At 61.7% G+C, this 56,159-nt stretch carries 53 protein-coding genes (1 of these 53 running past the window's edge); 25 read left to right on the top strand and 28 right to left on the bottom strand.

What is annotated here, in order from left to right:
* From LVD08_RS02225 to LVD08_RS02210, 4 genes are all read left to right on the top strand, one after another.
* On the top strand, window positions 1-1,145 hold the 3' portion of the coding sequence (locus LVD08_RS02225) for a M16 family metallopeptidase (RefSeq protein ID WP_247267287.1). It extends 343 nt beyond the left edge of the window; only the last 1,145 of its 1,488 coding nucleotides appear in the window; its start codon lies beyond the left edge, outside the window; its stop codon occupies window positions 1,143-1,145.
* Window positions 1,145-1,756 carry a 16S rRNA (guanine(966)-N(2))-methyltransferase RsmD gene (gene rsmD / locus LVD08_RS02220; RefSeq protein WP_027610566.1) on the top strand — a complete coding sequence of 204 codons (612 nt, stop codon included), beginning with the start codon at window positions 1,145-1,147 and terminating at the stop codon, window positions 1,754-1,756. Before LVD08_RS02225 ends, rsmD begins: the two co-directional genes overlap by 1 nt.
* A 162-nt stretch (window positions 1,757-1,918) precedes the next feature.
* Window positions 1,919-2,914: a hydrolase gene (locus LVD08_RS02215; RefSeq protein WP_247267286.1), complete on the top strand. Its 996-nt coding sequence runs from the start codon at window positions 1,919-1,921 to the stop codon at window positions 2,912-2,914.
* Entirely contained in the window at window positions 2,911-3,750 is an 840-nt protein-coding gene (locus tag LVD08_RS02210) for an AraC family transcriptional regulator (protein WP_098966090.1), read from the top strand. The genes LVD08_RS02215 and LVD08_RS02210 overlap by 4 nt, the downstream gene beginning before the upstream one ends.
* A 110-nt stretch (window positions 3,751-3,860) precedes the next feature.
* On the opposite strand, the gene LVD08_RS02205 is transcribed toward LVD08_RS02210, so the two are convergent.
* Both LVD08_RS02205 and LVD08_RS02200 read right to left on the bottom strand, forming a co-directional pair.
* Window positions 3,861-4,715, bottom strand: coding sequence for a sulfurtransferase (locus tag LVD08_RS02205; RefSeq protein ID WP_247267285.1), 855 nt, complete (start codon window positions 4,713-4,715; stop codon window positions 3,861-3,863).
* A 31-nt stretch (window positions 4,716-4,746) separates the two neighbouring features.
* Window positions 4,747-5,418 (bottom strand): TetR/AcrR family transcriptional regulator, encoded by a 672-nt coding sequence (locus tag LVD08_RS02200; protein ID WP_027610562.1) that lies wholly within the window; start codon window positions 5,416-5,418, stop codon window positions 4,747-4,749.
* A gap of 145 nt (window positions 5,419-5,563) precedes the next feature.
* Between LVD08_RS02200 and LVD08_RS02195 the strand changes: the two genes are divergently transcribed.
* From LVD08_RS02195 to LVD08_RS02175, 5 genes are all read left to right on the top strand, one after another.
* On the top strand, window positions 5,564-6,994 hold the full coding sequence (locus tag LVD08_RS02195; protein ID WP_247267284.1) for a coniferyl aldehyde dehydrogenase: 1,431 nt from the start codon (window positions 5,564-5,566) through the stop codon (window positions 6,992-6,994).
* Window positions 6,995-7,022: 28 nt separating this feature from the next.
* Window positions 7,023-7,568: a twin-arginine translocation pathway signal protein gene (locus LVD08_RS02190; RefSeq protein WP_247267283.1), complete on the top strand. Its 546-nt coding sequence runs from the start codon at window positions 7,023-7,025 to the stop codon at window positions 7,566-7,568.
* A gap of 119 nt (window positions 7,569-7,687) precedes the next feature.
* Complete coding sequence (locus tag LVD08_RS02185) at window positions 7,688-9,283, top strand: GMC family oxidoreductase (RefSeq protein ID WP_247267282.1); 1,596 nt, start codon at window positions 7,688-7,690, stop codon at window positions 9,281-9,283.
* 115 nt (window positions 9,284-9,398) lie between these two features.
* A complete protein-coding gene (coaD, locus tag LVD08_RS02180; RefSeq protein ID WP_003229157.1) occupies window positions 9,399-9,878 on the top strand; it encodes a pantetheine-phosphate adenylyltransferase in 480 nt (159 codons plus the stop codon).
* A gap of 102 nt (window positions 9,879-9,980) precedes the next feature.
* Window positions 9,981-10,262: a YfhL family 4Fe-4S dicluster ferredoxin gene (locus tag LVD08_RS02175; protein ID WP_247267281.1), complete on the top strand. Its 282-nt coding sequence runs from the start codon at window positions 9,981-9,983 to the stop codon at window positions 10,260-10,262.
* A 116-nt stretch (window positions 10,263-10,378) separates the two neighbouring features.
* Here the strand turns inward: LVD08_RS02175 and LVD08_RS02170 are convergent, their stop codons facing one another.
* The 3 genes from LVD08_RS02170 to LVD08_RS02160 form a co-directional block, all read right to left on the bottom strand.
* Entirely contained in the window at window positions 10,379-10,702 is a 324-nt protein-coding gene (locus LVD08_RS02170; protein ID WP_247267280.1) for a multidrug transporter, read from the bottom strand.
* A gap of 69 nt (window positions 10,703-10,771) precedes the next feature.
* Window positions 10,772-11,584 carry a bifunctional DNA-formamidopyrimidine glycosylase/DNA-(apurinic or apyrimidinic site) lyase gene (gene mutM, locus LVD08_RS02165; protein WP_003229159.1) on the bottom strand — a complete coding sequence of 271 codons (813 nt, stop codon included), beginning with the start codon at window positions 11,582-11,584 and terminating at the stop codon, window positions 10,772-10,774.
* Window positions 11,585-11,596: 12 nt separating this feature from the next.
* Window positions 11,597-12,409, bottom strand: a complete 813-nt coding sequence (locus LVD08_RS02160; protein WP_247267362.1) for an HDOD domain-containing protein — start codon at window positions 12,407-12,409, stop codon at window positions 11,597-11,599.
* A gap of 228 nt (window positions 12,410-12,637) precedes the next feature.
* On the opposite strand from LVD08_RS02160, the gene LVD08_RS02155 reads away from it, so the two are divergent.
* The 6 genes from LVD08_RS02155 to ilvD all read left to right on the top strand — a co-directional run bounded on the left by LVD08_RS02155 (window position 12,638) and on the right by ilvD (window position 20,391).
* On the top strand, window positions 12,638-13,177 hold the full coding sequence (locus LVD08_RS02155) for a type 1 glutamine amidotransferase domain-containing protein (RefSeq protein ID WP_027610555.1): 540 nt from the start codon (window positions 12,638-12,640) through the stop codon (window positions 13,175-13,177).
* A gap of 207 nt (window positions 13,178-13,384) precedes the next feature.
* Window positions 13,385-14,581 (top strand): class I SAM-dependent rRNA methyltransferase, encoded by a 1,197-nt coding sequence (locus LVD08_RS02150; protein WP_047596614.1) that lies wholly within the window; start codon window positions 13,385-13,387, stop codon window positions 14,579-14,581.
* A gap of 438 nt (window positions 14,582-15,019) precedes the next feature.
* Window positions 15,020-16,093, top strand: coding sequence for a SagB family peptide dehydrogenase (locus tag LVD08_RS02145; RefSeq protein ID WP_247267279.1), 1,074 nt, complete (start codon window positions 15,020-15,022; stop codon window positions 16,091-16,093).
* The gene (locus LVD08_RS02140; protein ID WP_247267278.1) at window positions 16,090-17,067 is read left to right on the top strand and encodes a diiron oxygenase; all 978 of its coding nucleotides are present in this window, start codon (window positions 16,090-16,092) and stop codon (window positions 17,065-17,067) included. The genes LVD08_RS02145 and LVD08_RS02140 overlap by 4 nt, the downstream gene beginning before the upstream one ends.
* Entirely contained in the window at window positions 17,060-18,292 is a 1,233-nt protein-coding gene (locus tag LVD08_RS02135; protein WP_247267277.1) for an MFS transporter, read from the top strand. The genes LVD08_RS02140 and LVD08_RS02135 overlap by 8 nt, the downstream gene beginning before the upstream one ends.
* 257 nt (window positions 18,293-18,549) lie before the next feature.
* Window positions 18,550-20,391: a dihydroxy-acid dehydratase gene (ilvD, locus tag LVD08_RS02130; RefSeq protein ID WP_247267276.1), complete on the top strand. Its 1,842-nt coding sequence runs from the start codon at window positions 18,550-18,552 to the stop codon at window positions 20,389-20,391.
* Window positions 20,392-20,610: 219 nt separating this feature from the next.
* On the opposite strand, the gene LVD08_RS02125 is transcribed toward ilvD, so the two are convergent.
* A complete protein-coding gene (locus LVD08_RS02125; protein ID WP_097088939.1) occupies window positions 20,611-21,666 on the bottom strand; it encodes a phosphorylcholine phosphatase in 1,056 nt (351 codons plus the stop codon).
* A gap of 241 nt (window positions 21,667-21,907) precedes the next feature.
* On the opposite strand from LVD08_RS02125, the gene LVD08_RS02120 reads away from it, so the two are divergent.
* Window positions 21,908-23,299 (top strand): L-cystine transporter, encoded by a 1,392-nt coding sequence (locus LVD08_RS02120; RefSeq protein ID WP_247267275.1) that lies wholly within the window; start codon window positions 21,908-21,910, stop codon window positions 23,297-23,299.
* A gap of 104 nt (window positions 23,300-23,403) precedes the next feature.
* Here the strand turns inward: LVD08_RS02120 and LVD08_RS02115 are convergent, their stop codons facing one another.
* Window positions 23,404-23,916, bottom strand: a complete 513-nt coding sequence (locus LVD08_RS02115) for a dihydrofolate reductase (protein ID WP_247267274.1) — start codon at window positions 23,914-23,916, stop codon at window positions 23,404-23,406.
* An 85-nt stretch (window positions 23,917-24,001) separates the two neighbouring features.
* Here LVD08_RS02115 and LVD08_RS02110 point away from each other — a divergent pair, with 85 nt between their 5' ends.
* The gene (locus tag LVD08_RS02110) at window positions 24,002-25,375 is read left to right on the top strand and encodes a DUF2868 domain-containing protein (RefSeq protein WP_247267273.1); all 1,374 of its coding nucleotides are present in this window, start codon (window positions 24,002-24,004) and stop codon (window positions 25,373-25,375) included.
* Window positions 25,368-26,744 carry a GTPase/DUF3482 domain-containing protein gene (locus tag LVD08_RS02105; RefSeq protein WP_247267272.1) on the top strand — a complete coding sequence of 459 codons (1,377 nt, stop codon included), beginning with the start codon at window positions 25,368-25,370 and terminating at the stop codon, window positions 26,742-26,744. Before LVD08_RS02110 ends, LVD08_RS02105 begins: the two co-directional genes overlap by 8 nt.
* A gap of 113 nt (window positions 26,745-26,857) precedes the next feature.
* On the opposite strand, the gene LVD08_RS02100 is transcribed toward LVD08_RS02105, so the two are convergent.
* The 7 genes from LVD08_RS02100 to LVD08_RS02070 form a co-directional block, all read right to left on the bottom strand.
* Window positions 26,858-27,415, bottom strand: coding sequence for a phosphonate degradation HD-domain oxygenase (locus LVD08_RS02100; protein WP_247267271.1), 558 nt, complete (start codon window positions 27,413-27,415; stop codon window positions 26,858-26,860).
* Window positions 27,415-28,548, bottom strand: coding sequence for a TIGR03364 family FAD-dependent oxidoreductase (locus tag LVD08_RS02095; protein ID WP_247267270.1), 1,134 nt, complete (start codon window positions 28,546-28,548; stop codon window positions 27,415-27,417). Before LVD08_RS02095 ends, LVD08_RS02100 begins: the two co-directional genes overlap by 1 nt.
* A 137-nt stretch (window positions 28,549-28,685) precedes the next feature.
* The gene (locus tag LVD08_RS02090) at window positions 28,686-29,711 is read right to left on the bottom strand and encodes a putative 2-aminoethylphosphonate ABC transporter substrate-binding protein (RefSeq protein ID WP_247267269.1); all 1,026 of its coding nucleotides are present in this window, start codon (window positions 29,709-29,711) and stop codon (window positions 28,686-28,688) included.
* Window positions 29,712-29,758: 47 nt separating this feature from the next.
* Window positions 29,759-31,483: a putative 2-aminoethylphosphonate ABC transporter permease subunit gene (locus tag LVD08_RS02085; protein WP_247267268.1), complete on the bottom strand. Its 1,725-nt coding sequence runs from the start codon at window positions 31,481-31,483 to the stop codon at window positions 29,759-29,761.
* Window positions 31,483-32,559 carry a putative 2-aminoethylphosphonate ABC transporter ATP-binding protein gene (locus LVD08_RS02080; protein WP_247267267.1) on the bottom strand — a complete coding sequence of 359 codons (1,077 nt, stop codon included), beginning with the start codon at window positions 32,557-32,559 and terminating at the stop codon, window positions 31,483-31,485. Before LVD08_RS02080 ends, LVD08_RS02085 begins: the two co-directional genes overlap by 1 nt.
* A gap of 222 nt (window positions 32,560-32,781) precedes the next feature.
* Window positions 32,782-33,645, bottom strand: a complete 864-nt coding sequence (locus LVD08_RS02075; protein WP_041072184.1) for a LysR family transcriptional regulator — start codon at window positions 33,643-33,645, stop codon at window positions 32,782-32,784.
* Window positions 33,646-33,661: 16 nt separating this feature from the next.
* The gene (locus LVD08_RS02070; RefSeq protein ID WP_247267266.1) at window positions 33,662-35,977 is read right to left on the bottom strand and encodes a heavy metal translocating P-type ATPase; all 2,316 of its coding nucleotides are present in this window, start codon (window positions 35,975-35,977) and stop codon (window positions 33,662-33,664) included.
* An 84-nt stretch (window positions 35,978-36,061) separates the two neighbouring features.
* Here LVD08_RS02070 and cadR point away from each other — a divergent pair, with 84 nt between their 5' ends.
* A complete protein-coding gene (gene cadR, locus LVD08_RS02065) occupies window positions 36,062-36,511 on the top strand; it encodes a Cd(II)/Pb(II)-responsive transcriptional regulator (RefSeq protein ID WP_008088440.1) in 450 nt (149 codons plus the stop codon).
* Window positions 36,512-36,637: 126 nt separating this feature from the next.
* Here the strand turns inward: cadR and LVD08_RS02055 are convergent, their stop codons facing one another.
* From LVD08_RS02055 to LVD08_RS02045, 3 genes are all read right to left on the bottom strand, one after another.
* Window positions 36,638-37,609 (bottom strand): thymidylate synthase, encoded by a 972-nt coding sequence (locus LVD08_RS02055; protein WP_247267265.1) that lies wholly within the window; start codon window positions 37,607-37,609, stop codon window positions 36,638-36,640.
* 50 nt (window positions 37,610-37,659) lie between these two features.
* Window positions 37,660-38,475 carry a prolipoprotein diacylglyceryl transferase gene (gene lgt / locus LVD08_RS02050; protein ID WP_007965581.1) on the bottom strand — a complete coding sequence of 272 codons (816 nt, stop codon included), beginning with the start codon at window positions 38,473-38,475 and terminating at the stop codon, window positions 37,660-37,662.
* A gap of 93 nt (window positions 38,476-38,568) precedes the next feature.
* The gene (locus LVD08_RS02045; protein WP_027610537.1) at window positions 38,569-39,351 is read right to left on the bottom strand and encodes a sulfite exporter TauE/SafE family protein; all 783 of its coding nucleotides are present in this window, start codon (window positions 39,349-39,351) and stop codon (window positions 38,569-38,571) included.
* Window positions 39,352-39,481: 130 nt separating this feature from the next.
* Between LVD08_RS02045 and LVD08_RS02040 the strand changes: the two genes are divergently transcribed.
* Window positions 39,482-40,228, top strand: a complete 747-nt coding sequence (locus LVD08_RS02040; RefSeq protein ID WP_247267264.1) for an NRDE family protein — start codon at window positions 39,482-39,484, stop codon at window positions 40,226-40,228.
* A gap of 108 nt (window positions 40,229-40,336) precedes the next feature.
* Here the strand turns inward: LVD08_RS02040 and ptsP are convergent, their stop codons facing one another.
* Both ptsP and LVD08_RS02030 read right to left on the bottom strand, forming a co-directional pair.
* Window positions 40,337-42,616 (bottom strand): phosphoenolpyruvate--protein phosphotransferase, encoded by a 2,280-nt coding sequence (ptsP, locus tag LVD08_RS02035; protein ID WP_047596633.1) that lies wholly within the window; start codon window positions 42,614-42,616, stop codon window positions 40,337-40,339.
* A gap of 22 nt (window positions 42,617-42,638) precedes the next feature.
* Entirely contained in the window at window positions 42,639-43,118 is a 480-nt protein-coding gene (locus tag LVD08_RS02030) for an RNA pyrophosphohydrolase (protein ID WP_003229203.1), read from the bottom strand.
* 143 nt (window positions 43,119-43,261) lie between these two features.
* Between LVD08_RS02030 and LVD08_RS02025 the strand changes: the two genes are divergently transcribed.
* A complete protein-coding gene (locus LVD08_RS02025) occupies window positions 43,262-43,918 on the top strand; it encodes a histidinol-phosphatase (protein WP_247267263.1) in 657 nt (218 codons plus the stop codon).
* A gap of 111 nt (window positions 43,919-44,029) precedes the next feature.
* Here the strand turns inward: LVD08_RS02025 and LVD08_RS02020 are convergent, their stop codons facing one another.
* Both LVD08_RS02020 and ilvA read right to left on the bottom strand, forming a co-directional pair.
* The gene (locus LVD08_RS02020) at window positions 44,030-44,455 is read right to left on the bottom strand and encodes a DUF2269 domain-containing protein (RefSeq protein ID WP_121182505.1); all 426 of its coding nucleotides are present in this window, start codon (window positions 44,453-44,455) and stop codon (window positions 44,030-44,032) included.
* Window positions 44,456-44,494: 39 nt separating this feature from the next.
* Window positions 44,495-46,009, bottom strand: coding sequence for a threonine ammonia-lyase, biosynthetic (ilvA, locus tag LVD08_RS02015; RefSeq protein ID WP_027610533.1), 1,515 nt, complete (start codon window positions 46,007-46,009; stop codon window positions 44,495-44,497).
* 146 nt (window positions 46,010-46,155) lie between these two features.
* On the opposite strand from ilvA, the gene rpiA reads away from it, so the two are divergent.
* Window positions 46,156-46,830, top strand: coding sequence for a ribose-5-phosphate isomerase RpiA (gene rpiA, locus LVD08_RS02010; RefSeq protein WP_095137581.1), 675 nt, complete (start codon window positions 46,156-46,158; stop codon window positions 46,828-46,830).
* Between the two features lie 151 nt (window positions 46,831-46,981).
* On the opposite strand, the gene LVD08_RS02005 is transcribed toward rpiA, so the two are convergent.
* From LVD08_RS02005 to LVD08_RS01990, 4 genes are all read right to left on the bottom strand, one after another.
* On the bottom strand, window positions 46,982-47,899 hold the full coding sequence (locus LVD08_RS02005; protein ID WP_150370137.1) for an SdiA-regulated domain-containing protein: 918 nt from the start codon (window positions 47,897-47,899) through the stop codon (window positions 46,982-46,984).
* 130 nt (window positions 47,900-48,029) lie between these two features.
* Window positions 48,030-48,953: an SdiA-regulated domain-containing protein gene (locus tag LVD08_RS02000; protein WP_247267262.1), complete on the bottom strand. Its 924-nt coding sequence runs from the start codon at window positions 48,951-48,953 to the stop codon at window positions 48,030-48,032.
* Between the two features lie 267 nt (window positions 48,954-49,220).
* Entirely contained in the window at window positions 49,221-49,886 is a 666-nt protein-coding gene (locus tag LVD08_RS01995; RefSeq protein WP_103369657.1) for a fumarylacetoacetate hydrolase family protein, read from the bottom strand.
* 41 nt (window positions 49,887-49,927) lie between these two features.
* Window positions 49,928-51,322: an FAD-binding oxidoreductase gene (locus LVD08_RS01990; protein WP_247267261.1), complete on the bottom strand. Its 1,395-nt coding sequence runs from the start codon at window positions 51,320-51,322 to the stop codon at window positions 49,928-49,930.
* Between the two features lie 204 nt (window positions 51,323-51,526).
* Between LVD08_RS01990 and serA the strand changes: the two genes are divergently transcribed.
* The gene (serA, locus tag LVD08_RS01985; RefSeq protein ID WP_003229219.1) at window positions 51,527-52,756 is read left to right on the top strand and encodes a phosphoglycerate dehydrogenase; all 1,230 of its coding nucleotides are present in this window, start codon (window positions 51,527-51,529) and stop codon (window positions 52,754-52,756) included.
* Between the two features lie 62 nt (window positions 52,757-52,818).
* Here serA and LVD08_RS01980 read toward each other — a convergent pair whose 3' ends face one another.
* Entirely contained in the window at window positions 52,819-53,244 is a 426-nt protein-coding gene (locus LVD08_RS01980; RefSeq protein ID WP_027610528.1) for a DUF4399 domain-containing protein, read from the bottom strand.
* 135 nt (window positions 53,245-53,379) lie between these two features.
* Between LVD08_RS01980 and LVD08_RS01975 the strand changes: the two genes are divergently transcribed.
* Window positions 53,380-53,949 carry a transporter substrate-binding domain-containing protein gene (locus LVD08_RS01975; RefSeq protein ID WP_247267260.1) on the top strand — a complete coding sequence of 190 codons (570 nt, stop codon included), beginning with the start codon at window positions 53,380-53,382 and terminating at the stop codon, window positions 53,947-53,949.
* A gap of 119 nt (window positions 53,950-54,068) precedes the next feature.
* On the opposite strand, the gene LVD08_RS01970 is transcribed toward LVD08_RS01975, so the two are convergent.
* Window positions 54,069-54,554: a DUF523 domain-containing protein gene (locus LVD08_RS01970; RefSeq protein WP_247267259.1), complete on the bottom strand. Its 486-nt coding sequence runs from the start codon at window positions 54,552-54,554 to the stop codon at window positions 54,069-54,071.
* A gap of 1 nt (window position 54,555) precedes the next feature.
* Window positions 54,556-55,188, bottom strand: coding sequence for a 2OG-Fe(II) oxygenase (locus LVD08_RS01965; protein ID WP_027610525.1), 633 nt, complete (start codon window positions 55,186-55,188; stop codon window positions 54,556-54,558).
* Window positions 55,189-55,296: 108 nt separating this feature from the next.
* On the opposite strand from LVD08_RS01965, the gene LVD08_RS01960 reads away from it, so the two are divergent.
* On the top strand, window positions 55,297-56,049 hold the full coding sequence (locus tag LVD08_RS01960) for a DUF2059 domain-containing protein (RefSeq protein ID WP_247267258.1): 753 nt from the start codon (window positions 55,297-55,299) through the stop codon (window positions 56,047-56,049).
* The last annotated feature ends 110 nt before the right edge of the window (window positions 56,050-56,159 follow it).

The following is a 56,159-nucleotide window of genomic DNA, read 5'->3' as shown; positions in this document are numbered from 1 at the left end:
ACGAAGGCGTGGCCGGCAAGGACGTTGGCGCCATCGCCCAAGGCTTCGAAGGCCTCGGTGCGGATTTCGGCAACGGCGCCTACAAGGACATGGCGCTGGCTTCGCTGCGCAGTCTGAGTGCCGCCGAGCAACGTGAACCGGCGCTGAAGCTGTTCTCGGAAGTGGTGGGCAAACCGACCTTCCCGGCCGACTCCTTCGCGCGCATCAAGAACCAGTTGCTCGCCGGTTTCGAATACCAGAAACAGAACCCCGGCAAACTCGCCAGCCTCGAGCTGATGAAGCGTTTGTACGGCGACCACCCGTATGCGCATTCCAGCGACGGCAACCCGCAGAGCGTGCCGAAGATCACCCTGGCACAGTTGCGTGAATTCCACGCCAAGGCCTACGCGGCCGGCAACGTGGTGATCGCGCTGGTCGGTGACTTGTCTCGCGCCGAAGCCGAGGCGATTGCCAATCAGGTCTCCGGCGCCCTGCCTAAAGGCCCGGCATTGTCGAAAATCGCCCAGCCGCAGGAACCGAAAGCCAGCGTCAATCACATCGAGTTCCCGTCGAAGCAAACCAACCTGCTGCTCGCACAGCTGGGCATCGACCGTGACGACCCGGATTACGCGGCGCTGTCGATGGGCAACCAGATCCTCGGTGGCGGCGGTTTCGGTACCCGCCTGATGAGCGAAGTGCGCGAGAAGCGTGGCCTGACCTACGGCGTGTACTCGGGTTTCAGCCCGATGCAGGCTCGCGGCCCGTTCATGATCAACCTGCAGACTCGCGCGGAAATGAGCGAAGGCACCCTGAAACTGGTGCAAGACGTGCTCGCCGATTACCTGAAGAGCGGCCCGACCCAGAAAGAACTCGACGACGCCAAGCGCGAGCTGGCCGGCAGCTTCCCGCTGTCCACCGCAAGCAACGCCGATATCGTCGGCCAACTGGGCGCCATGGGCTTCTATAATCTGCCGCTGAGCTATCTGGATGACTTCATGCGTCAGTCCCAGAGCCTGACTGTCGAGCAAGTCAAAGACGCGATGAACAAACACCTGAGCACGGACAAACTGGTCATCGTCAGCGCTGGCCCGACCGTGCCGCAAAAGCCGTTACCGGCCCCATCTGATAAACCTGCCGAGCAACCGCTCGGGGTTCCGGAGCATTAATGGCTACTCGTCCTAAAAAACCTGCGCAGAACGTCCACAACGGTGTGAACCAGCTGCGTATCATCGGCGGCGAATGGCGCAGCCGCAAACTGAGCTTCCCCGATGCACCGGGACTGCGCCCGACACCGGACCGTGTGCGCGAAACCCTGTTCAACTGGCTCGCGCCGTATGTGGCCGGGGCCAAGGTGCTGGACCCGTTCGCCGGCAGCGGCGCGCTGTTTCTCGAGGCTCTGTCCCGTGGCGCGGCCATGGGCCAGGCGCTGGATGCCAGCCACGTGGCGGTGTCGAGCCTGAAAGAACACCTCGGCACCCTGCGCTGCACCAACGGCCAGGTGCAAACCGCGGACGCGCTGCGTTATCTGGAAACCCAAGTCGCCACGCCGTTCGATCTGGTATTTCTCGATCCGCCATTCAACCAGAACCTGCTTCCGGCCGTCTGCACCCTGCTGGAAGAGCGCCAATGGCTGGCGCCCGATTCGTGGATCTACACTGAAAGCGAGACCGCGCCTTCGACGCTGGGCCTGCCGGGCAACTGGCGCCTGCACCGCGAGCAGAAATCCGGGCGGGTGTACTACGCGTTGTGGCAACGTATGGCAGAGATCGCCGGTTAACTGAAAGTTTGCGCTAAATCTGTGGCGAGGGAGCTTGCTCCCGCTGGGTCGCGTAGCGGCCCCTTTTTCAGGAGCGAGGCCTGCTGCGCAGTCCAGCGGGAGCAAGCTCCCTCGCCACAAAAGCGTGCGTACTCTGCCCACAAAGCTGCATCGAGAATCATCGTGCCCGCTTCTTCAGATCGCTTTACCCCCGCCTTCGGCCTCGGCAATCCGCACCTGCAAACCTTGTGGGGGCCGCTGTGGCGCAAAACCGTCCACCTTGATCGCGAGCGGGAACGCCTGTGGCTGGACGACGGGGACTTCCTCGACCTCGACTGGCATGGTCCGCACAGCGCCGACGCGCCGCTGGTGCTGGTATTGCACGGGCTGACCGGTTCTTCCAATTCGCCCTACGTCGCCGGAATTCAGGCCGCCCTCGCCGCACAAGGCTGGGCCAGCGTCGCGCTGAACTGGCGCGGTTGCTCCGGCGAACCCAACCTGCTGCCGCGCAGTTACCACTCCGGCGCCAGTGAAGACCTCGCCGAAGCCATCAGACACCTGCGCGCCAAGCGGCCACTGGCGCCGCTGTATGCAGTCGGATACTCATTGGGCGGCAATGTGTTGCTCAAGCATCTCGGCGAGACAGGCAGCGACAGCGGCGTGCTCGGTGCAGTGGCGGTGTCGGTGCCGTTTCGTCTCGATCAATGCGCCGATCGGATCGGTCAGGGGTTCTCCAAGGTCTATCAGGCGCACTTCATGCGTGAGATGGTCGCTTACATCAGAAACAAGCAACGCCAGTTCCAGCATGACGGACGCGAGGATGGCCTGGCGGCTCTGGCGGCGCTCGGTTCGCTGGAGAACATGCGCACCTTCTGGGACTTCGATGGCCGGATCACTGCGCCGTTGCATGGTTTTACCGATGCCGAGGATTACTATCGGCGGGCATCGAGTCGCTACTTTCTCGGTGAAATCCGCACCCCGACCCTGATCATTCAGGCCGCTGACGATCCGTTCGTGTTTCCCCACAGCCTGCCGACGCCCGAGGAGCTGTCCACCAGCACCCGGTTCGAGCTGCAGGCCAAGGGTGGGCATGTCGGCTTTGTCGATGGCACGTTGCGCCAGCCCGGTTACTACCTGGAACGGCGCATCCCGCAATGGCTGGCCCGTGTGACGTCATGAGCGATCAGGGCGAGTCGATCCGATTCTGGCAAACCGCACCGCTGGCCGGGGTCGAGTTGCTGTCGGCGCGCTACATCGAGCATCGCTTCGCCCCGCACGTCCACGACGGTTATGTGATCGGCATGATCATGGCCGGTGCCCAGCGTTATCGCTATCGCGGTGCCGAACACCTTGCGGGCAGCGGCACCCTGGTGCTGATCAACCCGGACGAATTGCACACCGGCCACAAGGGCACCGAGGACGGTTGGCTGTACCGGGCGTTTTATCCCGATACCGGACAGATCGTTTCCCTTCTCGAAGAACTGGAACTGCCCACCGCGCCGATGCCGGCCTTCGGCGCGACGCTGTACCGCGACCCGGATCTGGTCAACGGTTTCTGTCAGTTGCATCGCTTGCTGGAAAGCCCGGCCACCGCGCTGCAACAGCAGACGATGTGGCGCGAAATGATGATGCTGCTGTTGCAACGGCATGCGGCGGTGCAGATCAACGGCAAACCGGGCAAGGAGCATCGCGCGGTGGTGATGGCCAAGGAGCTGCTGCATGCGCAACTGGCTGCGCCGCCGTCGCTGGAAGAATTGGCGGCCGCGGTGAACCTGTCGCCCTTCCACTTCGCCCGGGTGTTCCGCCGCGCCACCGGCATGCCGCCACACACCTGGCTGATGCAGCAGCGCATCGCCACGGCCCGGGGTTTATTGCAGCACGGTTGCCTACCGGTGGAAGTCGCCATGCAACTGGGCTTTGCCGATCAGAGTCATCTGAGCCGGCAGTTCAAGCAGGTGTATGGCGTGGGGCCGGCGGCGTATCGCAGTGCCCGACAATCTATCGGCGACGATTAACCCCTGTGGGAGCGGGCTTGCTCGCGAAAGCGATGTTTCAGCAGACATCATGGTTGACTGACAAACCGCTTTCGCGAGCAACCCGCTCCCACATTGGGGGTATGGTGACTTTATTCGCCCGTGGCGATGCCTCGGGAAGGCTCGTTGATCCACTCACTCCACGACCCGGCATACAGCGAACCCAGCGGATACCCCGCCAGGCACAACGCGAACAGGTTGTGGCACGCCGTCACCCCGGAGCCGCAGTAAGCGACCAGCTCCGAAGGCGAACGCTCGCCGAGTTTCGCAGCAAAGCGTTGCTTGAGCTGCTCTGCTGGCAGGAAGCGTCCGTCGCTGCCGAGGTTTTCGGTAAACGCTGCGCATTGCGCGCCGGGAATGTGCCCGGCAATCGGATCGATCGGCTCCACCTCACCCTTGAAGCGCGGCAAGGCCCGGGCGTCGAGCAACGTCAGCGTCGGCTGACCGAGGCGCTTCTGCAATTGTTCGGCGCTCAGCAGCAGTTTCATGTCCGGCTGACCACTGAAATTGCCCCGGCTGACCGACGGCGCGTCCAGACTCAGCGGCAGACCCGCCGCGTGCCAGGCCTTCAGCCCGCCGTCGAGAATGAACACGCCGTCGCGCTTGCCCAGCCACGCCAGCAACCACCAGGCCCGAGCCGCATAGGCACCGGGGCCGTCGTCGTAGAGAACCACATCGCTGTCGGCATTGATGCCCCAGGCTTGCAGACGTTCGATCAATGCTGCCGGCTCGGGCAACGGGTGACGCCCGGTCACGCCTTTGATCACCTTGCCACTGAGATCGCGCTCAAGGTCGGCGAAGCTGGCACCGGCGATGTGCCCTTCGGCATAGCTGCGCTGCCCGTAGTCCGGGTCTTCGAGGGCAAAACGACAATCGAGAATCACCAGCCCCGCCTGCTCCTTGCGGGCATCCAGTGCATTCGGGCTGAGCAGTTGCGCAATCGGCATAACGGACTCCTGTGAGCGACTTCGAAATGGTTTACCGCCCTTCCTCGAGGGCCTGGGCCAGCGGCACGTAGAACTCGTCGAACAAGGCATTCACTTCTTCGCGGGCCTGATCGGTGACGAATCCGGCCTCCAGCACCAGCACCTGATACACGCCACGCTTGATGGCCTGTTCGCTGAGGTGGTTGGAGTTTTCCCGGGTGGTGCACAGAAAACGCACCCACGAGGTGAGGATGATCCAGGCATTGATCGTCAGGGATTCGATCTGCACCCGATCCATCTTGAGGATGCCAGCGGCGACGAAGCCTTCGTAGATCGCCATGCCCTGGATCACGCAGCGCTGGGAAAAACGCCGGTAGCGCGCGGCCAGGTCCGGGTCGCTGTCGAGCAGGTGCTCAAGATCGCGATGCAGAAAGCGGTAGCCCCACATCGCCGACAGCAGCTCCTTGAGGTAATAGCGCTTGTCTTCGACGGTGGCGGCACGCCCCTGCGGCGGGCGCAGAAAGCTGTCCACAAGCGTCTCGTACTCACTGAACAGCACGGCGATGATCGCCTGCTTGTTGGGGAAGTGGTAGTACAGGTTGCCCGGAGAAATCTCCATGTGCGCGGCAATGTGATTGGTGCTGATGCTGCGCTCGCCCTGCTGATTGAACAGTTCGAGGCTGTTCTGCACGATGCGCTCGCTGGTTTTTATTCGTGGGGCCATGGCTTGAGCTTTAATTCAGAGTGCGGTGAGGGGCATCTTACGACCTAACCGGAACTTGATAAAACAAAGCTGTGTCGGGAAGTCATTTGACTTTCTAGAGCATAGACTCTAGAACGTCATCACTACAATAAATCCGGAGCCGACGATGACTGCCGACATTGCTTATCTGCAAACGCTGCAACAGCCCCTGGAAGAGCTGGATCGGCTGTTCGCGGCACAGCGCGCCGCCTATGCCGCCAACCCGATGCCACCGGCAGATCAGCGCCAGCAATGGCTCAAGGCGTTGCGCGACTTGCTCAGTAATGAGCGGCAGGCGCTGGTCGAGGCCATCAGCGCGGATTTCAGTCATCGCAGCGCCGATGAAACCCTGCTCGCCGAACTGATGCCCAGTCTGCACGGGATCCATTACGCCAGCCGTCACCTCAAGGGCTGGATGAAGTCGTCGCGACGCAAAGTCGGCATGGCCTTTCAGCCAGCGTCGGCGAAAGTCGTGTACCAGCCGCTTGGCGTGGTCGGCATCATCGTCCCGTGGAACTACCCGTTGTATCTGGCCATCGGCCCACTGGTCGGCGCGCTGGCGGCGGGCAACCGGGTCATGCTCAAGCTCAGCGAATCGACCCCGGCCACCGGCCAGTTGCTCAAGACTCTGCTAGGGCGAATTTTCCCCGAAGATCTGGTCTGCGTGGTGCTGGGCGAGGCCGACATCGGCGTGGCGTTTTCCCGTCTGCGCTTTGATCACCTGCTGTTCACCGGCGCCACCAGCATCGGCAAACACGTGATGCGCGCCGCAGCGGAAAACCTGACCCCGGTGACCCTCGAACTCGGCGGCAAGTCCCCGGCCATCGTCTCCCGCGACGTGCCGCTCAAGGACGCCGCCGAACGCATCGCCTTCGGTAAAACCCTGAATGCCGGGCAGACCTGCGTCGCCCCCGATTACGTGCTGGTGCCGCAAGACCGCGTCGGCGCGTTCGTCGAAGCCTATCGTCAGGTGGTCAACAATTTCTATCCGACCCTCGCCGACAACCCGGACTACACCGCGATCATCAACGAGCGCCAACTGGCCCGGCTCAACGGTTATGTCAGCGATGCCACCAGCAAAGGCGCGCTGCTGATCCCGCTGTTCGAACAGGGCCAGGGCCGGCGCATGCCGCACAGCCTGCTGCTCAACGTCACTGACGAGATGACCGTGATGCAGGACGAAATCTTCGGCCCGCTGCTGCCGATCGTGCCGTATCAGGATCTCGATCAGGCGTTTGCCTACATCAATCAGCGCCCGCGTCCTCTGGCGCTTTACTACTTCGGCTACGACAAGCGCGAACAGAACCGCGTGCTGCACGAGACCCACTCCGGCGGCGTGTGCCTGAACGACACCCTGCTGCACGTGGCGCAGGACGACATGCCGTTCGGCGGCATCGGCCCGTCGGGCATGGGCCACTATCACGGCCACGAAGGTTTCCTGACTTTCAGCAAAGCCAAGGGCGTGCTGATCAAACAGCGCTTCAACGCCGCGAAGTTGATCTATCCGCCCTACGGCAAATCAATTCAGAAACTGATCCAGAAGCTGTTCATCCGCTAATCGTCGTCACCGCCGGGTAATAACAACAATGCACCCAAGCCTGACCGAAACACCTGCCCTGTCGCGCCGTGGCCTGCTGAAGTTCAGCCTTGGCGCCACAGCGTTTCTCGCCACCGCCGGCCTCGGCGCCAGCCTCAGTGGCTGCTCATCGAGTGTCGCGGCCAACGGCTTCGTCACTTTGCGCGACGGCGACCTGCTGTTTCTGCGCGCGCTGATTCCGGTGATGCTCGAAGGCGCCGTGGCCGCCGAAAAAATGCCCGGCGCCGTCGATGGCACCCTCAAATCGCTGGACTACAGCCTCGATCACCTGTCGCCGGAAATGCTCAAACTCACCCGGCAATTGTTCGATGTGCTCGGCATGACCGTCACCCGCGGTCCGCTCACCGGGATCTGGGGCAGTTGGGAAAATGCCAGCCCAGAGGCCATGCGCCACTTCCTCGACCGCTGGCAGAACAGTTCATTGAGCCTGCTGCGCATGGGCCACAGCTCATTGCAGCAGATGGTGATGATGGCCTGGTACACCCGCGCCGAGTCCTGGGCGCATTGCGGTTACCCCGGTCCGCCTACTGTTTGAAACCGAGTCGCGCCCTTCGCGAGCAGGCTCGCTCCCACAGGGGGCTACGGTGCAAATGTGGGAGCGAGCCTGCTCGCGAAGAGGCCCGCAAGAACAACAAGAACAAGAGAACCTGATCAATGCCCGTACCCGACCCGTTCCGCGAAGGCCTCGCCCGTGGCTGGAAAACCTACAACGGCGCACAGCTGACCGCCGACCTGACGCTGCAAGCCGACGTGGCAATCATCGGCAGCGGCGCCGGCGGCGGCACCACCGCAGAAATCCTCAGCGCCGCCGGCTACAAAGTGCTGCTGATCGAAGAAGGCCAGCTCAAGACCAGTGCCGACTTCAAGATGCTCGAAGACCAGGCCTACAGCAGCCTCTATCAAGAAGGCATCGGCCGCATGAGCAAGGACGGCGCCATCACTATCCTCCAGGGCCGTGCGGTGGGCGGTACCACGCTGATCAACTGGACGTCGAGTTTCCGCACGCCCGAACCGACCCTCGAGCACTGGGCCAAGGAGCACAACGTCAAAGGCCACAGCCCGGCCGAGATGGCGCCGTGGTTCGAAAAAATGGAACAGCGTCTCGGCGTCGCGCCGTGGATGGTTCCACCCAACGCCAACAACGATGTGATCCGCAAAGGCTGCGAGCATCTCGGCTACAGCTGGCACGTGATCCCGCGCAACGTGCGTGGCTGCTGGAACATCGGCTACTGCGGCATGGGCTGCCCGACCAACGCCAAGCAGTCGATGCTGGTCACCACAATTCCGGCGACCCTGGAAAAGGGCGGCGAGTTGCTGTACCTGGCCCGCGCGGAAAAACTGCTGATCAACGGCGACAAGATCACCGGCCTGCAATGCGTGGCGATGGACGAACGTTGCGTTGCGCCGACCGGACGCAAAATCACGATCAAGGCGCGGCATTACGTGCTGGCGGGCGGCGGCATCAACAGCCCGGCCCTGCTGCTGCGTTCGGATGCACCGGATCCGCATCAGCGCCTCGGCAAACGCACGTTCCTGCATCTGGTGAACATGTCCGCCGGGCGTTTCGACGAGGTGATCAATCCGTTCTACGGCGCGCCGCAGTCGATCTACTCGGATCATTTCCAGTGGAAGGACGGCACCAGTGGGCCGATGGGCTACAAACTCGAAGTGCCACCGCTGCAACCGGCGCTGGCCGCGACCTTGCTCGGCGGCTTCGGCCAGCAGAACGCCGAACACATGGCTGACCTGCCGCACACCCACGCGATGCTCGCGTTGCTGCGCGACGGTTTCCACCCGGACAGCCCCGGCGGCAGTGTCGAACTGCGCGGTGATGGCTCGCCGGTGCTCGACTATCAAGTCTCGCCTTATGCCTGGGAGGGCCTGCGCCGCGCCTTTCACAGCATGGCCGAGATCCAGTTTGCCGGCGGCGCCAAAGCAGTGATGCCGATGCACGCCGATGCGCGCTACGTGAAAACCCTGGCCGAAGCCCGCACGCTGATCAACGGTCTGAGCCTTGAGCTGTATCGCACGCGCCTGGGCAGTGCCCACGTGATGGGCGGTTGTGCGATGGGCGAAGAGCCGAAAAACGCAGTCACCGACAGCCTTGGCCGGCATCATCAACTGAGCAATCTGTCGATTCACGACGGCTCGCTGTTCCCCACCAGCATTGGCGCCAACCCGCAATTGTCGGTGTATGGCCTGACAGCACAATTGGCGACTGCCCTCGCCGATCGGCTGAGAAATCCGTGAAAAAACCGGTTTATCGCGGCGTCTATAGTGCTTTCTTACCCAACAGGCGACTTGGCCGACCGGGACGGCTGCGATACCATCCGACTCCCCAACGGACTCCCGCCAGGACGACGCGATGAACCGAGTGTTGTACCCAGGTACCTTCGACCCTATTACCAAGGGCCATGGCGATCTGGTCGAACGCGCCTCGCGCCTGTTCGATCACGTGATCATTGCGGTCGCCGCCAGCCCGAAGAAAAACCCGCTGTTCCCGCTGGAACAACGGGTTGAGCTGGCTCGCGAGGTCACCAAACACCTGCCCAACGTCGAAGTGGTCGGCTTCTCGACGCTGCTGGCGCATTTCGCCAAGGAACAGAACGCCAATGTGTTCCTGCGTGGCCTGCGTGCGGTGTCGGACTTCGAATACGAATTCCAGCTGGCCAACATGAACCGCCAGTTGGCCCCGGACGTCGAGAGTCTGTTTCTCACCCCGTCCGAGCGTTATTCGTTCATTTCCTCGACGCTGGTGCGGGAAATTGCCGCGCTGGGCGGCGATATCAGCAAGTTCGTGCACCCGGCCGTGGCCGATGCCCTGACCCTGCGCTTCAAGAAGTAACGACCGTTCAAACGGCGCCCGCGTGCACTGCGGGCGCCAATGCGGCACAATTGCGCGCATTGATTTATTGCGCCCGGGCCTGCCGCCCCGGCTGGAGTTAGCATGTCCCTGATCATCACCGACGATTGCATCAACTGCGACGTCTGCGAACCCGAGTGCCCGAACGCCGCCATTTCTCAAGGCGAAGAGATCTATGTGATCGACCCGAACCTGTGCACCCAGTGCGTCGGCCACTACGACGAGCCGCAGTGCCAACAGGTCTGCCCGGTGGATTGCATTCCACTGGACGAGGCGCATCCTGAGACTGAAGAACAGTTGATGGAAAAGTACCGCAAGATTACCGGCACGAGATTCGGGGCGAGGCGTGACCTGAACGTTTTGTAGCGCTCTTCCGGGCCTCCCCGCGAGCAAGCCCCCTCCCACAGTTGGAATGCATTTCACTGTGGGAGCGGGCTTGCTCGCGAAGAGGCCATCAGCAACACCGAAAAACCCGGATCAGCTCACTCGCGCTGCTCAAACCCCTCCCCTGTACACCCCAGACACCGCACAAACGCCGCTTTCGCCGGATCCACCACCAGCGCCTGCCCCGCATCACCTACCCCGCCACCCAGCGCGGTGAACGGCAATGACACCACAAACACCCCCGCACCCAGCACCGTTGCCACAACCAATAAAGGTCGGGCAATCAGCAAATCACCAATCATGGCGTAGGCGGGAGGGTTCTGGATGGTGTAGCGCGGATCACCGCTGCCGTGCTCCGTGGCCTGAACGGCCAGGCTGGAACACAGCAGCAGTGCTGCAAACAGGACTTGCAAGGACTTCATGGCACGATCCTTCGGGCTGAACAGTGAGACCACTCACTATAGACCGTAGGACTTTTTCAGATTTTTGCCTCAGGTCTGGCAGCGCGGACAGAACACACTGGCCCGTTGCCCCAGCTTCACTTCCCGCAGGCCAGTACCGCAGACCTTGCAGTGCTCACCACCGCGACCATAGACAAACAGTTCCTGCTGGAAGTAGCCGGGCTGCCCGTCACCGCCGATGAAATCCCGCAACGTGGTGCCGCCGCGCTCGATAGCTGCGGCGAGGATGCGTTTGATCTCGATCGCCAGCTTCAGATACCGCGCCCGGGAGATGCTCTTGGCTTCGCGGCGCGGATCGATCCCGGCGGCGAACAGCGCTTCGGTCGCGTAAATATTGCCGACGCCTACCACCACCGCGTTGTCCATGATGAACGGCTTGACCGCCATCGAACGCCCACGCGACAGCTGGAACAGGCGCTCGCCGTCGAACAGATCGGTCAACGGCTCCGGCCCGAGGCGAATCAGCAGTTCGTGATTGAGCGGATCGGTACTCCACAGCATCGCACCGAAGCGGCGCGGATCTGTGTAGCGCAACGCCAGACCGGATTCCAGTTCGATATCGACGTGCTCATGCTTGAGCGCCGGCAACCCGACTTCCACCAGCCGCAAGTTGCCCGACATGCCCAAGTGACTGATCAACGTGCCGACTTCGGCATTGATCAACAGATACTTGGCCCGCCGCTCGACCAGCACGATGCGCTGCCCGGAAAGACGCACATCGAGGTCTTCGGGGATCGGCCAGCGCAGCCGACGATCCCGCACGATCACCCGGCTGACGCGCTGGCCTTCCAGGTGCGGAGCAATGCCCCGGCGGGTGGTTTCGACTTCCGGCAATTCAGGCATGGCGTTCTCGAATCAATGCGCGCCGAGGTCGCGGATCGTCTGTTTGAGGGTTTCGAAATCGTAGTCCGACAGGCCCACGTAATCGAGAATCAGCGGGCCAATGCTGTTCCACTCGTGGTCTTCGGTCTGGTTGCCCAGCACCCGATAAGACGCACAGATGTGCTCGGCCATCTTCAGGATCGCCAGCAGATTCTTCATCTGGCTGTTGCGCGAGGATTCGTCGCTGAAGATCGCCAGCGCATTGTGGTGATTGGCGATCGCCGTGCTGACGTGTTCAGGCAGGCGCCACGACTTGGCGGTGTAGTAGCCGACCACGGCATGGTTGGTGTTGAACTCGCTGTTTTCGGTGTCCACCACCCGGCACTCGGCACTGGCGTTGGCGTAAGCCGTTTCCAGCACCGACATGTAGTTGGGGAAGCGTTGCAGCATCAAAGGCACGCCGCAGTCGTGGAACAGGCCCAGGGCATAGGCCTCATCGCCGGCCTGAGTGCCGATGCGCTTGGCCAGGGTCAGGCACGTCATCGCCACGTCCTGGGCGGTGTCCCAGAAACGGTTGAGGGTGACGATGGTGTCGTCGTTCATCTCGCCCTTGATCGACTGCGCGTTGATCAGGTTGATGATCGAGCGGCTGCCCAACAGGTTCACCGCACGCTGGATCGAAGTGATCTTGTTGCTCAGGCCGTAATACGGCGAGTTGACGATTTTCAGCAGAGAACCGGACAGGCCGGGATCCTGGGCGATCAGCTTGGCGATCACCTCCAGGTCCGGGTCGGGCATGTACTGCTCCATCTGCAGATCCACCATGATCTGCGGCTGCGCGGGCACGCTGATGCCTTGCAGGGATTGTTGAATCTGTTCGGTGGTCAGCTCTTGGGACATAAGTACACACTCTGGGACAGGCGGCGATTCTAACCTCTAAAAACCGCAGGACGACACACCAGTGGGCAATTGTCAGGAACTTTCATTCACGCTCAGGCTTCGGACTTTGTAAGGCCGACCGGACAATCAAGCACCGGCTCGGCGGTAATTTCCCGCAGACTCAGGAGCTTATCGATGGCTACTTCCCTCACTGGCAAACGCGTCGCCATTTTAGTAACAGACGGTTTCGAACAGGTCGAACTGACCGGGCCCAAGCAAGCACTGGAGCAGGCCGGCGCCCAGGTCGACATCCTTTCGGCCGAGGCCGGCAAGGTCAAAGGCTGGAACCACGACAAACCGGCGGATGACTTCAAGGTCGATCAGACCTTTCAAGGCGCCAGCAGCGAGCAGTACGACGCGATCGTCCTGCCGGGTGGCGTGCAGAACTCCGACACCATTCGCATCGATCAGGATGCCCAGCATCTGGTCAAGACCGGCGCCTCCGCCGGCAAACCGATTGCAGTGATCTGCCATGGCGGCTGGCTGCTGATTTCCGCCGGGCTGGTCAATGGCAAGACCATGACCAGTTTCAAGACACTCAAGGATGACCTGGTCAATGCCGGGGCCAACTGGGTCGACAAGGAAGTGGTCAAGGACGGTCATCTGATCAGCAGCCGTCAGCCGGATGATATTCCAGCGTTCAACAAAGAACTGATCGACGCGCTGTCGGCCTGACGCGCCTCTGTGGCGAGGGAGCTTGCTCCCGCTCGGCTGCGCAGCAGTCGCAAGCCCTGCCAACCGGTTCTTCCTGATGAATCGAGTGGGATGAATTGGGGCCGCTTCGCAGCCCGGCGGGAGCAAGCACCCTCGCCACATGTCCAGCGCTGAACCTGCACACGCATCAACACGGTATACTCCCGCTCTTTTTTCCGGAGCGACGTCATGTCCCTGCCTAGCCTGCGCCTCAAAGCCAACGCCGACCGTCGCCTGCGCAACGGCCACTTGTGGGTCTACAGCAACGAAATCGATGTGGCTGCCACGCCACTGCACGGCTTCAAGGCCGGCGATCAGGCAATCCTCGAAGCCGCTGGCGGCAAGCCGCTGGGCATCGTCGCCATGAGCCCGAACAACCTGATCTGCGCGCGTCTGCTGTCGCGTGACATCAAACTGGCACTGGACAAGTCGCTGCTGGTACACCGCCTGAACGTGGCCCTGTCGCTGCGCGAGCGCCTGTTCGACAAGCCGTTCTACCGCCTGGTCTACGGCGACTCCGACCTGCTGCCGGGTCTGGTGGTCGACCGTTTCGGCGACATCCTCGTGGTGCAGATCGCCTCGGCGACCATGGAAGCGCATAAAGATGACGTGATCGCTGCACTGACCCAAGTGCTCAAGCCAAGCGGCATCCTGTTCAAGAACGACTCCGCCGCCCGTGATGCCGAAGGCCTCAACCGTTACGTCGAAACCGTGTTCGGCCTGGTGCCGGAGTGGGTGGCCCTGGAAGAGAACGGCGTGAAATTCGAAGCGCCGGTCATCGGCGGCCAGAAAACCGGCTGGTTCTACGACCACCGCATGAACCGCGCCCGCCTCGCCCCCTACGCCAAAGGCAAACGCGTCCTCGACCTCTATAGCTACATCGGTGGCTGGGGCGTGCAGGCTGCGGCGTTCGGTGCCAGCGAAGTGTTCTGCGTCGACGCGTCGGGCTTCGCCCTCGACGGCGTCGAGCGTAACGCCGCGCTGAACGGCTTCGCCGACAAGATGACCTGCATCGAAGGCGACGTCTTCGAAGCGTTGAAGGAACTCAAGGCCAGCGAAGAACGTTTCGACGTGATCGTTGCCGACCCGCCAGCGTTCATCAAGCGCAAGAAAGACATGAAGAACGGTGAAGGCGCCTACCGTCGTCTGAACGAGCAAGCCATGCGCCTGCTGACCAAGGACGGCATTCTGGTCAGCGCTTCGTGCTCCATGCACCTGCCAGAGGACGATTTGCAAAACATCCTGCTGACCAGCGCCCGTCACCTGGACCGCAACATCCAGATGCTCGAGCGCGGCGGTCAGGGCCCGGACCACCCGGTACACCCGGCCATCGCCGAGACTCGCTACATCAAGAGCATCACCTGCCGCCTGCTGCCTAACAGCTGATCGGCCCATGAAACGGGGAGCCTGCGGGCTTCCCGTTGGCTTTACGGCGATGCAATGTCGTCGAATTTCTTCCTCTTTCCTACAACTAACTTCCTACATGCATGCAGGACATTTCCCTGCGCATTACATTTCAACATCTAATACTTACAAGTTTGCCCTTGCAGCACGCCCACTCCGACAAAATTAATAGAAATTTCCTACCCAAGTATCGCTTGCCAATAATTCATTACAACCTATTATTAAGTTGTCACCACGACGGTGACATTCACTCTCAATGAACAAGGAGTTCATACTTATGAAAGCAATTACTCTGGAAACCAACCAAATCGCAAACCTGGCCTTCCTGGTTGCGCCTAAAGCCCGCTAAGTGAGCCAGAACGCTGGGGAGTGCCGGCACCCCAGCGTTCTTCCGACCCGTTCCAGAGCGATGAACACAACATGCATATCAATCCCTATTTATTCATATTGCCGCGCACGCCCGGACAAATAGTCTGGAACTATAAAGACCACACCCAACATGAACTTGACCTGACTTACTCTTGTCGACTTGCACAACTTATCAACAACCCGGAACAGTTCGACAGACGCAACATCATAGACTCACAACTTCTGAACGCGGGCATATTAACCGTTGCAAAAATAGACACTCCGTCATGGGGCTGGGATGAATTGTCGAAGATTTATCATATTGGCACCCAGAACATTCCCTGCGAACAGATACCCCAGAATATTCACGAGTGGTCCAGGCAATACCTGAACCATTGCAGCGCCGTGCTGACCACACCGGCACCCGCGCAAGATCGCCCGATCCATCAAGACAAACCTCTGATCACCCTGCCCGCCTCTGCGGCCCTGACCGTTGCCAGCTTGGGCAATGTCCTGCGCCTGAGAAAAACCTGCCGCTCTTTCACTGGCGCAGCGATCACCCTCAATGACGTCGGTACACTGCTGTACCTCTCGCTGGGCTTTCTTCGCCATCGCGACAATGACCGCGACGAGAGCATCGCCGAAGGCCTCGGTGCCCGGCGCAGCAGCCCGTCGGGTGGAGGATTGAATGCCTGTGAAGGGTTTCTTCTGGCACGCAATATTGAGGGCCTCGAACCGGGTGTCTACGCCTATCACCCGGCAGAACACGCACTCAGCCGGGTCAATCCTTTGCCCGACCCCGCGCTGGGTCATTTGCTGGCGGGTCAGCACTTCATCAATAACCTGCCACTGGGCCTGTTCATCACCGCTCGTTTCGACAAGCTCTGGTGGAAGTATGAACACTCACGCGCCTATCGCATGGCGTTTGTCGAGGCGGGTCATCTGTCGCAAACCTTTCAACTGGTGGCCACAGCGCTGGGCCTGGGAACGTGGCTGACCGGGGCATTCGCCGACCGCCAGGTCGAAGCCCTGCTCAAACTCGAAGGCAGCGCTGAACAACCGTTGTTCTTTGTCGGCTGCGGCGCCAGCGACGGTCAGGCGATGTGTCAGGAAATGCGCGACCTGTTGCAGGAGACGCGCAAATGAGCGCATCAACCGTGGATCAGCCCGAAGCGCCAGAGTCCTGGGCGCTTCGATTCACCCTCGGCGACTGGAACAACCACGCTTCGGTACGCACCAGCCGGCACGACTACCAGTTGCCGGCAGACCTGCAGTTGCAACTGCAAACCCGCTTCTGGTTTCCGCCGGCATTCCTGCCGTATCTGTCCCACCCGGCAATCGAAGCCGCAGGCAGCAAGGTCATGCATCGGCTGGCTGCCAACCACCTGGTGCACTTTCTCGACTACACCACGCTGCTGGAACACCGCATCGTCAACCGCGCCGTGGAAACCATTGTCCACGGTGAGTTGCCCGCGCACATTCCGTCAAGGATGAAAACCGCCGCGCTGCAGCTCTATACCGACGAGGGTTATCACGCATTGTTCTCCCATCATCTGGCCGAACAGATCGCCGAACTGCATGGTTTCACCGGTCGTCCACAGATGCCGCTGCGCATCACCCGCCTGACCGGTCAGATCGCCCGAACGCCGGAGAGCAAACGCCCGCTGGCATGGTTTCTGCTGGGCTTCGTCTCCGAAACCATCATTGCCCGGGAGTTGCTGGATGTGTGTCGGGAAACGCTGGTCAGCAGCGTGAATGACATGCTGCGCGACCACCTCGCTGATGAAGCGCGCCACAGCCGTTTTTTTTCCGAGGTCTTTCACTACCTCTGGTTGACCCTGAACAGCCGCCAGCGCGCCTTCGCGGCCAGAACCTTGCTGGAGACCCTGGCGACCTTCTTCGAAGTCGACGAGCAATGGCTGCACCAAAGCCTGCGCCGCGCCGGCATTGGCGAAGGTGCGATCAAGGAAATCCTCGACAGCCTGACCAACGAACAGGCCAGCCGCCAGCGTGCCCGATCCGGAGCGACGGCTACGCTTGCTGCACTCGAAAAAGCCGGATTCTTCGCGCTACCCAACAACCGCAAACTTTTCGCCAAGACAGGACTGATCGATGCTTGAAGGAAGAACGGTGGTAACGACCCGACAACGACGCGGGGCGGTCAGCCTGCTTTTGGCCATGGTGCTGCTGGGGGTGTTTCCGCTGGACGTCCTGCTGCCGTCGTTCCCGGCGCTGGCCGAACACTTCGCCAGCACTCCGACCGACATCGCCCTGTCGATCAGCCTGTTCGCGGTGGGCATCGCCTTTGCCCAACTGCTGATCGGGCCGTTGTCCGACGTCATCGGGCGCAAGGGCTTGCTGCTCGCCGGCATGGCTGTCTCAATCCTCGGCGCTATCGGCTGCGTAATGACCAGCGACTACACATTGTTCATGACTTTTCGCATCGTGCAGGCCATCGGTTGTGGCTGTTTCGTCCTGTCACAGGCGCTGGTGCAGGATCTGTTCGAGGGCGCAGAGCGCGATCGCCTGCGGATCCTGATGGTGACCGCCACCGGGATCTTCATCTCCATATCACCGCTGGCCGGAACCTTTCTGCAGGCGACCCTGGGCTGGCGTGGCAGCTTCTGGCTGTTCATCGCACTGGCGGCGGTGGTGTTGCTCAAGGCCTGGCTGTTTCTGGACGGCGGTCGGCCAGTCGCCAAGGGCACACCGCTCAACTTTCTCAGCGCCTATCGACGGGTGCTGGGGGATTTCGAGTTCGTCGGCTACTGGCTGATTTCGGCTTTCGCGTTCGCCTGCCACTTCTCGTTCATCGTCATTTCGCCGTTGATCTTCATGGATCAGTTACAGCTCTCAGCCTATGACTTCTCACTGATCCTGCTGATCTACGGTGCGGCGTATGTGACCGGCGGGATTGCCGCCACGCTGTTGAGCCGGCGCATCAGCTCTGCGCAACAGATCGTGGCCGGGTTGGGCCTGATTCTGCTGGCAGGGCTGGTGATGCTATTACTGTCGCAGTACTTCGCACTCTCGCCCGTCACGGTATTGATCCCGATGCTGATCTGCACCGCCGGCACCACCATTGCACGCCCGGCCGCCACCTCACGCGCCATGGGCCTGTTCCCGGAGAACGCCGGTACTTCGGCCTCGGCCGGTAGCACGATCATCTTCATTTGCGGCGGGTTGATCAGTGCGCTGATCAGCCTGAGTCCAGGCAACCTGCAGGCCACTCTCGGCTACTGTTTTGTCCTGCTCAGTTGCATCGCGCTGGCGTTGAACAAGCGGATCAGCCATCGCGCCAGCATTATCGAGAACGGCGCGGTCACGCCCTTCGGCAGCGATTGAGCCTGCCAGTCGTCATGCCATACGCACCGTCGGCACTGGAACAACACTTTGCGCCATTCCCTCCAGACGCCAGCGGTGTAGAATCGGCTGATTCATCGCCATTCATCCCCCGGCGGGTTTATGAGCTCAGGCTGAGGCAAGCGGCGATCCCGCAAAGTCATCGGCAACATCCAGGACACACGGCCATTTCTGAGTGTTCCAGACGTCAATAGAAGCTCACTCCCTTTTGATACCTGATTAGCCGCCCGGAGTGCTCCATGCCAGATTACCGCTCGAAAACATCCACCCACGGCCGCAACATGGCCGGCGCCCGCGCACTGTGGCGCGCCACCGGGATGAAAGATGACGACTTCAAGAAGCCGATCATCGCCATTGCCAACTCCTTCACCCAGTTCGTGCCGGGCCACGTGCACCTCAAAGACCTCGGTCAACTGGTTGCCCGGGAAATCGAACGCGCCGGTGGCGTAGCGAAAGAATTCAACACCATCGCCGTGGATGACGGCATCGCCATGGGTCACGACGGCATGCTCTATTCGCTGCCGAGCCGCGAGATCATCGCCGACTCTGTCGAATACATGGTCAACGCCCACTGCGCCGACGCCATCGTCTGCATCTCCAACTGCGACAAGATCACCCCGGGCATGTTGATGGCTGCTTTGCGCCTGAACATTCCGGTGATCTTCGTTTCCGGCGGCCCGATGGAAGCTGGCAAGACCAAACTCGCTTCCCACGGCCTCGACCTCGTCGACGCCATGGTGATCGCCGCCGACTCCAGCGCTTCTGACGAGAAGGTTGCCGAGTACGAGCGCAGCGCCTGCCCGACCTGCGGTTCATGCTCCGGCATGTTCACCGCCAACTCGATGAACTGCCTGACTGAAGCCCTCGGTCTCGCACTGCCGGGCAACGGTTCGACCCTCGCCACCCACAGCGACCGCGAACAACTGTTCCTGCAGGCCGGCCGCACCATCGTCGACCTGTGCAAGCGCTACTACGGCGAAAACGACGAATCCGTGCTGCCGCGCAACATCGCCAACTTCAAGGCGTTCGAGAACGCGATGATGCTCGACATCGCCATGGGCGGTTCGACCAACACCATCCTGCACCTGCTGGCTGCCGCCCAGGAAGCCGAGATCGATTTCGACCTGCGCGACATCGACCGTCTCTCGCGCAGCGTGCCGCAACTGTGCAAGGTCGCGCCGAACATCCAGAAGTACCACATGGAAGACGTGCACCGCGCTGGCGGCATCTTCAGCATCCTCGGTTCCCTTGCCCGTGGCGGCCTGCTGCACACCGACCTGCCGACCGTGCACAGCCGCAGCATGGAAGAAGCCATCGCCAAGTGGGACATCACCCAGACGACCGACGAAGCCGTGCATCACTTCTTCAAGGCCGGCCCGGCGGGCATCCCGACCCAGACCGCGTTCAGCCAGTCGACCCGTTGGGAAACCCTCGACGACGACCGTGAAAACGGCTGCATCCGCAGCTTCGAGCACGCCTATTCGAAAGAAGGCGGCCTGGCCGTGCTGTACGGCAACATCGCCCTCGACGGCTGCGTGGTGAAAACCGCCGGCGTCGACGAGTCGATCCACGTCTTCGAAGGCAACGCGAAGATCTTCGAAAGCCAGGACAGCGCGGTGCGCGGCATCCTCGCCGACGAAGTGAAGGAAGGCGACATCGTCATCATTCGCTACGAAGGCCCGAAAGGTGGCCCGGGCATGCAGGAAATGCTCTACCCGACGTCCTACCTGAAGTCCAAAGGTCTGGGCAAAGCCTGTGCGTTGCTCACCGACGGTCGTTTCTCCGGCGGTACTTCCGGCCTGTCGATCGGCCACGCTTCGCCAGAGGCTGCGGCCGGTGGCGCGATCGGTCTGGTGCAGGACGGCGACAAAGTGCTGATCGACATCCCGAACCGCTCGATCAACCTGTTGGTCAGCGATGAAGAACTGGCTGCGCGCCGGGTCGAGCAGGACAAGAAAGGCTGGAAACCGGTCGAGCAGCGTCCACGCAAAGTGACCACCGCCCTGAAGGCCTACGCCCTGCTGGCGACCAGCGCCGACAAGGGTGCGGTGCGTAACAAGGCGATGCTCGACGGGTTGTAAGTCTTAGCTGTCGAACAAAAAATGCCCCGCCAAGTGCGGGGCATTTTTTTGCCTGATCCAAAAACAATGAAGATCAAAACTGTGGGAGCGGGCTTGCTCGCGAAAGCGGTCTACCGGTCAAAAAATCTCTCGCCTGACACTCCCTCTTCGCGAGCAAGCCCGCTCCCACAGGGGGCTGTCAGTGATTCTGGAATCTGAGTTCCAACAAGGATTGGGGGCTTACTGGATTTCTTCAGGCTTGACGATCACCCAGTTTTTGTCCGCCGTCACCGGCAATCCTTCCTTGGCCTGCGCCGCTGCGTGTTTGGCCATCATGCCGTTGAGCTGGGTCATGTATTTGTCCTTGCGGTTGACCCACAAGTGAATGCCGCCCTTGGCCACATCCACATCGTGGAACAGCATGTAACCGTCGCTGCTCGGGGTATCGCCGCCCACCAGTACCGGTTTTTTCCACTCATCAATGTAGGTCAGGATCGCCGCGTGTTTGCCGGCCATCCAGGTTGCCGGGGTCCACAGGTACGGGGTCAGTTCGAGGCCGAGGTTGGCCTTCTCGTCATACTTGCCGGCGGTGATCTGCTTGCGTGCAGTCGTCAGCTCGCCGGTTTCGCGGTTCTTCAGCAACGTGGTCACGCCGATCACATTCTGCGGTTTGACGTTGTAACCGTACTTCGGATCGGCCGCGACCATGCGCACCAGTTCTTCGGAGGCGGCGGTCATCACGTAAACCTCGATGCCGTTCTCCATCAGCTTGTTGTACAGCTCGGCCTGGCCGGTGAAGACTTTCGGCGGCTGCACATCGATGTTCTTCACTACATCGCCTTCGTAGTAAGTGGCCGGCACCGGTTTGCCCGACGCCATCAGCTCATCGACGTAGCCCTTGAGTTCCTTGAGAGTGAAGCCGGAGAACACCTGCGCTACCCACGGGTAGCAGACCATGTCGTCGACTTCGCACAGGCGATAGTAGTAACTGAACAGGCTTTCCTTATGGTCGGCGGTGTCCTTGAACGGCATCAGTTTCAGCGAAGGGTCGAGTTTGTCGCGGGTGATCAGGCCCTTGTTTTCCATGAACGGCAGCAACGACTCTTCAAGGTCGTATCGGTAGCTGGTGTTGTCCATGTCGAACACCGCGTAGTTACCCTTGTTGGCATTGGCGGCGATCATCGCGTCGAGTGCCTTGGCCTGATCCGCCGGCCAGTGCTTCAGGTCGGTGGCGAATGCGTGAGCGGCCAAGCCCAATCCAAGAACCACAGCGAGCATTTTCGGTGCGAACTTCATCGGCATTTTCTCCCTGACTGAAAGACATCGACGCTAACAAATAAGTGTGACAGTCCTCGTCTGTCAGCGACCGCTTACGTCTCCTCAACGCCAGTTGCATTGCCGAGAGCGACAAGCGCTTATTCCAAAAACGACGGATGACCTGCGATTTCGGTATTAATTCATTGGAAATCAAACTGTTAGGCTTGCCGGTTAGCAGTTGCCCAAGAATGCGACTGGCACAAGTCTTATCGGAGTCTTCATGAATCTGCCGCTGATCCTCAATCTGCTGGTGTTCCTCGCCCTGCTCTTCGGTCTGGCGCAAACCCGCCACACGACGTGGAGCCTGGCGAAAAAAGTCCTGCTCGCGCTGGTGCTGGGCGTAGCCTTCGGTGTTGCCCTTCACACCGTTTACGGTGCCGGCAACCCGGTACTGAAAGCCTCGATCGGTTGGTTCGATCTGGTCGGCAACGGCTACGTGCAGCTGCTGCAAATGATCGTGATCCCGCTGGTGTTCGCCTCGATCCTCAGCGCGGTGGCACGTCTGCACAACGCGTCGTCGCTGGGCAAGATCAGCTTCCTGACCATCGGCACGCTGCTGTTCACCACCGCGATTGCGGCGCTGATCGGTATCGGTCTGACCAACCTGTTCGGCCTCACCGCCGAAGGCCTGGTCGCCGGTACTCAGGAAATGGCCCGTCTGCAAACCATTCAGACCGACTACGCCGGCAAGGTCGCCGACCTGAATGTGCCGCAGCTGCTGCTGTCGTTCATTCCGCAGAACCCGTTCGCCGACCTGGCGCGAGCCAAGCCGACTTCGATCATCAGCGTGGTGATCTTCGCCGCGTTCCTGGGGGTTGCTGCGCTGCAACTGCTCAAGGATGATGCCGAGAAAGGTCAGAAAGTGATCAATGCCATCGACACCCTGCAAGCCTGGGTGATGCGTCTGGTGCGTCTGGTGATGAAGCTGACCCCGTACGGCGTGCTGGCGCTGATGACCAAAGTGGTCGCCGGTTCCAACCTGCAGGACATCATCAAGCTCGGCAGTTTCGTCGTGGTCTCGTACCTCGGCCTGGGCCTGATGTTCGTGGTGCACGGCCTGCTGGTGTCGGCCGCCGGGATCAATCCGCTGCGTTTCTTCCGCAAGATCTGGCCGGTGCTGACGTTCGCGTTCACCAGCCGCTCCAGCGCGGCGAGCATTCCGCTGAGCATCGAAGCGCAGACCCGTCGTCTGGGCATTCCGCAATCAATTGCCAGTTTCGCCGCCTCGTTCGGTGCGACCATCGGCCAGAACGGTTGCGCCGGTCTGTACCCGGCGATGTTGGCGGTGATGGTTGCGCCAACGGTCGGCATCAACCCGCTGGATCCGCTGTGGATCGCGACACTGGTGGCGATTGTCACTCTGAGCTCGGCCGGTGTGGCCGGTGTTGGCGGCGGCGCGACGTTCGCGGCACTGATCGTGCTGCCGGCGATGGGCTTGCCGGTGTCACTGGTGGCGCTGCTGATTTCGGTTGAGCCGCTGATCGACATGGGGCGTACGGCGTTGAACGTAAGTGGTTCGATCACCGCCGGTGCGATTACCAGCCAGGTGATGCAGCAGACCGATAAAGAACTGCTGGATGCGGATGAGCATGCGGAGCTTGCTCAGGCTTAAATTCTTCTTTGCCTGACCTGCCCTCTTCGCGAGCAAGCCCGCTCCCACATTGGATCTGTGATCGACACAAATCCAATGTGCGAGCGGGCTTGCTCGCGAAGCTCTTAAGCTTTTTCCCAGACCTCGAAGTTGTAAGCGGGCTTGTCGCCATCAGCCGGATTCGGCACGTTCGACACCAGTGTCCACTGATTCAGATCGAATTCCGGAAACCACGCATCGCCTTCCGGGCTCAGCGCCACTCGGGTCAGATACAGACGATCGGCCTGCGCCAGCCCTTGCGCATACAACTGCGCCCCGCCAATCAACATCAACTCATCGACGCCCTGCGCTTTCGCCCATTCCTCGGCGCGAATCACGGCGGCTTCCAGCGACGGATACACTTCCGCTCCCTCCAGCAGCAGATCCGGTTGACGGCTGACCACGATGTTCAAGCGGCCCGGCAGCGGACGGCCGAGGGAGTCCCAGGTCTTACGGCCCATGATGATCGGCTTGCCGAAGGTCGTGGCCTTGAAGTATTTGAAGTCCCCCGGCAGGTGCCAGGGCATGCTGTTGTCGACGCCGATCACGCGGTTTTCACCGAGGGCTGCGATCAGGCTGAGGGGGAGTGATTTAGTCATGCCGGCGAGGATACCAGAGCCTCGCTTGACCCGATAAGCGCCACAGCGGTTATGCTCACTGCTCAATCGAGCAACGGAATGGCGCGTGACTGAACTGACTCCACTGCAAAACCTCTGGTTGACGGAAACCATCCGCCTGCGCGAAGAACACGCAGGCCCCCTGGAAGATCTGGAAGCCAATCGTCTGGCCCGCGCGGCCGGCGGCGATCTGCCGGGCCGTATTCAGCGCCGCGCCGTGTGGCTGGCCGAGCGCGACGGGCTGAGCGCAGCACTCCAGCACTGGCTGCAAGGCGCGCGTCTGGCGCTGGTGCTGCTGGTGATTTTCGCGCTGCTGAGCGGCGCCGGTCTGGCCTTCGCCGCACTGAGCCAGACGCCGGTCAATGTGTTCTGGGCCCTGGGCAGCCTGCTCGGGCTGAACCTGATTCTGCTGCTGAGCTGGGCGCTGGGGCTGATCTTTGCCGGTGAACACGGCGCCACCCTCGGGCGCTTGTGGCTGTGGCTCAGCGAAAAACTCGCTCGCGATGCCAAAGCCGCGCAACTCGCGCCGGCCCTGCTGCTGATGCTGCAACGCAAAAAACTCAATCGCTGGGCGCTCGGCACATTGGTCAACGGTCTGTGGTTGCTGGCGATGCTCAGCGCCCTGCTGTTGCTGCTGACGCTGATGGCGACCCGGCGCTATGGTTTCGTCTGGGAAACCACCATTCTCAGCGCCGACACCTTTATCAACCTGACCCAAGCCCTCGGCGCGCTGCCGGCACTGCTCGGCTTCAACGTGCCGACCGTAGAGATGATCCGCGCCAGTGGCGGCGCAGCGCTGGATATCGAAAGCGCACGCCAGGCCTGGGCAACCTGGCTGGTCGGCGTGCTGGTGGTCTACGGCGTGCTGCCGCGCCTGCTGCTGGCGCTGTTGTGTTTCTGGCGCTGGAGTCGCGGCAAAGCCGCGCTGACGCTGGACCTGAACCTACCCGGTTACGCCCAGTTGCGTGAACGGCTGATGCCGACCAGCGAACGCCTCGGCATCAACGACGCCGCGCCTGCGCAGTTGCATCGGGTCGAAAGCAGCGTCAGCGAACACGCCAGCGACGGCGCTTTGCTGGTGGCCATCGAACTCGACGATCAGCGCCCGTGGCCACCGGCCCTGCCGAAAACCGTGAGCAACGCCGGCATCCTCGACAGCCGCGAATCACGGCACAAACTGCTCGAACAGCTCAGCCGTTTCCCTCCGGCGCGCCTGCTGATCGCCTGCGACCCGCGACGCTCGCCGGATCGCGGCAGCCTCGCGCTGATCGCCGAACTGGCGCGCAACGCCAACGCCACCCGGGTCTGGCTGCTGCAAGCACCGCCCGGCGAAGCGCTGGACAGTGCCCGTCTCGGCGACTGGCACGTTGCGCTGCAACAACTGGAGTTGCCGTTCGCCGATTGCGCGCCGATGAACTGGCTGGAGAGCGGTCATGACTGATGCCCGGAAAGCGCCGCTGAAACTCGCGGTGGTCGGCCACACCAACGTCGGCAAGACTTCGCTGCTGCGCACCCTGACCCGCGACGTCGGTTTCGGCGAAGTCTCGCACCGGCCGAGCACCACTCGACATGTCGAGGGTGCGCGGTTGTCGGTGGACGGCGAGCCGTTGCTCGATCTCTACGACACGCCGGGGCTGGAAGACGCCATCGCCTTGCTGGACTTCCTTGAGCGTCTGGAGCGCCCCGGCGAACGTCTCGACGGCCCGGCGCGACTGGCGCGGTTTCTCGACGGCAGCGAAGCACGTCAGCGTTTCGAACAGGAGGCGAAAGTCCTGCGACAGCTACTCGCGTCCGACGCCGGTCTTTATGTGATCGACGCCCGCGAACCGGTGCTGGCCAAATATCGTGACGAACTCGAAGTGCTCGCCAGTTGCGGCAAGCCGCTGTTGCCGGTGCTGAATTTCGTCAGCAGCGCCAACCATCGCGAGCCGGACTGGCGCGAAGCGTTGGCGCGGCTCGGCCTGCATGCGCTGGTGCGGTTCGACAGCGTTGCGCCGCCGGAAGATGGCGAGCGGCGCCTGTACGAAAGCCTTGCGCTGTTGCTGGAAAACGCCCGTCCGCAACTGGAGCGCTTGATCGCCGATCAACAGGCCCAGCGCCTCGCCCGCCAACAAAGTGCGGCGCGTTTGATCGCCGAATTGCTAATCGACTGCGCCGCGTGCCGACGCAACGTGGTCAGCGAGGCCGAGCAGGAGCAGCAAGCGATCAGCGAACTGCGCAAAGCCGTGCGCCAGCGTGAACAAAAATGCGTTGAGGCGTTGCTCAAGCTCTACGCGTTCCGCCCGCAGGATGCTGCGGCCAGTGATCTGCCGTTGCTCGATGGGCGTTGGGGCGATGATCTGTTCAACCCGGAAACCCTGAAGCAACTCGGCGTGCGGGTGGGCGGCGGGATTGCGGCCGGTGCCGCGGCGGGGGCTGGCGTGGATTTGCTGGTCGGCGGGATTACCCTCGGTGCGGCGGCATTGGCCGGGGCGATTGCCGGCGGCGCGCTGCAAACGGCGCGCAGTTATGGCAGCCGCTTGCTCGGCAAGATCAGGGGCCAGCGGGAGTTGACCGTGGATGACGGGGTGTTGCGGCTGCTGGCGTTGCGGCAGCGCCAACTGTTGCTGGCGCTGGATCAGCGCGGGCATGCGGCGATGGAGGCGGTCCAGGTCGCCACCCCGCAGGACAAGACCTGGCGTGAAGGCAAGTTGCCGGATGCGCTGAGCAAGGCGCGGGCGCATCCGCAGTGGTCTTCACTCAATCCGCATGCGAAGTTGAATCAGGCGGAGCGGCAGGAGCAGATTGAGTTTCTGGCTGCAGATTTGTAGCGCCTGATCTGGCCTCTTCGCGAGCAGGCTCGCTCCCACATTGGATCGTGGTCAGAACACAAAACCCTGTGGGAGCGAGCCTGCTCGCGAATGGCGCAATTCGGTGACATGGATTACGCAGCCAGCAGCCGCGCCGCTTTCTCCTTCAACACCTGAAGGTCAATCACCGGCACCGCCCTCTCCTTGGCCAGCTCGTCCCAATGGCGCATGCGCAAGCTGACGGCACACAACGGATCCCGCTCAAACACATCCGCCTCAGCCTCGCTCATCACCCCGCCCTGATATTCCAGCGTGCGGCGACTCGCTTCACTCAAGCGCTCGAAATACCCCGGCTCACGCAGCGTCAGATAACGTTTGGCCTGCACGTGATATTCCACCAGCCGGGCCATACGCTCACTAAAACCCGCCTCACGCAAGTAGTCCGCACCCAATCGCTCATGGCTGACCACGCCATAACCGCCCATGTTCTCGGCACCTTCGGTGCACAGGTGGCCGATGTCGTGGAAGAACGCAGCGAGCACCACTTCATCATCAAAGCCTTCAGCCATCGCCAACTGCGCTGCCTGAGACATGTGTTCGATCTGCGACACCGGCTCGCCGATGTAATCACTAGCACCAAAGCGTTCATACAGCGCAAACACCCGGTCAACGACTTGCGCATGCCCCGCCATCACATTTCCTCCAGCAATTGAGCCACGTTGCGCTCGGCCAGTGCCGGGCCGACGCTCATGCCGACGCCGGTGTGCATCAGCGCCACACTCACCCCCGGTGCCGGGCGCAGCAACGAAAACGGCCCCGGCCCACGGGCACCATAGACGCCCTGCCAGCGCTCGACCACTTGCACCTTGCAGCCCAGCGTTTGTTCGGCCAGCTCCAGCATCCAGTTGTCGACCTGCTCGGCGTTGAACGGCGACGGATCGCTGCCGTAATGGTGCGAGTCGCCGATGATCAGCTCGCCATACGGCGTCGGGCTGATCAGCAGGTGAATGCCGTTGTCGTGCAGATGCGGTTGTTCGCGCAGGATCTGCGCCTGCACCGCCGCCGCTTCTGGCAAATCGGCGAAGGCGCCGTAGTGCACGCAGCTCAAACCGGTGAGCAAGGCGTGTTGCAGATTCAGCTCGATCTGCGGTTTGGCGCGGAGCATTTGCAGGCGGCAGATCTGCGGATCGAGCGCGGCAATCGGTTCGGCCAGCAGGGTCTGATAATCGTGGCCGGAGCAGACGATGATTTGCTTTGCCGTGAAGCTGCCGGCGGTACTGTGCAGGTGCCCCGGTTCGACGTCGCGCACCAGCGTACTGAAGTGAAACTCGACGCCGAGGTCGCGGCGCAGATAGTCGATCAACGCCGGAATCGCTTCACGCGAGTACAGCTGTTGATCGTCCATGCCGTGCAGCGCCGCGCGGTGGTGGCTGAACTGACCGTGATACAGATCACGCAGGGCAGCGCCACGCAGCAAGGCGACGTTGTACCCGTGCTCCACGGCGCGGCCGTTGCAGAAAGCTTCGAGCAAGTGTTCTTCGGCTTCGCTGCGGGCGAACAGGTACGAGCCGTTACGCTTGATCTGCAGACCGGCGAGTTGCGCCCAGTCACCCCAGATCTCGCGGCTGGCCTTGGCCAGTTCAAGCATCGGCCCCGGTGGCTGACCGGTGACCAGCGCCTGACCAAAGTTGCGCACCGAAGCGCCGAGGGGCGTGGCAGTGCGTTCGAAAACGCTGACCTTGAGGCCGCGTTTGGCGGCGGCGTAGGCGTGGGACAGGCCGAGGATGCCGGCGCCGACGATCAGCAGGTCTTTGTGTTGAGTCATGGAGATTTTCCCTGAATGGGAGACCGCCTTCGCGAGCAAGCCCGCTACCACAGTTTGATTGCATTCCTTCCGGTGGAACTCGGTCGAATGTGGGAGCGGGCTTGCTCGCGAAGAGGCCCTGTCAGTCGATAAAGATCTTACTTGGCGACAACTTTCTCGGACTTGCCGTCATACCGCTTGCGCCATTCGGTGAGGATCTCGTCGCGGTTCTTCGAGGCCCAGGCAAAGTCGTTCTTGATCAGGCGCTGCTCGTAGTCGGCCGGCAGTTCGGTCTGTGGCTTGGCGATACCCGGCTGCGCAAGAACTGCAAAGTTCTCCTTGTACAGATCCATCGCACCGGCGCTGGCGGAGAAGTCCGCGAGTTTCTTCGCTGCCTCTTCATGCGGCGTGCCTTTGATCACGGCCGTCGCTTCGATCTCCCAGCCTAGGCCTTCTTTCGGCAGGATGATGTCCAGCGGCGCGCCCTGGCGTTTCAGCTGTACGGCCGGGTATTCGAAGGAAATGCCGATCGGGAATTCGCCCGCAGCAGCCAGTTTGCAAGGCTTGGAACCGGAGTGAACATACTGGCCGATGTTCTGGTGCAGACCGTCCATGTAGGCCCAGCCCTGCTTCTCGCCGAAGGTTTGCAGCCAGGCGCTGACGTCGAGGAAACCGGTACCGGACGACGCCGGGTTCGGCATGACGATCTTGCCCTTGTACTCAGGCTTGGTCAGATCCTGCCAGCTCACCGGTTTGCTCAAGCCCTGCTTCTCGGCTTCGACGGTGTTGAAGCAGATGGTCGCGGCCCACACGTCCATGCCGACCCAGGCTGGCGGGTTGGCAGAATCACGGTAGTTCGCGCCGATCTTGCCCAGATCCTTCGGTGCGTAGCTTTGCAGCATGCCCTGCTGATCGAGGATCGCCAGGCTCGAAGCGGCCAGGCCCCAGACCGCGTCAGCCTGTGGACGGGCCTTTTCGGCCAGCAGTTTGGCAGTGATGATCCCGGTGGAATCACGCACCCACTTGATCTCGACGTCCGGGTTGGCCTTTTCGAACGCGGCTTTGTAAGCGGTCAGTTGCTCGGCTTCGAGGGCGGTGTACACCGTCAACTCGGTTTTTGCCGCGAAGGCATTCAGGCTGAAAGTAGCGAGCACAGCAGCGGCCAGGGCCATAGGCTTGAACATGATCGTTTTCCTGTCGGTGAGTTGAGGCTGTAGGGATAAGTCGTCAATCAGTGACCGGGCGCGGTTTGCCGCCAGGCCTGGGAACGGCGCAGCAAGCCGCGCGAAGCCCACGCCAGCAGCAAGGACACGCCTGCCGAGGTGAACAGAATCAGGGTCGACATCGCCGCCGCGCCGCCGACGTTGCCGGCGTCATCCATGTTCAGCACCGCGACCGCCGCGAGGATGGTGTCGGGGCTGTAGAGGAAGATCGCCGCCGACACCGTGGTCATCGCCGAGACGAACAGGTAGCGCACGATGTCCAGCAGCGCCGGCAGGCAGATCGGCACGGTGACGCGCAGGTAGTGGCGGTACAGCGGCGCCTTGAGCGACAGCGCGGCGGACTCGAACTCGGCGTCGAGCTGGCGCAGCGCGGTGGTCGCGGTCATTTGTGCGGTGGTCAAATAGTGAGCAATGGTGCAGACGATCAGCAGGGTCATCGTGCCGTACAGCACGTGCAGCGGGTTGCCGCTGAGGTTGAAGAAGAAGACGTAACCCAGACCGAGCACCAGCCCCGGCACTGCCATCGGCACGAAACTGAGCATGCGCAACGTCAGGTTGAGGCCGCGTTGGCTGCGGGTTTTCTCCATCAGGTAAGCGCCAGTGAAGATCAGCACGCTGCCGATCAGCGCCGTGCCCAGCGCCATCTTCAAGCTGTTGCCGTAGGCCAGCCAGCCACCGCCGGCAGTCTCGTTGAACTGGTAGTGATTGAGCGACAGCGACAGGTTGTACGGCCAGAACTTCACCAGCGACGAAAACACTGCCATGCCGAACACCAACAGCAGCGCCGCGCTGATCAACAAAACAATCGCCAGATAGCAGCCATCACGTAATTTCGACGGCGCCGGTTTGAACACTTGCGCACGGCCACTCATGGAATCACCGTGACGCCGCCGCAACCAGGCATCGACGCCGAAGCTGAACAGCGCCGGCAGCAACAGCACCATGCCGATCAACGCCCCGCGTCCGAATTGTTGCTGGCCGACCACGGCTTTGTAGGCTTCCAGCGCCAGCACTTGATAGTCGCCACCGACCACCACCGGCACACCGAAATCGGTGATGGTCAGGGTGAACACCAAGCAGAACGCGGCGAACACTGCCTGCCGGGTCGCCGGCCAGGTGATGCTGCGAAAGGCTTTCGCCGGACTGGCGCCCATGCTCGACGCCGCATCGAACAGCCGCGCATCTGCCAGCGACAGCGCCGACAGCAGAATCATCAGCGCATGGGGAAAGGTGTAGATCACCTCACCCAGCACGATCCCCCAGAACCCGTAGATGTTGTCCGAGAGCAGTCCACGCAGCATGCCCTGATTGCCGAACAGATAGACCAATGCGATACCCGGCAGCATCGACGGCGCCATCAATGGCAGCAGGGAAATCCCGCGCCAGATGCCCTTGGCCGGAATCAGTGTGCGTTGCAGGGCGTAGGCAAACAGGTAGGCCAGCGGTACGACGATGGCCGCGACGCTGAGGGAAACCTTCAGGCTGTTGCCGAGCAGCCAGTGGAAATTCGTGCTGCTCACCAGCTCCTTGGCGGCGAGCCAGCCACCGCCCTGCCCGGCCTCGCTGCTGAAGCCGCGCCAGAAGATCGCCAGCAACGGCAGCAGCACAGCGACACCGAGTAGCAATAGCAGCAGGAGTTTGCCGCCGAGGACGAAGATCCGGTCACCGACCTCGGCCCCGGACACTCGCCGCGCCTGCTTGTGCGGTAGCGGCAGTGCGATGTTCGCGCTCATCAGGCAAACACCTGCAGGCTGCGCGGCGGCAAGGCGACCATGATCTGCTGGGCGCCAAGGCGTGGCATGGCTTCCGGCGCCAGTTCAGCAAGCAACGCGTGGCCCGGCAATTGGTCGAGTTCGAAGCTCATGCGGCAGCGATTACCGAGAAAGGTGATCTCACGGACTTTCGCCGGAAACAGGTTTTCTTCGTGCACCAACGGATTGACGCTGATTGCTTCCGGACGGCAGAACAGTCGGCCCGAGGCGCCGCTGACGCTACCATCGGCCAGACGCACATCCATCCCGCCAACCCGGGCGTGACTGGCGCTGCTGCGCTGGAACGGCAGCCAGTTGCCCTGCCCGACAAACTCGGCGACAAACGGCGTGGCCGGGCGGTTGTAGATTTCCTGCGGGGTGGCGTACTGCTCGACCCGGCCGTTGTTCATCACGGCGATGCGGTCGGCCATCAGCATGGCTTCGTCCTGATTGTGGGTGACCATCAGGGTGGTGATGCCGAGGTTGCGCTGCAGTTGGCGCAGCTCCGTGCACAGATGCTCGCGCACTCGTGCGTCCAGCGCCGACATCGGTTCATCGAGCAACAGCAGCGACGGCGCCGGGGCCAGGGCACGAGCCAGGGCAACCCGCTGTTGCTGGCCGCCGGACAACTGGCCCGGGTACTTTTTCTCACTGCCGGTGAGGCCGACCAGTTCCAGCATCTGCCCGACGCGACGGCGTACTTCGTCGCGACCACTGCCGGCGAGGCCGTAGGCAATGTTCGCTTCGACGGTCAGATTGGGGAACAGCGCGTAGGACTGGAACAGGATCCCGTAATCCCGGGCCTGCGGCGCGAGGTGCGAAACATCGCGGTCGCCGAGGTACAACTCGCCGCTGTCCTGCTTCTCCAGCCCGGCGATGCAGCGCAGCAGCGTGGTCTTGCCGCAACCCGACGGGCCGAGCAGGCACACCAGTTCACCGGCCGCGACATCGAGGGAGACGTCATCCAGTGCGGTGAACGCGCCGAAGCGCTTCTGCACGCCGCGCACTTTCATCGGCGCACCGGGGTTGGTCAGGGCAGTTGCGATTGCAGGATTCATGGACAGACCTCATCAAGCTGATGGGGCCAATCCTAGAGTTGTAATGCGTCCGTCATGTGGCAGTAGGGCAAAAACGGCCGATAGTGGTATTCGGGGATTTTGGTTCAGGTCATTCGGTGTCTGGACTGGCGCCATCGCGAGCAGGCTCACTCCTACAGGGGAACGCATTCGATTGTAGGAGTGAGCCTGCTCGCGATGAGGCCAGCAAGATAGATGGAGATCTCAGGCCGGAGACATCTCTTGGGCCAAGCCGAGGAAGGCCGCCGGCAACCGCGCGCCCTTCCTTTCTTTCAAGCAGTAAAGGTACTCGGGAATCTGCGGCGCATTCTCGATGGTCAGCACCCGCAATTGCGGATCGTGCGGCACTTCCTGACGAGCAATGATGCTGATGCCGATATTGCGCAGCACCGCCTCACGGATCGACTCGCGGCTGCCGATTTCCAGCAACGGGCCGAAACTGACCCCGGCGCTTTCCAGCAACTCCTCGGTCAAACGGCGGGTGGTCGAACCCGACTCGCGCATCAACAACGTATGCCCGGCCAGTGCACTCAACGCCACATGCTCCTGCGCCGCCAGCGGATGGTTGCGATGCACCGCCAGCACCAGCGGATCGCTGCCGAGCACCCGGCGAATCAACCGCGCATCCTCAAGCAACTGCGACGACGCCGCGACATCCACCCGGTAATCCTCCAGCGCTTCGAGCACCTGCTGCGAGTTGCCGATTTCCACCGACACTTCCACCTGCGGCAGGCGCTCGCGGAAGGTTTTCACCAGATCGAGGATGTAATACGGCGCGGTGGCAGCGATGCGCAGCGTGCCCTGCACCTGACCGCTGTTGCGCAGGAAGAACTCGATGTCCGCCTCCTGCTGCAGCAGCGCCTTGACCATCGGCAGCAACCGCGCGCCTTCATCGCTGACACTCAGGCGCCGACCGCCACGGTAGAACAACTCCACCGAATACTGGCTTTCCAGATTGCGGATCTGCGTGGTCACGGTGGGTTGGCTGAGGCCGAGCTTTTTCGCCGCCAGCGTGATGCTGCCCAGGCGGGCGACCATGTAAAACGCTTTCAGCTCGGCACTCAGCACAACCATCCCTCATCGTTTATTTGCGCAGCAGGCGCAAACCGTTGAACACCACCAGCAGGCTCACGCCCATGTCGGCGAACACCGCCATCCACATGGTGGCGAGTCCGGCGAAGGTTACCCCAAGAAAGATAGCCTTGATCACCAGGGCCAAGGCGATGTTCTGTTTCAGGATGCTCGCGGTGTCACGCGACAGGCTGATGAACGCGGGAATTTTGCGCAGATCGTCGTCCATCAGGGCGACGTCGGCGGTTTCAATCGCGGTGTCGGTGCCGGCGGCCGCCATGGCGAAACCAATCTCGGCGCGGGCCAGTGCAGGAGCGTCGTTGATGCCGTCGCCGACCATGCCCACCCGATGACCCTGTGCATAAAGCGCTTCGATGGCTTGCAGCTTGTCGGTTGGCAGCAAGTCGCCCTTGGCCTGATCGATGCCGACCTGCGCGGCAATCGCCTGCGCGGTGTGCACGTTGTCGCCGGTGAGCATCAAGGTTTTCACGCCCAGCGCGTGCAACTGGCGGATCGCTTCGCGGCTGGACTCCTTGACCGTGTCGGCCACGGCGAACAGCGCCAGCGGACCAGAACTGTCGAGCAGCAACACCACGGATTTGCCCTGTTTCTCCAGCGCAAACAGCTTCTCTTCCAGTTGCGGCGAGCACAGGCCCAGCTCCTCGACCAGACGATGGTTGCCCAAGTGATAGGTCTGGCCGTTGACCTGGCCCTTCACGCCACGACCGGCCAGCGCTTCGAAGTTATCCACAGCCAGCACGGCGAGGTTTTTATCCACAGCCGCATTGGCGATCGCCAGCGACACCGGGTGATCGGAGCGCCCGGCCAGTGCGGCGGCGATTGCCGGAGCGCTGGCGTCGGCGGTCGGGTCGAGCGACAGGTAATCGGTCTGCACCGGTTTGCCGTGGGTGATGGTGCCGGTCTTGTCCAGCGCCAGATAATCGAGCTTGAAACCGCCCTCCAGGTACACGCCGCCCTTGACCAGAATGCCCTTGCGCGCAGCCGCCGCGAGGCCGCTGACGATGGTCACCGGGGTGGAAATCACCAGTGCACAAGGGCAGGCAACCACCAGCAACACCAGCGCACGGTAGATCCAGTCAAACCATGCCGCACCCATAAACAGTGGCGGAATGATCGCCACCGCCAGCGCCAGCACGAACACCACCGGGGTGTAGATTTTCGAGAATTGATCGACGAAGCGCTGAGTCGGTGCCCGTGCGCCCTGAGCCTGTTCGACGGCGTGGATGATCCGCGCCAGGGTCGAGTTGTTCGCCGCCGCAGTCACCGAGTATTCCAGCGAACCGGCCTGGTTGATGGTGCCGGCGAAGACTTTGTCGCCCACGGTTTTCTCCACCGGCAGGCTTTCACCGGTGATCGGCGCCTGATCGATGGTCGAACTGCCGCTGACCACTTCACCGTCCAGCGCGATGCGCTCGCCGGGTTTTACCCGCACGCGGGCGCCGAGTTCGACGCTTTTAACCTCTTGTTCGATCCAGTTGCCGTCGGCTTGCTGCACCGTGGCCTGTTCCGGGGTCATCTGCATCAGGCCGCTGATGGCATTGCGCGCACGATCCAGCGAGCGCGCCTCGATCAGCTCGGCCACGGTGAACAGGAACATCACCATCGCCGCTTCCGGCCACTGCCCGATCAGCACCGCACCGGTCACCGCGATGCTCATCAGCGCGTTGATGTTGAGGTTGCGGTTCTTCAGGGCGATCCAGCCCTTTTTATAGGTGGTCAGGCCGCCGCTGAGGATCGACACCAACGCAATGATCGCCACCACCCAGGTCGGTGCAGCGTTGGTGAAGTGGATCACCTCGGCGGCGAGCGCACCGACGCCGGACAGCGCCAGGGGCCACCAGTGTTTTTTTACCGGCGCCGGGGCCGGGGCTTCGACGCCCGCCTCCAGCGGCTCGGCGTGCATGCCTAGCGAGGTGATCGCCTCGGTGATCGGCGCGGTGTCCGGCAGATTGTGGGTCACGCCGAGCACGCGGTTGATCAGGTTGAATTCCAGCTGCTGCACGCCAGCGAGTTTGCCGAGTTTGTTCTGGATCAGCGTCTGCTCGGTCGGGCAGTCCATCGCTTCGATGCGGAAACTGCTCAGGCGGGCGTCAGCGCTGGTCTTTTCACTCAGTTGCACCAACGCAGGCGCGGCGACTGTCGACGAGCAGCAAGAATCTTCGTGCGAATGAACCGGTGCCGGTGCTGCGGCTTTCGACCCGCAGCAGGAATCGCCGCCATGTTCGTGCTTATGCACAGGCTGCAATTTATGGCTGTGGCTATGATCGTGCCCGTCGCCGGGCTTGTGGGTGTGCTGGGAATCGCTCATTGGTCGCGTCCATGAAGGTGCCTGTTGCCAAGTAAAGACCCTGTAGCCACTATAGGGTCAAGCACCCTTTTGGAGATTGCCGTCATGAAGATCGGAGAACTGGCGAAACTCACGGACTGCGCCGTGGAAACCATCCGCTATTACGAGCGCGAAAACCTGCTGCCGGAGCCGGCGCGCAGCGACGGTAACTACCGCGTTTACACCCAGGCGCATGCCGAACGCCTGACCTTCATCCGCAACTGCCGCACCCTCGACATGACCCTCGAAGAAATCCGCAGCCTGCTGGCGATGCGTGACAGCCCGCAGGATCAGTGTGAAAGCGTCAATACGCTGATCGACGAGCACATCCAGCATGTGAAAGCGCGGATTGACGGGTTGCTGGCGTTGCAGACACAACTGCTCGACCTGCGCCAACGCTGTGGCGAAGGGCCGGGGGCGGATCAGTGCGGGATTTTGCAGCGGCTGGAGGTGAGTGGCGGGGTTGTGGCGACGGAAGTCGAACACTCCCACGTAGGCCGTAGCCACGGCCACTGAGCCTTACACAGAACCCAATGTGGGAGCGGGCTTGCTCGCGAAGGCGGAGTGGCAGTCGACATCATCGTTAACTGATACACCGCTTTCGCGAGCAAGCCCGCTCCCACAGGGTATTACGTGAAGCTTTTAGACCGCCATCGGCGCGGTCATCGGCGCGTGGTGCTCATAGCCTTCCAGCGAAAAATCGCTCGGTTCTACCAGCTCCAGCCAATCCGGCTGGTACACACCGGTCTTGGCGAACTCCGGCACGCGGTCGGAGATTTTCAGTTTCGGCATGGCGAACGGCTCGCGCTTGAGCTGTTCGTTGAGCATGTCCAGATGATTCTCGTAGACGTGCGCATCACCGATGAAATAGGTGAACCAGCGCGGCGTGTAACCGGTCAGGCGCCCGATCAGGCTGAGCAGCGCAGCGCCTTCGGTGAGGTTGAACGGCGTACCCAGACCCAAGTCGTTGGAGCGGATGTACAGGGTCAGGGAGATCTCTTTGGTCTCGACGTTCGGGTGGAACTGGTACAGCAGATGGCATGGCGGCAGGGCCATTTCATCGAGCTGGGCGACGTTCCAGCCGTGGAACAGGATGCGGCGGCTGCCCGGGTCGTTGATGATCGTGTCGACGCACTGGCGCACCTGATCGATGGCTTTGTACAGCACCACGTAAGCCTGGCCGTCTTCTTCGCCCTGGGCGATCTGCTTGTAGCCGTTGCTCAGGGTCTGTTCGATGGCGGCGGTGTTGCTCAGCGGGATCTGCTTGTACGCCGGCCACTTGCGCCATTGCACGCCGTAGATTTCGCCGAGGTCGTCCTCGCCCTGACGGAACGGGTTGGCCAGCCATTGCGCATTTTCGTTGGCGTTCTGATCCCAGACCTTGCAGCCCAGCGCACGGAATTCCGCGGCGTTGTTCACGCCACGCAGAAAACCGCACATCTCGCCGATGGCCGATTTGAAGGCCATCTTGCGGGTGGTGATCGCCGGAAAGCCTTCCTGCAGATCGAAACGCAGCATCGCACCCGGGAAGCTGATGGTGTTGATGCCGGTGCGGTTGGCCTGTTTGGTGCCGTTCTGAATGACGTGCGAGACCAGTTCGAGATATTGCTTCATGAGTTACCTGTGTCCTTTGAGCCCCGGCGTCGCGCGCCGGGGTTCGTAGTTTAAGCGGTCGGCGCGAGCGGCGCTGCCGGCGCACGACGATAGGCCAGCCAGATCAGGAACAGCCCGCCGACGATCATCGGTACGCACAGCACCTGACCCATGGTCAGCCAGTTCCAGGCCAGGTAGCCCAGTTGCGCGTCCGGTACGCGGACGAACTCGACAATAAAACGGAAAATTCCGTAAAAAAGCGCGAACATGCCGGATACGGCCATGGTCGGACGCGGTTTACGCGAGAACAACCACAGGATCAGGAACAGCGCCACGCCTTCGAGCGCGAACTGATACAGCTGCGACGGGTGACGCGGCAACTGCGCCGGATCGCTGAACGGCGGGAAGATCATCGCCCATGGCACGTCGGTCGGCTTGCCCCACAGCTCGGCGTTGATGAAGTTGCCGATACGCCCGGCACCCAGACCGATCGGCACCATCGGCGCAACAAAGTCCATCAGTTGGAAGAAGGTCTTGCCGTTACGCTTGCCGAACCACAGCGCGGCGAGCATCACCCCGATGAATCCGCCATGGAACGACATGCCGCCTTTCCACACTTCGAAAATCAGCGTCGGGTTGGCGATGTAGGCGCTCAGATCATAGAACAGCACGTAACCCAGACGTCCACCGACAATCACCCCCATCGACAGCCAGAACACCAGATCGGAGAGCTTCTCTTTGGTCCAGGTCGGGTCGAAACGGTTGAGCCGGCTCGACGCCAGCAGCCATGCGCCGCCGATGCCGACGAGGTACATCAGGCCGTACCAGTGGATTTTCAGCGGACCGATGGCCAGGGCCACCGGGTCGATCTGCGGGTAAGGCAGCATTGCGACTCCTCGTTAGAGTTGAAACCAAAATTCCCGGGCGACGCTGCCACCTCAGGATTAAGCCAGGATTGCGGCCCGTTCTGAACCAGAGGCTCAGAGCAGGAAATTCAGGCCCACGCAGAACAGCAAAGCGGCGAACAGCCGTTTCAGCAAGCGCGGCGACAATCTGTGTGCCAGGCGCGCGCCGAGACGGGCGAACACCATGCTGGTCAGGGCAATGCCCAGCAGCGCCGGCAAATAGACAAAACCGAGACTATGCGGCGGCAACAGCGGATCATGCCAGCCCAGAATCATGAAACTTAATGCACTCGCCACGGCGATCGGCAAACCGCAGGCCGACGACGTTGCCACCGCCTGCTGCATCGGCACGCTGCGCCAGGTCAGGAACGGCACGGTCAGCGAGCCGCCGCCGATTCCGAAAATCGCCGAGGCCCAGCCGATCACACTGCCGGCCACGGTCAGACCGAGTTTGCCCGGCACCGTTCGACTGGCCTTGGGTTTGACCTCCAGCGCCAGTTGCACGGCAATCACCAAGGCGAACACGCCGATGATCTTCTGCAGGTTCGGCCCGGAAATCGCCTCGGCCGTCAGCGCCCCAAAACCGGCGCCGAGCAGAATACCCACGGTCATCCACATGAAGATCGGCCAGCGCACCGCACCACGTCGATGGTGTTCACGCACGGCGTTGACCGAAGTGAAGATGATGGTCGCCAGCGATGTCCCTACCGCCAGATGCGTGAGGATCGACTGATCGAATCCCTGCAAGGTAAAACTGAACACCAGCACCGGGACAATAATGATCCCGCCGCCCACCCCGAACAGCCCGGCCAGCACGCCCGCACAGGCGCCCAACGCCAGATAGAGCAGAAATTCCATGACCGTCTCCCAGACGCATCCCCAAAACCGGAGCGGCATGGTAACGGATGCATGCCCTTTGGCTCCACTGACGATGGATGCACGGACGCCGACTGCGTAGAGTGAGCAGAAAACACACAAGGACCACCTTATGTGCCTGATCGTTTTCGCCTGGCGCCCGGGCCATGCCCAGCCGCTGATCGTCGCGGCCAACCGTGACGAGTTCTACGCCCGCCCGAGCCTGCCGCTGGCGCCATGGGCCGACGCGCCGCACGTGCATGCCGGGCGCGATCTTGAGGCGGGCGGCACGTGGCTGGGGATTGGTGCCAACGGACGCTTCGCCGCACTGACCAATATCCGCGATCCGCACCAGCCTCCGGCGCGTAAATCAAGGGGCGAGCTGGTGGCGCGGTTTCTCGCGGGTGATGCGTCAATTGATGATTATTTGCGCGATGTGGTCGGTCGCTCGCCGGAATACGCCGGGTTCAATCTGCTGCTGGGTAATACCCATGAGCTGTGGCACTTCAATGCGCGGACGTCTGAGCCGGTGATGCTCGAACACGGGGTTTACGGGCTGTCGAATGCCGGGCTGGATACGCCGTGGCCGAAATTGCTCAAGGCCAAGGCTTCATTGAGTGCGGTGCTGGATGATCCGCAGCCTGCGCGACTGCTGGGGTTACTGAGCGATGCGCAGACCGCGCCGTTTAATGAATTGCCGGACACCGGGGTCGGGCTGGCGACTGAATCGTTACTGTCGAGTGTGTTTATTGCCAGTCAAAGTTACGGGACGCGGGCGAGTACGGCGTTGATTGTGCAGGCGGACGGCACGCGGCGAATGGTCGAGCGCAGTTTCGGGCCGTATGGCGGGCATTTGGGTGAGGTGGAAGTTCAGGTTTAGCGGTAGCGGGACTGACGCCTTCGCGAGCAAGCCCGCTCCCACATTGGTTCTGTGATCGACACAAATCCCTGTGGGAGCGGGCTTGCTCGCGAAGGGTCCATCAGCCTTTCAGAGGGCCTTGTTGACCGCCGGCGGATTCATCTTCGACAGCCCGAGATTCTTCAGCGCCAGTTGCAGCGAGCTGTGGATCACTTGCGGGTTATCGATCTTCATCAGCTCCGCCAGCAGATCCTTGGCCTTGCTCAGGTTGATCTGGCGCAGCATCCACTTCACTTTCGGCAAGTTGGTGGCGTTCATCGACAAGCTGTCGAAGCCCATCGCCATCAACAGCACCGCCGCTGCCGGGTCACCGGCCATTTCGCCGCAGATGCTCACCGGTTTGCCTTCGGCATGCGCGTCGCGGACCACGGTTTGCAGGGCTTGCAGCACCGCCGGGTGCAGGTAGTCGTAGAGGTCGGCCACTCGCGGGTTGTTGCGATCCACCGCCAGCAGGTACTGGGTCAGGTCGTTGGAGCCGACCGACAGGAAGTCCACCTGCCGCGCCAGTTCCTTGGTCTGGTACACCGCAGCCGGAATTTCAATCATCACCCCGATTGGCGGCATCGGCACGTCGGTGCCTTCGTCACGCACTTCGCCCCAGGCCCGGTGGATCAAGTGCAGGGCTTCTTCGAGTTCGTGGGTGCCGGAGATCATCGGCAGCAGGATCCGCAGGTTGTTCAGGCCTTCGCTGGCCTTGAGCATCGCGCGGGTCTGCACCAGGAAGATTTCCGGGTGGTCGAGGGTCACGCGAATCCCGCGCCAGCCGAGGAACGGGTTGTCTTCCTTGATCGGGAAGTACGACAGCGACTTGTCACCGCCGATGTCCAGGCTGCGCATGGTTACCGGTTGCGGGTGGAACGCGGCGAGTTGCTCGCGGTAGATCGCCAGTTGTTCCTTTTCGCTCGGGAAACGCTGGTTGATCATGAACGGCACTTCGGTGCGGTACAGACCGACACCTTCGGCGCCGCGCTTCTGCGCCCGCGCCACGTCCGCCAGCAGGCCGGTATTGACCCACAACGGCATGCGATGGCCATCGAGGGTCACGCACGGCAGGTCACGCAGGGTGTCGAGGCCCAGCGCCAGTTGTTTCTCTTCTTCGACCACCTCGGCGAACTGCTTGCGCAGCACATCGCTGGGGTTGGTGTAGACCTCGCCGCGGGTGCCATCGACGATCACCTCGATGCCATCGACCTTGGCGTACGGCAGGTCGACCAGACCCATCACCGTCGGAATGCCCATGGCCCGGGCCAGGATCGCGACGTGGGAGTTACCCGAACCGAGGACCGACACCAGACCGACCAGCGTGCCTTCCGGCACCTCGCCGAGCATCGCCGGCGTCAGCTCTTCGCTGACCAGAATGGTTTTTTCCGGGTAGACCAGGTTCTGCTGACGCTCTTCCTGCAGGTAGGCCAGCAGGCGGCGGCCGAGGTCTTTGACGTCCGACGCACGCTCGCGCAGGTAGGCGTCGTCCATCAGTTCGAAACGGTTGACGTGCTCAGTGACCACCTGACGCAGTGCGCCCTGAGCCCACTGGCCGGTCTTGATCACGGTGGTGATTTCGCTGCCCAGCGAAGCATCGTCAAGCATCATCAGGTAGACGTCGAACAGCGCACGCTCTTCCGGGCGCAGCTGGGTCGCGAGCTTGGCGGACAACGCGCGCATGTCGGCGCGCACGCCTTCGATGGCGGTCTTGAACAGCGCCAGCTCGGCGTCGATGTCGGTGATGGTTTTATCTGGCACCACGTCCAGATCCGCCGGCGGCAGCATGACCACCGCAGTACCGACCGCCGCACCCGGCGAACCCGGTACGCCGACGAACTTGGCTTCCTGAATGCCCTTGCCCTGACGGCCCAGGCCACGGATCGACCCGGTGGCCTCGGCGTGGGCGATTACGCCGGCGAGCTGCGCGCTCATGGTCACGAGGAAGGCTTCTTCACCTTCATCGAACTGGCGGCGTTCTTTCTGCTGGATGACCAATACGCCGACGACGCGGCGGTGGTGAATGATCGGCGCCCCGAGGAAGGAGGCGTAGCGCTCCTCGCCGGTTTCGGCGAAGTAGCGGTAGCGCGGGTGATCCGCGGCGTTTTCGAGGTTCAGGGGTTCTTCACGCGTGCCGACCAGACCCACCAGACCTTCGTTGGGTGCCATGCTGACCTTGCCGATCGAGCGCTTGTTCAAGCCCTCGGTGGCCATCAGGACGAAGCGGTTGGTCTCGGGATCAAGCAGGTAGACCGAGCAGACCTGGCTGCCCATGGCCTCTTTGACGCGCAACACAATAATCCCCAACGCCGCCTTGAGATCCTTGGCGGAGTTAACTTCCTGGACGATCTTGCGCAGCGTATTGAGCATGGCTCGGGGTCGAACTCCGTCGTCAGTCGCGCGCTAAAAGGCGCGGGGCAAGCTCTTTGAGGGCGCGTCGATACACCTCGCGCTTGAATGTCACCACCTGGCCCAACGGATACCAATAACTGACCCAGCGCCAGCCATCGAACTCCGGTTTACCGGTCAAATCCATCCGCACCCGCTGCTCGTTGGAGATCAGGCGCAGGAGAAACCATTTCTGCTTCTGGCCGATGCACAGCGGTTGGCTGTGGGTACGCACCAGACGTTGCGGCAAACGATAGCGCAACCAGCCACGAGTACAGGCCAGTATTTCAACATCTTCACGTTCCAGGCCAACTTCTTCGTTCAGCTCGCGGTACAAGGCGTCCTCCGGCGTCTCCTCGGGGTTGATTCCCCCTTGTGGAAACTGCCAGGCATCTTGATTGATACGGCGAGCCCATAGCACCTGGCCGGCGTCATTCGTCAGAATGATCCCGACGTTGGGGCGGAAACCATCGGGGTCGATCACGGCAACAACCTCGCAAACGCATGTCGCCGCATTGTTCCACAAAGCTTGATAAGGCGGCAACGAAGGTTCCTACCTTATGTGCACTCTTGTGAAAAGACCGTATTCTTGTCGCCTTTTTACTGACTTTTCAGCGGGTAACTGCAATGCGCCTGGCTCTATTCGATTTGGACAACACCCTTCTGGGCGGCGACAGCGATCACGCTTGGGGCGACTATCTGTGCGAACGCGGCTTCCTCGATCCGGTGGCGTACAAGCAGCGCAACGACGAGTTCTATCAGGATTACCTGGCCGGCCAGCTGGATAACGCCGCGTACCTGAACTTCTGCCTGGAAATCCTCGGCCGCACCGAAATGGCCGTGCTTGAACAGTGGCACAACGACTACATGCGCGACTGCATCGAGCCGATCGTGCTGCCCAAGGCGCTGGAACTGCTGAAACAGCACCGCGACGCCGGCGACAAACTGGTGATCATCACCGCCACCAACCGCTTCGTCACCGCCCCGATTGCCGTGCGCCTGGGCGTCGAAACCCTGATCGCCACCGAGTGCGAGATGGTCGATGGCCGCTACACCGGGCGCAGTACTGATATTCCGTGCTTCCGTGAGGGCAAGGTGACGCGCCTGAATCGCTGGCTCGACGAAACCGGGTATTCGCTGGATGACAGCTATTTCTACAGCGATTCGATGAATGATTTGCCGCTGCTGGAGCAGGTGGCGAACCCGGTGGCGGTGGATCCGGATCCGAATCTGCGCGCCGAGGCCGAGAAGCGGGGCTGGCCGGTGATTTCGTTGCGCGACTGATATCGCTATCGCGAGCAGGCTCACTCCTACAGTGGAGCGCATTCCAAATTTGGAACTCGGGCAACTGTAGGAGTGAGCCTGCTCGCGATGAGGTCGACGCGGTCTCAAGCCTTAAACAGGCTTGGCGCCCATCAACCCGGCAATCGCGATAAAGCAGACAAAGCTGAACAACGCCAAGGCAAAAGTGAACCTGCCAACGCCGCCCGGCGCCTTGCGCAAGCGATTCAACCGCACCAGCAACCAGAACCACGCCAGCGCCGCCACGGTGTACAGCACGCTGGAGGCCAGCAGCCAGGTCTGCCCCAGCGGCCAGCCGACCAGATGCACCATGCCCCAGCCGGTGAACGGCATGCTCAACAACGCCAGGCCCATCAACAGCCAGATGAACACCCGTGGCCGTTGCAAGGTGCGGCTGCCCGCCGTTGCATCACCTTTGCGTTTTGCCAGAAAAACCCAGACTCCCAACCCGAGCGCACCGGCCAGCAACACTACAGTGGCGACCATGTGCGCGGTTTTCAGGGCAGTTAACGTTTCCATTGTTCGATTTCCTCAGGGCCTGCCCATCAGCGTAGCCGCTCAGCCAAGAAACAGCTGATAGGCCGGGTTCTCGCTTTCATCCCAGTACGGGTAGCCGATTTCTTCAAGTGCCGCCGGCACCAGATGACGTTCGTCATGCGGTACTTGCAGGCCGGCGACCACCCGGCCGTCTGCCGCGCCATGATTGCGATAGTGGAACATCGAGATGTTCCAGCGCCCGCCGAGCTTGTTGAGAAAGTTGAACAGCGCGCCCGGACGCTCCGGGAATTCGAAGCGGAACACCACTTCGTCGATCACGTGCGCCGCGTGGCCGCCGACCATGTGGCGGATGTGCAACTTGGCCAGTTCGTTGTCGGTCAGGTCGAGTACCGGGAAGCCCTGCTCGGTCAGGCTCGCCAGCAGTGCGCTGCGTGGGTCGTTTTCCGGGTGAGTCTGTACGCCGACGAAGATGTGCGCTTCGCTGCCGGTGTTGTAGCGGTAGTTGAATTCGGTGATCTGGCGCTTGCCGATCGCTTCGCAAAACGCCTTGAAGCTGCCGGCCTGCTCCGGGATGGTCACGGCGATGATCGCTTCGCGACCCTCGCCCAGCTCGGCGCGCTCGGCGACGTGGCGCAGGCGATCGAAGTTGACGTTGGCCCCGGAGTCGATGGCGACGAAGGTCTGGCCACTGACGCCGCGCAACTCGACGTACTTCTTGATCCCGGCCACGCCCAAGGCGCCGGCAGGTTCGGTGATCGAGCGGGTATCGTCGTAAATATCCTTGATGGCCGCGCAGATCTCGTCGGTGCTGACGGTGATCACTTCGTCGACGTAATCCTTGCAGATGTCGAAGGTGTGCTGGCCGATCTGCGCCACGGCCACGCCGTCGGCGAAGATGCCCACGGTCGGCAGCACCACGCGCTCGCCGGCGGCCATGGCCGCTTGCAGGCAGTTGGAGTCGTCCGGCTCGACGCCGATGACCTTGATGTCCGGACGCAGGTATTTCACGTACGCCGCGATGCCGGCAATCAGACCGCCGCCGCCGACCGGCACGAAAATCGCGTCCAGCGGTTGCGGGTGCTGGCGCAGAATTTCCATCGCCACGGTGCCCTGCCCGGCAATGGTGTGCGGATCGTCGTACGGGTGGATGTAGACGTAGCCCTTTTCATCGACCAGTTTCAGCGAGTAGGCCAGTGCTTCCGGGAAGGAATCGCCGTGCAGCACGACTTTGCCGCCGCGCGAACGCACGCCTTCGACCTTGATCTCCGGGGTGGTCTTGGGCATCACGATGGTCGCTTTCACGCCCAGCACTTTCGCCGCCAGCGCCAGACCCTGCGCATGGTTGCCCGCCGACGCGGTGACCACGCCACGGGCGCGCTCTTCGTCGGTCAGTTGGGTCAACTTGTTGTACGCGCCGCGAATCTTGAACGAGAACACCGGCTGCAAGTCTTCGCGCTTGAGCCAAATGTCATTGCCCAGCCGCTCGGAGAGCTGGCGAGCGTTCTGCAGCGGGGTTTCTACGGCAACGTCATAAACGCGCGAGGTGAGGATCTTTTTGACGTACTGTTCGAGCATCGGAAAGCATCACTGGCGATTGGGCGGGACCGACGAGTCTAACCCGGCTTTTGCCCGTGCGACCACACGAATCAGGAGGTTTTAGCCCGGCTTGCGGCTATAATGCCGGCCTTTCCGAACTCACCTTGCCCGCTTCCGGAGCCCGCATGACCCAGGATCAACTCAAACAGGCAGTGGCTCAGGCCGCCGTCGACTTCATCCTTCCGAAACTCGACGACAAGAGCATCGTCGGGGTCGGCACCGGCTCCACCGCCAACTGCTTCATCGATGCACTGGCCCAGCACAAGGGCGCATTCGATGGCGCGGTTGCCAGCTCCGAAGCCACTGCGGCGCGCCTCAAGGGCCACGGGATTCCGGTGTATGAGCTGAACACCGTCAGCGACCTGGAGTTCTACGTCGACGGCGCCGACGAGAGCGACGCGCACCTGAACCTGATCAAGGGCGGCGGCGCGGCCCTGACCCGCGAGAAGATCGTCGCGGCCGTGGCCAAGACCTTCATCTGCATCGCCGACGCCAGCAAACTGGTGCCGGTGCTGGGCGAATTCCCGCTGCCGGTCGAAGTGATCCCGATGGCCCGCAGCCACGTCGCCCGCCAACTGGTGAAACTGGGCGGCGATCCGGTGTACCGCGAAGGCGTGCTGACCGACAACGGCAACATCATCCTCGACGTGTACAACCTGCAGATCACCAACCCGGTGGAGCTGGAAGCGCAGATCAACGCGATCGTCGGCGTGGTCACCAATGGCCTGTTCGCGGCGCGTCCGGCGGATCTGCTGTTGCTGGGCACCAGCGAAGGTGTGAAAACCCTGAAGGCTGAGTAAGCCCAGACTGCCCACACTCTTGCAGGCAAATGCATTCCCCCCTGTGGGAGCGGGCTTGCTCGCGAATGCGGTGTGTCAGATACATTAATTTTTCTGATACACCGCATTCGCGAGCAAGCCCGCTCCCACATTTGGTTTTTTGGGGTGTCAGTCAGTTTTGCGCAGGTTTCTTGAAGACATAAAACAAGTTCGGCTCACTCACCAGATACAACGTCCCGTCGTCATCCATCGCAATGCCTTCGGCTTGCGGCACCCTCTTCTGCAAACCCTGCCGCCCCTTGTTCAGCGACAAGGTACTCAGCGGCCGCCCGTCCACATCCAGTTCCAGAATCAGCCCCGACTCGTCGGACAGCGCCAGCAAATGGCCGCTGCGCTCGTCGTATTGCAGGCTCGACAGATCGCGCACGAACATCCCGGCATCGCGCTTGGGGTTGTTGATCACGTGCACCGCGTAGGACTTTTCCGGATTGAAGTGCGGAAAACCGTGCACCTCATAAATCAGCATGGGGTCACGCTCCTTGGCGACGAACAGGCGCTTGCCCACCGAGTCATACGCCAAGCCTTCGAAGCCCTTGTTGCCGCTCATGTGCACGCCCAGAGTCATCTGTTCAGCGTCCGCCGCATCAAGGAACGTGGTGTCCCGCTCCAGATGCACCTTGATCAGGCGTTGCTGGCGCTCGTCGGTGATCACATAGGTGTCGGCGCTGATGAACTCCACCGCTTCAGGATCGCCGAAGCCAATCAGCGCGATGCGCCGCAGGATTTTGCCGTCGAGGGACAACTCGACCAGCTCGGCATTCTTGTTGGTCACGGTGAACAGGCTTTTGCGCACCGGATCGTAGGTCAGCGCCGAGACATCGTCGTTCAGGCCGTCGATGACCCTGGCTTCGACTTCGACTCGGTATTGATCCAGACCAATGGCCTCGCTGCTCAACGGCTGCCACAAGGTATGCAGATTGAACCAGGCGCGCTCGAACAGGCGCAGGTATTGGCCGATCGCGATCAACACGATCAGGACAACAACCGACAGGATGATAAACAGGGGTTTGGGGCGGGCAAGTCGACGCATTCAGGCAGGCTCGGGATCAAAACAGGCGGATGAAATATCACGCCTGTCTGAACTGAAGCTTAATGGCCACTTGCCTCAGGCCACAAGACAACCCTGCGGCAGCTCCTACATGAGGATTAGTGAAAGGTGGTTATTTCTGCTTTTCGAAGCGATAGAACAGGTTCGGCTCGCTGACCATGTACAGCGTACCGGCGTCGTCCATGGTCACGCCTTCGGCGCGGGGGATGGTGTCCTTCAAACCATTGAAGCCGCCAAGCAGGGTCATGAAGCTGACCTGCTCACCCTTCTCGTCCAGCTCCAACAACAGATGCGAATCGGCAGACAGCACCAGGGTGTGGCCGGTACGCGGGTCGATCGCCAGCGCCGACAGGTTGCGGATATCCAGTTCATCGCTGGCCAGCTTCTGCTTGTCGCCCTTGAGGATCTGGCTGCCGTCGCTCTTCCAGGTAAACAGCGCCGGCGGACGCTCTTCGCCCAGCAGTAGCTGTTGATTGTGCGGATCCCAGGTGATTGCTTCGAATGCCTTGTTCTGGTTTTTCGACGGACCGAGATCGTATTTCGGGAAGTCGGCGATATTCAGCTCGCGGGTGCTGGCATCGACCTTGACGATGGTCAGCAGGTGTTCGCGCTCATCAACAATCGCCATCAGGCCGTTTTCCATCACGGTCACGCCTTCCGGGTTGCTCCAGCCCACTAGCGGCATCTTGCGCAGCACATCACCCTGCAGGGTCAGTTCGACCAGAAACGGATTCTTGCCCATCACCGAAAACAGGGTTTTGGTCTGCGGGTTGTAGGACAGGTCCGAGGCCTCGTCCTTTTCCATGCCCGGCAGCAGTTTGCCGTCGATCACCGCCCGATAGTCCGGCAGCCAGATACTCGCCTTTTGCTCGGTCTGGCTTTCGAAGCGCTCGCGCAGCCACAGCAGGCCACGGTCGTCCCAGTGCATGGCAAACGCCAGGCCATACGCGGCGGCAAGCACCAGCAACAGCCAGACATACCAGCGCAGGGCGAAACGTGAGCGACGAGGAGGATTGAGCTGAGTGTGAGCTGACATCAGGGACGCGTTCCGAAAATTCAGGCTAAGGGTAATAGCACAAAGAGGCCGGCTCAGACGCCAGAATGCGAGGAATTATCCGGACAGGATGTGAAAAAAACGGCAAATGGCGGGATTGGCGTGTGCCGCCAACCTTCTTCAGGACACCACAAAGCGATGTGGGAGCGAGCCTGCTCGCGAAGACGAAGTATCAGTCAACAATGATGTCGACTGACCTGGCGCCTTCGCGAGCAGGCTCGCTCCCACAAAGGATTTGCGGCGTGGCGATTAACGTACGCTGCTGCTGAAGCTGCTCGCGCCAACCAGTTCCAGCACGATGTCATCGCCGACATTCAGCGGACCGACGCCCACTGGCGTGCCGGTGAGGATCACGTCGCCGGCCTGCAGCGAGAAGCAGCCGGCCATGTGCTGGATCATCGGCACGATCGGGTTGAGCATCGCGCTGCTGTTGCCGTCCTGGCGCACTTCACCGTTGATGGTCAGGCGAATGCCGATGTCGGTCAGATCAGAGAAAGTGCTGCCAACCACGAACGGGGCAATCACCGCCGCGCCGTCGAACGACTTGGCGATTTCCCATGGCAGGCCCTTGGACTTGAGTTCGGCCTGCTTGTCGCGCAAGGTCAGATCCAGCGCCGGGGCGAAACCGGAGATCGCATCCAGCACTTCTTCGCGGCTCGGCTTGGTCGACAGCGGCTTGCCGATCAACACGGCGATTTCCGCTTCGTAGTGCACCGAACCGCGCTCGGTCGGAATGCTGAAACCGCCTTCCAGTGGCACCACGCAACTGCCTGGCTTGATGAACAGCAACGGCTCGGTAGGCACCGGGTTGTCCAGTTCCTTGGCGTGTTCGGCATAATTACGGCCAATGCACACCACTTTCCCGATCGGGAAGTGAATGCGCGTGCCGTCGACGTACTGGTGCTGATAGCTCATTTACCGACTCCTGCCTTCATTGATTCATCAGGGATTGCCAATCAAACCGCGAAGATCTTGCCCGGGTTCATGATGCCGTTCGGGTCGAACACCGCTTTGACCGCTTTCATGTACTCGATTTCGACCGGAGAACGGCTGTAGGTCAAGTAGTCGCGCTTGGTCATGCCCACGCCGTGCTCGGCGGAGATCGAACCGTTGTACTTCTCGACGGTTTCGAACACCCACTTGTTGACGGTCGCGCACTTGGCGAAGAACTCGTCCTTGCTCAGGTTATCCGGCTTGAGAATGTTCAAATGCAGGTTGCCGTCGCCGATGTGGCCGAACCAGACGATTTCGAAGTCCGGGTAGTGTTCACCGACGATGGCGTCGATTTCCTGCAGAAATGCCGGGACTTTCGACACGGTGACCGAGATGTCGTTCTTGTAAGGTGTCCAGTGCGAGATGGTCTCGGAGATGTACTCGCGCAGCTTCCACAGGTTCTGCAGCTGGGTTTCGCTCTGACTCATTACGCCGTCCAGTACCCAGCCCTGCTCAACGCAATGCTCGAAGGTTTCCAGCGCCGTGTTGGCCACTGCTTCGCTGGTCGCTTCGAATTCCAGCAGCGCGTAGAACGGGCAGCCGGTTTCGAACGGCGCCGGTACGTCGCCACGGCCCAGCACTTTGGCCAATGCCTTGTCGGAGAAGAATTCGAACGCGGTCAGGTCGAGTTTGCCCTGGAAGGCGTGCAGCACCGGCATGATCGAGTCGAAGTCGGCGGTGCCGAGGACCATCGCGGTGAGGTTTTTCGGCGCGCGATCCAGACGCATGGTCGCTTCGACCACAAAGCCGAGGGTGCCTTCGGCGCCGATGAACAACTGGCGCAAGTCGTAACCGGTAGCGTTCTTGATCAGGTCCTTGTTCAGCTCCAGCACATCGCCCTTGCCGGTAACCACTTTCAGGCCGGCGACCCAGTTACGGGTCATGCCGTAGCGAATCACCTTGATCCCGCCGGCATTGGTGCCGATATTGCCGCCAATCTGACTGGAACCGGCCGACGCGAAGTCCACCGGGTAGTACAGGCCGTTTTCTTCGGCGACGTTCTGCAAGTGCTCGGTGACCACGCCCGGCTGACACACGGCGGTGCGGTCAGTGAGGTTCACGTCGAGAATCTGGTTCATGTAGTCGAACGAGACGACCACTTCGCCATTCGCGGCAACGGCGGCGGCGGACAGCCCGGTGCGCCCGCCCGACGGCACCAGCGCCACTTTATGGGTGTTGGCCCAACGGACAATGGCCTGCACCTGTTCGATGGTCTTGGGAAACACGATGGCGCTTGGCGCGGGCGCAAAGTGCTTGGTCCAATCCTTGCCGTACGCATTCAGGGAGTCGGCGTCGGTCAGGACCTTGCCAGGCTCGACCAGGGTCTTCAGTTCATCAATCAGGGCAGGATTGGTCATCGACAGAACTCTCGAACAATTCATGGTCATCCTGAAGACGCTTCACGTCGCAGGAATGAGTGTTTAGCAGGGTGGCTATGCTAGCATACCGACCCCGCAGGCCAGTGCCCAAGGCCAGTTCTGCGGTGACGGCATTCTTGTCGTCCAGGTCAATGTCTGTTGACCATTTCCTGCCATTTTTCTCCGGGATACAGGTTTACGCAGATGAGCAAGACTTCTCTCGATAAGAGCAAGATCAAGTTCCTTCTTCTCGAAGGCGTCCACCAATCGGCTGTCGACGTCCTCAAGGCGGCGGGCTACACCAGCATCGAATACCTGACAGGCTCCTTGCCGGAAGCCGAGCTCAAGGAAAAGATCGCTGACGCTCACTTCATCGGCATTCGTTCGCGCACCCAACTGACCGAAGAGATCTTCGATCACGCGAAGAAGCTGGTCGCGGTCGGCTGTTTCTGCATCGGCACCAACCAGGTTGACCTGAGTGCTGCCCGCGAGCGCGGTATCGCCGTGTTCAACGCGCCGTACTCCAACACCCGCTCCGTCGCGGAACTGGTGCTGGCCGAAGCGATCCTGCTGCTGCGCGGCATCCCTGAGAAAAACGCTTCCTGCCACCGTGGCGGCTGGATCAAGTCCGCAGCCAACTCCTTCGAGATCCGTGGCAAGAAACTCGGCATCGTCGGCTATGGCTCGATCGGTACGCAGCTGTCGGTTCTGGCGGAAGGCCTGGGGATGCAGGTGTTCTTCTACGACACCGTGACCAAGCTGCCGCTGGGCAACGCCACTCAGGTCGGCAACCTGCACGAGCTGCTGGGCATGTCCGACATCGTCACCCTGCACGTTCCGGAAACCGCTGCGACCCAGTGGATGATCGGCGAGAAGGAAATCCGCGCCATCAAGAAGGGCGGCATCCTGATCAACGCCGCGCGCGGCACCGTGGTCGAGCTGGACGCCCTGGCGGACGCGATCAAGGACAAGCACCTGATCGGCGCGGCCATCGACGTATTCCCGGTGGAGCCACGCTCCAACGACGAAGAGTTCGAAAGCCCGCTGCGTGGCCTGGACAACGTGATCCTGACCCCGCACATCGGTGGCTCGACTGCCGAAGCGCAGGCCAACATCGGTCTGGAAGTGGCGGAAAAACTGGTCAAGTACAGCGACAACGGTACATCCGTTTCGTCGGTGAACTTCCCGGAAGTGGCCCTGCCGGCTCACCCTGGCAAGCACCGTCTGCTGCATATCCACGAGAACATTCCGGGTGTGATGAGCGAGATCAACAAGGTCTTCGCCGAAAACGGTATCAACATCTCCGGTCAGTTCCTGCAGACCAACGAGAAAGTCGGTTACGTGGTGATCGACGTTGACGCCGAGTACTCGGAGCTGGCGCAAGAGAAGCTGCAACACGTCAACGGTACTATCCGTAGCCGCGTGTTGTTCTGATCCGACGCTGAGCGACAAAAAAAGGGAGCCTTCGGGCTCCCTTTTTCATGCGTGCGAAAACGTCATTCGACGTTGACGGTGATCTTTTTCGACACGATCGGCGGATCAAACGCCATATGGCCGCTGTCGCCCAGCTCCAGTTGCAAGGTGTGCTTGCCCGGGGCCAGTTTGATCGTGGCCTCGGTCTGCGCCTTGCCGAAGTGCATGTGGTTGGCATCGGTCGGCACGACGGAACCGGCCGGAACGATTTCCTTGGCATCAATCAGCAGGTGGTGGTGACCGGTGTTCTTGGTGACGTCACCGGCGGGTGCCAGCGCAACGTCCTTGACCCCGAACTTGACCTTGAACTCCTGAGAAACCGTGGCCCCGTCTTCGGGAGAAACGATGAACACTTCGGCGCCCTTGGGTGCCGGGGTCGCTGCACTGGCCAGCACTGAAACACCCATCAACAGGCCAGCCAAGGCTGCTCGTGACATAAACGTTTTCATTCTCTTCTCCAGTTTTTCCGTAAAATCCGCGCGGTCATGACAACTTCATGACCATTCGTTGTCGAAGGCACTCGACAACCATAGCAAAGCGAGCCTGACTCAGAGCATCGCAATAATGATTTCAAAGGAGTGACCATGCGCTTTCTGCCTGGCCTGATCTGCCTGCTACCCCTTCTGAGCCCTCTGGCTCACGCCGAACTGATTGATGACGTCAACGACCGTGGCGAGTTGCGCATTGCCCTTGAGGCTAATACACCGCCCTTCAATTTCAAGGATGGCGACACACTCACGGGGTTCGAGGTCGAGCTTGGGCAACTGCTGGCCAACGAGCTGGATGTGCGCGCCGACTTCATCGTCACCGACGAAGCCGACCTGCTCCAGGGCGTTGAAAGCGGCAAGTACGACGTTGCGCTCAACCACATAGCACTGACACCTGAACTCAAGGATCGTTTCGACGTCAGCGAGCCTTACGGCAAGGTCGATTCGCAGCTGCTGGCGAAGCAGGATGAGCAGCCGCGACCGATGGTGCTGGTACAGGCGTTGACCGAGGAGAAGCCGAAGGCCGCGGTGCCGGTGGAGTTGGCGATTCCGTTTCAGAAGGGTAATCCGGCGTTTCAGGCGAGCCTTGCGGGTGCGTTGCAGCGGATCAAGGCGGATGGGCGGTTGGCGGGGTTGTCCGAGAAGTGGTTCACCGAACCTAAATGAACACACAAACCCTGTAGGAGTGAGCCTGCTCGCGATAGCGGTCTGTCAGTCATTCACTCATGTGCTGATAGACTGCTATCGCGAGCAGGCTCACTCCTACAGGGGTCTACGGTGGGCTTTCAGTCGAGGTGGGTCAGGGCCAGAGCGGCCTGCGGTAGTTCGAGCTCACTAAAGACTTGCACCCCATGGCGTTTGAGCAGCGCCGCCGTAACGCCTTCTCCCGAGACCTTCACCCCACTGAACGTCCCGTCATAGGTCAACAAATTCCCGCAGGAAGGACTGTTGGCCTTGAGCACCGCGACGCGGATGCCGTGCTTTTGCACCAGCGCCAGCGCCTGCCGCGCGCCGTCGAGAAACTGCGCGCTGACGTCCTCGCCCTCGCTGGTGATCACCGCCGCCGTGCCATCGAGCACTTCGGCGCCCTGCCCGCCGGGGATTTCCGCCGCTGCACGCGGGGTTGGCAAACCGCCAGCCACTTCCGGACACAGCGGCACCACACGGCCTTCGGCGATCCACTGTTCGAGCAGATCGAATGGACCGCTGGCCCCGCCGTCGTAACGCACGCGGTGGCCCAACAGGCAGCGGCTGACCAGAATCTTCTGCATATCAGAACGGCTCGTTGCCACGGCGGCGGAACCAGCCGGTCAGCGACAGGCGTTCGCGGTGCGCCGGCAGCACTTCATGGGGCACCTCACCGGAGAGGAACACCACCAGACAGCCGCCGGTGGGTTGCACGTCGTGGACCCGGTCTTCGTCCAGATACATGCGCAACTGACCGCCGTCTTCCGGCAGCCACGCGTCATTGAGGTAGACCACCGCCGAGACCATGCGCCGGTCGTCGTCGCGAAAACGATCAACGTGCTTACGGTAAAACGCGCCCGGCGGATACAGGGCGAAGTGGCACTCGAAATCCTCGAGCCCGAGGAACAGCCCGCGATTGAGCGCCTCGCGCAGGCTGTCCATCAGGTTCAGATAACGGTCGCTGGCCTCGGCCTGGCCCGGGTCGATCCACTGGATGTGGTCGCCACGAATACCCTCGCGAATCTCTGAAAACGGCCCACGGCCTACCGCTGCCGGCGCCAGTTCACCCTCGGCCTCACGTTTGCGGCACTCGGCCGCCAGCTCGCGGGTCAAACCTGCGGGCAGGAAAATGTTCTGCTGCGACCAGCCGTGTTCGGCCAGGTCGTCGACGATGCGTAACAGCAGCGGGTGTTCAGAGGATATTTGCATGGCGCGCATAGTATGCCGGCGGCAGGAAATCCGACAGAGCCACGCAGCGGCTTGCTACGAATTCTCGACAAGTCCCGGCACCGCACGGAGAATAGTCCGCTGCTGACAGGAGTCCCTATGCGCCGTTTGCTTTTTTCACTGTTGATGTTCTGCGTTTTGCCCGCCTGGGCGGACGGCCACGATCAGCTGTACAAGATCGCCGGCTGGCCAGATCAACGTGCGCATTTCAATGATGCCCTGAGTGCCGCGCAGCAGCGCTACCAGAACAACCTGCCGCCGGCGGTGTTTCAAGCCCTGGTCAACAACAGCAACCAGCGCTTCGCCCCCCAGGCCATGGATCAGCGTGCCGAAGCGCAACTGCGCCAGCACCTTGCCGATCCACAACCGGCGCTGACTTTTTTTCAATCGCCGCTGGGCAAGAAAATCGTCGCCGCTGAATTGCTCGCCACCCGTCGCGATCAACTGGCGAAGAACGCCAAGGGCCTGCCGAAGATGCAGGCCAGCGACAGCCGCCTGCTGATCATCGGCCATCTGGCCCAGGCCCTGCCCGCCCGCGAGGCCGGCGCGGAAGTCAGCCTGGCGATTGCCGGGGTGGCGGCGGACAGTCTGAGTTCGATGATCCCCGGCCTGCTCGGCGGCGGTCAGGCGCAAGGCATGCTGAACGGTCAGCGCCAGCGCCTGATGGAGCAGATCGGCGCCGACCTGAACAACACGCTGCTCTACGTTTATCGCGATCTGTCGGATGACGAACTGGAGCAGTTCGCGACCTTCGCCGAGTCCACCGAAGGCAAGGCGTATTACCAGGCGGCGCTGGCGGCGATCCGGGCGGGGCTGGCGGTGGGGCAAAGCTCTTCGAGCCTTGGCCAGTAATTTCTATCGCCTGAAGGGCCGCCTTCGCGAGGAGGGTCGCCCCCCCACGGGGTCGCGGGGTCCTGTGGGGGCGGGCCCGCTCGCAAGGCGGGTCGCTGCCCTGTCGGTCT

It is taken from the genome of Pseudomonas sp. YL2 (assembly GCF_023063025.1).
Classification (GTDB): Bacteria; Pseudomonadota; Gammaproteobacteria; order Pseudomonadales; family Pseudomonadaceae; genus Aquipseudomonas; species Aquipseudomonas putida_A.
This window is presented reverse-complemented; position numbering and strand designations above follow the sequence as displayed.

Bases quoted from the DNA above. Each gene is read 5' to 3' on its own strand.
- LVD08_RS02200 (WP_027610562.1), bottom strand. From the start codon at position 5,418: ATGGCCCCACGAATAAAAACCAGCGAGCGCATCGTGCAGAACAGCCTC.
- LVD08_RS01990 (WP_247267261.1), bottom strand. From the start codon at position 51,322: ATGACCAATCCTGCCCTGATTGATGAACTGAAGACCCTGGTCGAGCCT.
- LVD08_RS02190 (WP_247267283.1), top strand. From the start codon at position 7,023: ATGCACCCAAGCCTGACCGAAACACCTGCCCTGTCGCGCCGTGGCCTG.
- cadR (WP_008088440.1), top strand. From the start codon at position 36,062: ATGAAGATCGGAGAACTGGCGAAACTCACGGACTGCGCCGTGGAAACC.
- ptsP (WP_047596633.1), bottom strand. From the start codon at position 42,616: ATGCTCAATACGCTGCGCAAGATCGTCCAGGAAGTTAACTCCGCCAAG.
- LVD08_RS01975 (WP_247267260.1), top strand. From the start codon at position 53,380: ATGCGCTTTCTGCCTGGCCTGATCTGCCTGCTACCCCTTCTGAGCCCT.
- LVD08_RS02100 (WP_247267271.1), bottom strand. From the start codon at position 27,415: ATGGCGGGGCATGCGCAAGTCGTTGACCGGGTGTTTGCGCTGTATGAA.
- rpiA (WP_095137581.1), top strand. From the start codon at position 46,156: ATGACCCAGGATCAACTCAAACAGGCAGTGGCTCAGGCCGCCGTCGAC.
- LVD08_RS01995 (WP_103369657.1), bottom strand. From the start codon at position 49,886: ATGAGCTATCAGCACCAGTACGTCGACGGCACGCGCATTCACTTCCCG.
- LVD08_RS02170 (WP_247267280.1), bottom strand. From the start codon at position 10,702: ATGAAGTCCTTGCAAGTCCTGTTTGCAGCACTGCTGCTGTGTTCCAGC.
- LVD08_RS02005 (WP_150370137.1), bottom strand. From the start codon at position 47,899: ATGCGTCGACTTGCCCGCCCCAAACCCCTGTTTATCATCCTGTCGGTT.
- LVD08_RS02175 (WP_247267281.1), top strand. From the start codon at position 9,981: ATGTCCCTGATCATCACCGACGATTGCATCAACTGCGACGTCTGCGAA.
- LVD08_RS02020 (WP_121182505.1), bottom strand. From the start codon at position 44,455: ATGGAAACGTTAACTGCCCTGAAAACCGCGCACATGGTCGCCACTGTA.
- ilvA (WP_027610533.1), bottom strand. From the start codon at position 46,009: ATGCTCGAACAGTACGTCAAAAAGATCCTCACCTCGCGCGTTTATGAC.
- LVD08_RS02195 (WP_247267284.1), top strand. From the start codon at position 5,564: ATGACTGCCGACATTGCTTATCTGCAAACGCTGCAACAGCCCCTGGAA.
- LVD08_RS01965 (WP_027610525.1), bottom strand. From the start codon at position 55,188: ATGCGCGCCATGCAAATATCCTCTGAACACCCGCTGCTGTTACGCATC.
- LVD08_RS02095 (WP_247267270.1), bottom strand. From the start codon at position 28,548: ATGACTCAACACAAAGACCTGCTGATCGTCGGCGCCGGCATCCTCGGC.
- LVD08_RS02090 (WP_247267269.1), bottom strand. From the start codon at position 29,711: ATGTTCAAGCCTATGGCCCTGGCCGCTGCTGTGCTCGCTACTTTCAGC.
- LVD08_RS02120 (WP_247267275.1), top strand. From the start codon at position 21,908: ATGAATCTGCCGCTGATCCTCAATCTGCTGGTGTTCCTCGCCCTGCTC.
- LVD08_RS02000 (WP_247267262.1), bottom strand. From the start codon at position 48,953: ATGTCAGCTCACACTCAGCTCAATCCTCCTCGTCGCTCACGTTTCGCC.
- LVD08_RS02080 (WP_247267267.1), bottom strand. From the start codon at position 32,559: ATGAATCCTGCAATCGCAACTGCCCTGACCAACCCCGGTGCGCCGATG.
- LVD08_RS02085 (WP_247267268.1), bottom strand. From the start codon at position 31,483: ATGAGCGCGAACATCGCACTGCCGCTACCGCACAAGCAGGCGCGGCGA.
- coaD (WP_003229157.1), top strand. From the start codon at position 9,399: ATGAACCGAGTGTTGTACCCAGGTACCTTCGACCCTATTACCAAGGGC.
- mutM (WP_003229159.1), bottom strand. From the start codon at position 11,584: ATGCCTGAATTGCCGGAAGTCGAAACCACCCGCCGGGGCATTGCTCCG.
- LVD08_RS02140 (WP_247267278.1), top strand. From the start codon at position 16,090: ATGAGCGCATCAACCGTGGATCAGCCCGAAGCGCCAGAGTCCTGGGCG.
- LVD08_RS02205 (WP_247267285.1), bottom strand. From the start codon at position 4,715: ATGCCGATTGCGCAACTGCTCAGCCCGAATGCACTGGATGCCCGCAAG.
- LVD08_RS02040 (WP_247267264.1), top strand. From the start codon at position 39,482: ATGTGCCTGATCGTTTTCGCCTGGCGCCCGGGCCATGCCCAGCCGCTG.
- ilvD (WP_247267276.1), top strand. From the start codon at position 18,550: ATGCCAGATTACCGCTCGAAAACATCCACCCACGGCCGCAACATGGCC.
- LVD08_RS01980 (WP_027610528.1), bottom strand. From the start codon at position 53,244: ATGAAAACGTTTATGTCACGAGCAGCCTTGGCTGGCCTGTTGATGGGT.
- LVD08_RS01960 (WP_247267258.1), top strand. From the start codon at position 55,297: ATGCGCCGTTTGCTTTTTTCACTGTTGATGTTCTGCGTTTTGCCCGCC.
- LVD08_RS02045 (WP_027610537.1), bottom strand. From the start codon at position 39,351: ATGGAATTTCTGCTCTATCTGGCGTTGGGCGCCTGTGCGGGCGTGCTG.
- LVD08_RS02125 (WP_097088939.1), bottom strand. From the start codon at position 21,666: ATGAAGTTCGCACCGAAAATGCTCGCTGTGGTTCTTGGATTGGGCTTG.
- LVD08_RS01970 (WP_247267259.1), bottom strand. From the start codon at position 54,554: ATGCAGAAGATTCTGGTCAGCCGCTGCCTGTTGGGCCACCGCGTGCGT.
- LVD08_RS02115 (WP_247267274.1), bottom strand. From the start codon at position 23,916: ATGACTAAATCACTCCCCCTCAGCCTGATCGCAGCCCTCGGTGAAAAC.
- LVD08_RS02210 (WP_098966090.1), top strand. From the start codon at position 2,911: ATGAGCGATCAGGGCGAGTCGATCCGATTCTGGCAAACCGCACCGCTG.
- LVD08_RS02150 (WP_047596614.1), top strand. From the start codon at position 13,385: ATGTCCCTGCCTAGCCTGCGCCTCAAAGCCAACGCCGACCGTCGCCTG.
- LVD08_RS02025 (WP_247267263.1), top strand. From the start codon at position 43,262: ATGCGCCTGGCTCTATTCGATTTGGACAACACCCTTCTGGGCGGCGAC.
- LVD08_RS02105 (WP_247267272.1), top strand. From the start codon at position 25,368: ATGACTGATGCCCGGAAAGCGCCGCTGAAACTCGCGGTGGTCGGCCAC.
- LVD08_RS02185 (WP_247267282.1), top strand. From the start codon at position 7,688: ATGCCCGTACCCGACCCGTTCCGCGAAGGCCTCGCCCGTGGCTGGAAA.
- lgt (WP_007965581.1), bottom strand. From the start codon at position 38,475: ATGCTGCCTTACCCGCAGATCGACCCGGTGGCCCTGGCCATCGGTCCG.
- LVD08_RS02055 (WP_247267265.1), bottom strand. From the start codon at position 37,609: ATGAAGCAATATCTCGAACTGGTCTCGCACGTCATTCAGAACGGCACC.
- LVD08_RS02070 (WP_247267266.1), bottom strand. From the start codon at position 35,977: ATGAGCGATTCCCAGCACACCCACAAGCCCGGCGACGGGCACGATCAT.
- LVD08_RS02135 (WP_247267277.1), top strand. From the start codon at position 17,060: ATGCTTGAAGGAAGAACGGTGGTAACGACCCGACAACGACGCGGGGCG.
- LVD08_RS02155 (WP_027610555.1), top strand. From the start codon at position 12,638: ATGGCTACTTCCCTCACTGGCAAACGCGTCGCCATTTTAGTAACAGAC.
- serA (WP_003229219.1), top strand. From the start codon at position 51,527: ATGAGCAAGACTTCTCTCGATAAGAGCAAGATCAAGTTCCTTCTTCTC.
- LVD08_RS02145 (WP_247267279.1), top strand. From the start codon at position 15,020: ATGCATATCAATCCCTATTTATTCATATTGCCGCGCACGCCCGGACAA.
- rsmD (WP_027610566.1), top strand. From the start codon at position 1,145: ATGGCTACTCGTCCTAAAAAACCTGCGCAGAACGTCCACAACGGTGTG.